This is a genomic window from Streptomyces sudanensis (assembly GCF_023614315.1).
In the GTDB taxonomy this organism is placed as follows: domain Bacteria; phylum Actinomycetota; class Actinomycetes; order Streptomycetales; family Streptomycetaceae; genus Streptomyces; species Streptomyces sudanensis.
In genome coordinates this window covers 4,844,810-4,893,234 of the sequence record NZ_CP095474.1, presented here as the reverse complement: position 1 = coordinate 4,893,234, position 48,425 = coordinate 4,844,810, and the positions used below count along the sequence as shown (strand labels likewise).

Annotated in this window: 45 protein-coding genes and 2 pseudogenes (1 of these 47 cut by a window edge); 22 read left to right on the top strand and 25 right to left on the bottom strand. The window is 75.9% G+C overall.

Going from position 1 to position 48,425, the window contains the following annotated elements:
* Positions 1-592 precede the first annotated feature (592 nt).
* Positions 593-1,759 carry an L-cysteine desulfhydrase Cds1 gene (gene cds1, locus MW084_RS22650; RefSeq protein WP_275563760.1) on the bottom strand — a complete coding sequence of 389 codons (1,167 nt, stop codon included), beginning with the start codon at positions 1,757-1,759 and terminating at the stop codon, positions 593-595.
* A 201-nt stretch (positions 1,760-1,960) separates the two neighbouring features.
* On the opposite strand from cds1, the gene MW084_RS22645 reads away from it, so the two are divergent.
* Complete coding sequence (locus tag MW084_RS22645; protein WP_010471920.1) at positions 1,961-2,281, top strand: hypothetical protein; 321 nt, start codon at positions 1,961-1,963, stop codon at positions 2,279-2,281.
* A 177-nt stretch (positions 2,282-2,458) separates the two neighbouring features.
* A complete protein-coding gene (locus tag MW084_RS22640) occupies positions 2,459-3,010 on the top strand; it encodes an ATP-binding protein (protein ID WP_078571815.1) in 552 nt (183 codons plus the stop codon).
* Positions 3,011-3,220: 210 nt separating this feature from the next.
* On the opposite strand, the gene MW084_RS22635 is transcribed toward MW084_RS22640, so the two are convergent.
* Entirely contained in the window at positions 3,221-3,985 is a 765-nt protein-coding gene (locus MW084_RS22635) for an SAM-dependent methyltransferase (protein WP_010471915.1), read from the bottom strand.
* Between the two features lie 523 nt (positions 3,986-4,508).
* Here MW084_RS22635 and MW084_RS22630 point away from each other — a divergent pair.
* Positions 4,509-4,841: a DUF8129 domain-containing protein gene (locus MW084_RS22630; protein WP_010471914.1), complete on the top strand. Its 333-nt coding sequence runs from the start codon at positions 4,509-4,511 to the stop codon at positions 4,839-4,841.
* A gap of 132 nt (positions 4,842-4,973) precedes the next feature.
* Here the strand turns inward: MW084_RS22630 and MW084_RS22625 are convergent.
* Positions 4,974-6,249, bottom strand: a 1,276-nt coding sequence (locus MW084_RS22625; protein ID WP_275563759.1) for a geranylgeranyl reductase family protein, incomplete at its 3' end; no start/stop codon positions are given.
* Between the two features lie 111 nt (positions 6,250-6,360).
* On the opposite strand from MW084_RS22625, the gene MW084_RS22620 reads away from it, so the two are divergent.
* Together MW084_RS22620 and MW084_RS22615 are read left to right on the top strand one after the other, a co-directional pair.
* On the top strand, positions 6,361-7,737 hold the full coding sequence (locus MW084_RS22620; protein ID WP_010471908.1) for a dipeptidase: 1,377 nt from the start codon (positions 6,361-6,363) through the stop codon (positions 7,735-7,737).
* Positions 7,738-7,805: 68 nt separating this feature from the next.
* Positions 7,806-8,567, top strand: a complete 762-nt coding sequence (locus MW084_RS22615) for an MBL fold metallo-hydrolase (protein ID WP_010471906.1) — start codon at positions 7,806-7,808, stop codon at positions 8,565-8,567.
* A gap of 207 nt (positions 8,568-8,774) precedes the next feature.
* Here MW084_RS22615 and MW084_RS22610 read toward each other — a convergent pair whose 3' ends face one another.
* The 3 genes and pseudogenes from MW084_RS22610 to MW084_RS22600 form a co-directional block, all read right to left on the bottom strand.
* Positions 8,775-9,815: an NUDIX hydrolase gene (locus MW084_RS22610; RefSeq protein ID WP_010471904.1), complete on the bottom strand. Its 1,041-nt coding sequence runs from the start codon at positions 9,813-9,815 to the stop codon at positions 8,775-8,777.
* A gap of 193 nt (positions 9,816-10,008) precedes the next feature.
* Positions 10,009-10,403, bottom strand: a pseudogene (locus tag MW084_RS22605) (DUF3048 C-terminal domain-containing protein); the annotation flags it as partial.
* 55 nt (positions 10,404-10,458) lie between these two features.
* Positions 10,459-11,004 (bottom strand): DUF3048 N-terminal domain-containing protein (locus tag MW084_RS22600; protein ID WP_275563758.1); only part of this gene is annotated, 546 nt, incomplete at its 3' end.
* A gap of 91 nt (positions 11,005-11,095) precedes the next feature.
* Between MW084_RS22600 and MW084_RS22595 the strand changes: the two genes are divergently transcribed.
* Entirely contained in the window at positions 11,096-11,551 is a 456-nt protein-coding gene (locus MW084_RS22595) for a phosphatase domain-containing protein (protein ID WP_039829526.1), read from the top strand.
* 54 nt (positions 11,552-11,605) lie between these two features.
* Here MW084_RS22595 and MW084_RS22590 read toward each other — a convergent pair whose 3' ends face one another.
* Both MW084_RS22590 and MW084_RS22585 read right to left on the bottom strand, forming a co-directional pair.
* On the bottom strand, positions 11,606-13,441 hold the full coding sequence (locus MW084_RS22590; protein WP_010471896.1) for a serine/threonine-protein kinase: 1,836 nt from the start codon (positions 13,439-13,441) through the stop codon (positions 11,606-11,608).
* 219 nt (positions 13,442-13,660) lie between these two features.
* A complete protein-coding gene (locus MW084_RS22585) occupies positions 13,661-14,374 on the bottom strand; it encodes a MerR family transcriptional regulator (RefSeq protein ID WP_010471894.1) in 714 nt (237 codons plus the stop codon).
* 163 nt (positions 14,375-14,537) lie between these two features.
* Between MW084_RS22585 and MW084_RS22580 the strand changes: the two genes are divergently transcribed.
* Positions 14,538-14,738, top strand: coding sequence for a hypothetical protein (locus MW084_RS22580; RefSeq protein WP_010471892.1), 201 nt, complete (start codon positions 14,538-14,540; stop codon positions 14,736-14,738).
* An 85-nt stretch (positions 14,739-14,823) separates the two neighbouring features.
* On the opposite strand, the gene MW084_RS22575 is transcribed toward MW084_RS22580, so the two are convergent.
* The 4 genes from MW084_RS22575 to MW084_RS22560 form a co-directional block, all read right to left on the bottom strand.
* Positions 14,824-15,798 carry an electron transfer flavoprotein subunit alpha/FixB family protein gene (locus MW084_RS22575; protein ID WP_010471890.1) on the bottom strand — a complete coding sequence of 325 codons (975 nt, stop codon included), beginning with the start codon at positions 15,796-15,798 and terminating at the stop codon, positions 14,824-14,826.
* A gap of 64 nt (positions 15,799-15,862) precedes the next feature.
* Positions 15,863-16,648, bottom strand: coding sequence for an electron transfer flavoprotein subunit beta/FixA family protein (locus MW084_RS22570; protein WP_010471889.1), 786 nt, complete (start codon positions 16,646-16,648; stop codon positions 15,863-15,865).
* A 191-nt stretch (positions 16,649-16,839) separates the two neighbouring features.
* Positions 16,840-17,391, bottom strand: coding sequence for a flavin reductase family protein (locus tag MW084_RS22565; protein ID WP_010471888.1), 552 nt, complete (start codon positions 17,389-17,391; stop codon positions 16,840-16,842).
* 184 nt (positions 17,392-17,575) lie between these two features.
* Positions 17,576-17,932 carry a TlpA family protein disulfide reductase gene (locus MW084_RS22560; RefSeq protein WP_255116219.1) on the bottom strand — a complete coding sequence of 119 codons (357 nt, stop codon included), beginning with the start codon at positions 17,930-17,932 and terminating at the stop codon, positions 17,576-17,578.
* Between the two features lie 257 nt (positions 17,933-18,189).
* Between MW084_RS22560 and MW084_RS22555 the strand changes: the two genes are divergently transcribed.
* The gene (locus MW084_RS22555) at positions 18,190-18,903 is read left to right on the top strand and encodes a lysophospholipid acyltransferase family protein (RefSeq protein ID WP_010471886.1); all 714 of its coding nucleotides are present in this window, start codon (positions 18,190-18,192) and stop codon (positions 18,901-18,903) included.
* Positions 18,904-19,331: 428 nt separating this feature from the next.
* On the opposite strand, the gene MW084_RS22550 is transcribed toward MW084_RS22555, so the two are convergent.
* Positions 19,332-20,735: an NAD(P)-binding domain-containing protein gene (locus MW084_RS22550; protein WP_010471885.1), complete on the bottom strand. Its 1,404-nt coding sequence runs from the start codon at positions 20,733-20,735 to the stop codon at positions 19,332-19,334.
* 520 nt (positions 20,736-21,255) lie between these two features.
* Between MW084_RS22550 and MW084_RS22545 the strand changes: the two genes are divergently transcribed.
* Positions 21,256-21,627: an ArsR/SmtB family transcription factor gene (locus MW084_RS22545; RefSeq protein ID WP_029553599.1), complete on the top strand. Its 372-nt coding sequence runs from the start codon at positions 21,256-21,258 to the stop codon at positions 21,625-21,627.
* 31 nt (positions 21,628-21,658) lie between these two features.
* Entirely contained in the window at positions 21,659-22,165 is a 507-nt protein-coding gene (locus MW084_RS22540; protein WP_010471882.1) for a GNAT family N-acetyltransferase, read from the top strand.
* A 90-nt stretch (positions 22,166-22,255) separates the two neighbouring features.
* Here MW084_RS22540 and MW084_RS22535 read toward each other — a convergent pair whose 3' ends face one another.
* Entirely contained in the window at positions 22,256-22,666 is a 411-nt protein-coding gene (locus MW084_RS22535) for a MerR family transcriptional regulator (RefSeq protein WP_010471880.1), read from the bottom strand.
* A gap of 411 nt (positions 22,667-23,077) precedes the next feature.
* Here MW084_RS22535 and MW084_RS22530 point away from each other — a divergent pair, with 411 nt between their 5' ends.
* Positions 23,078-24,568 carry a SulP family inorganic anion transporter gene (locus MW084_RS22530; protein WP_029553598.1) on the top strand — a complete coding sequence of 497 codons (1,491 nt, stop codon included), beginning with the start codon at positions 23,078-23,080 and terminating at the stop codon, positions 24,566-24,568.
* A 111-nt stretch (positions 24,569-24,679) separates the two neighbouring features.
* Here MW084_RS22530 and MW084_RS22525 read toward each other — a convergent pair whose 3' ends face one another.
* Genes MW084_RS22525 through MW084_RS22515 form a run of 3 tightly spaced genes read right to left on the bottom strand, consistent with a single transcriptional unit; the run spans position 24,680 to position 27,971 of the window.
* Complete coding sequence (locus tag MW084_RS22525) at positions 24,680-25,759, bottom strand: threonine aldolase family protein (protein ID WP_010471875.1); 1,080 nt, start codon at positions 25,757-25,759, stop codon at positions 24,680-24,682.
* On the bottom strand, positions 25,756-26,514 hold the full coding sequence (locus MW084_RS22520; protein WP_029553597.1) for an SDR family NAD(P)-dependent oxidoreductase: 759 nt from the start codon (positions 26,512-26,514) through the stop codon (positions 25,756-25,758). Before MW084_RS22520 ends, MW084_RS22525 begins: the two co-directional genes overlap by 4 nt.
* A gap of 59 nt (positions 26,515-26,573) precedes the next feature.
* Positions 26,574-27,971: a DUF6421 family protein gene (locus MW084_RS22515; RefSeq protein ID WP_255115879.1), complete on the bottom strand. Its 1,398-nt coding sequence runs from the start codon at positions 27,969-27,971 to the stop codon at positions 26,574-26,576.
* Between the two features lie 287 nt (positions 27,972-28,258).
* Here MW084_RS22515 and MW084_RS22510 point away from each other — a divergent pair, with 287 nt between their 5' ends.
* Positions 28,259-30,862 carry an ATP-dependent Clp protease ATP-binding subunit gene (locus MW084_RS22510; RefSeq protein ID WP_010469623.1) on the top strand — a complete coding sequence of 868 codons (2,604 nt, stop codon included), beginning with the start codon at positions 28,259-28,261 and terminating at the stop codon, positions 30,860-30,862.
* On the opposite strand, the gene MW084_RS22505 is transcribed toward MW084_RS22510, so the two are convergent.
* A complete protein-coding gene (locus MW084_RS22505) occupies positions 30,846-31,394 on the bottom strand; it encodes a GNAT family N-acetyltransferase (protein ID WP_010469621.1) in 549 nt (182 codons plus the stop codon). The genes MW084_RS22510 and MW084_RS22505 overlap by 17 nt on opposite strands.
* Before the next feature lie 231 nt (positions 31,395-31,625).
* Here MW084_RS22505 and MW084_RS22500 point away from each other — a divergent pair, with 231 nt between their 5' ends.
* From MW084_RS22500 to MW084_RS22465, 8 genes and pseudogenes are all read left to right on the top strand, one after another.
* Positions 31,626-32,561 carry a M56 family metallopeptidase gene (locus tag MW084_RS22500; RefSeq protein ID WP_010469619.1) on the top strand — a complete coding sequence of 312 codons (936 nt, stop codon included), beginning with the start codon at positions 31,626-31,628 and terminating at the stop codon, positions 32,559-32,561.
* Positions 32,562-32,868: 307 nt separating this feature from the next.
* Entirely contained in the window at positions 32,869-33,570 is a 702-nt protein-coding gene (locus MW084_RS22495) for a phosphatase PAP2 family protein (RefSeq protein ID WP_010469618.1), read from the top strand.
* Between the two features lie 236 nt (positions 33,571-33,806).
* On the top strand, positions 33,807-34,412 hold the full coding sequence (locus MW084_RS22490; RefSeq protein ID WP_010469615.1) for a TetR/AcrR family transcriptional regulator: 606 nt from the start codon (positions 33,807-33,809) through the stop codon (positions 34,410-34,412).
* 264 nt (positions 34,413-34,676) lie between these two features.
* Entirely contained in the window at positions 34,677-35,756 is a 1,080-nt protein-coding gene (locus MW084_RS22485) for a WD40/YVTN/BNR-like repeat-containing protein (protein WP_010469613.1), read from the top strand.
* A 96-nt stretch (positions 35,757-35,852) separates the two neighbouring features.
* Positions 35,853-36,530 carry a uracil-DNA glycosylase gene (locus tag MW084_RS22480; RefSeq protein ID WP_010469612.1) on the top strand — a complete coding sequence of 226 codons (678 nt, stop codon included), beginning with the start codon at positions 35,853-35,855 and terminating at the stop codon, positions 36,528-36,530.
* Positions 36,527-36,812, top strand: a pseudogene (locus MW084_RS22475) (ATPase); the annotation flags it as partial. The gene MW084_RS22480 and the pseudogene MW084_RS22475, both read left to right, overlap by 4 nt.
* A 1-nt stretch (position 36,813) precedes the next feature.
* On the top strand, positions 36,814-37,525 hold a 712-nt coding region (locus MW084_RS22470), incomplete at its 5' end, for an N-acetylglucosamine kinase (RefSeq protein ID WP_275563757.1).
* A gap of 88 nt (positions 37,526-37,613) precedes the next feature.
* Positions 37,614-38,534 (top strand): sirohydrochlorin chelatase, encoded by a 921-nt coding sequence (locus tag MW084_RS22465; protein WP_029553385.1) that lies wholly within the window; start codon positions 37,614-37,616, stop codon positions 38,532-38,534.
* Positions 38,535-38,701: 167 nt separating this feature from the next.
* Here the strand turns inward: MW084_RS22465 and MW084_RS22460 are convergent, their stop codons facing one another.
* The 3 genes from MW084_RS22460 to MW084_RS22450 all read right to left on the bottom strand — a co-directional run bounded on the left by MW084_RS22460 (position 38,702) and on the right by MW084_RS22450 (position 42,889).
* Positions 38,702-40,210 carry an FUSC family protein gene (locus tag MW084_RS22460; RefSeq protein WP_010469609.1) on the bottom strand — a complete coding sequence of 503 codons (1,509 nt, stop codon included), beginning with the start codon at positions 40,208-40,210 and terminating at the stop codon, positions 38,702-38,704.
* A 309-nt stretch (positions 40,211-40,519) separates the two neighbouring features.
* Positions 40,520-41,617 carry a mandelate racemase/muconate lactonizing enzyme family protein gene (locus MW084_RS22455; RefSeq protein WP_010469608.1) on the bottom strand — a complete coding sequence of 366 codons (1,098 nt, stop codon included), beginning with the start codon at positions 41,615-41,617 and terminating at the stop codon, positions 40,520-40,522.
* 45 nt (positions 41,618-41,662) lie between these two features.
* Complete coding sequence (locus MW084_RS22450; RefSeq protein ID WP_010469607.1) at positions 41,663-42,889, bottom strand: response regulator; 1,227 nt, start codon at positions 42,887-42,889, stop codon at positions 41,663-41,665.
* A gap of 157 nt (positions 42,890-43,046) precedes the next feature.
* Here MW084_RS22450 and MW084_RS22445 point away from each other — a divergent pair, with 157 nt between their 5' ends.
* Positions 43,047-44,183: a DegT/DnrJ/EryC1/StrS family aminotransferase gene (locus tag MW084_RS22445; protein WP_010469606.1), complete on the top strand. Its 1,137-nt coding sequence runs from the start codon at positions 43,047-43,049 to the stop codon at positions 44,181-44,183.
* A 15-nt stretch (positions 44,184-44,198) separates the two neighbouring features.
* Here the strand turns inward: MW084_RS22445 and MW084_RS22440 are convergent, their stop codons facing one another.
* The gene (locus MW084_RS22440) at positions 44,199-45,173 is read right to left on the bottom strand and encodes a dihydrodipicolinate synthase family protein (protein WP_010469605.1); all 975 of its coding nucleotides are present in this window, start codon (positions 45,171-45,173) and stop codon (positions 44,199-44,201) included.
* 88 nt (positions 45,174-45,261) lie between these two features.
* Between MW084_RS22440 and MW084_RS22435 the strand changes: the two genes are divergently transcribed.
* Entirely contained in the window at positions 45,262-46,248 is a 987-nt protein-coding gene (locus tag MW084_RS22435; RefSeq protein WP_010469604.1) for an LLM class flavin-dependent oxidoreductase, read from the top strand.
* Positions 46,249-46,323: 75 nt separating this feature from the next.
* Here the strand turns inward: MW084_RS22435 and MW084_RS22430 are convergent, their stop codons facing one another.
* The 3 genes from MW084_RS22430 to MW084_RS22420 all read right to left on the bottom strand — a co-directional run.
* Positions 46,324-47,127, bottom strand: coding sequence for a carbohydrate ABC transporter permease (locus tag MW084_RS22430; protein WP_010469602.1), 804 nt, complete (start codon positions 47,125-47,127; stop codon positions 46,324-46,326).
* Positions 47,127-47,942 carry a carbohydrate ABC transporter permease gene (locus tag MW084_RS22425; protein WP_169331690.1) on the bottom strand — a complete coding sequence of 272 codons (816 nt, stop codon included), beginning with the start codon at positions 47,940-47,942 and terminating at the stop codon, positions 47,127-47,129. The genes MW084_RS22430 and MW084_RS22425 overlap by 1 nt, the downstream gene beginning before the upstream one ends.
* Before the next feature lie 139 nt (positions 47,943-48,081).
* A protein-coding gene (locus MW084_RS22420) for an ABC transporter substrate-binding protein (protein ID WP_010469598.1) crosses the window boundary here: on the bottom strand, positions 48,082-48,425 show its end. Its footprint extends 916 nt past the window's final position; 344 of the gene's 1,260 nt are visible here — the last part of the coding sequence; its start codon lies off the right edge, out of view; the stop codon is at positions 48,082-48,084.

Sequence of the window (48,425 nt, the reverse complement as noted above, 5' to 3'; positions counted from 1 at the left end):
GNCGGCGGGGCGGGGCGTGAGCGTCTTCCGCCTGGAGCGGCGCACGGGGCTGCCGCCCGCCGAGGCGTGGCGGCGGGTCACCGACTGGCCGGCGCACGCCGCGTCGGTCCCGCTGACGCGGGTGCGGGTGCTGACGCCGGGCCCGCCGGGTGCGGGCACGCGGTTCACGGCGCGTACGGGGATCGGGCCGCTGGGCTTCGACGACCCGATGGAGGTGGTCCGCTGGGAGCCGCCGGGCCCCGGGGCCGCGGAACCGGGGGTGTGCCGGCTGGAGAAGCACGGGCGGGTGGTGCGCGGCTGGGCCGAGATCACGGTCCGCGCCGAGGGGCCGGGGGCGCGGGTGGCCTGGGTGGAGGAGCTGCGGGTGCGCGGGCTGCCCCGGTGGTGCGGCCCGCTGGTGGCCCGCGCGGGGCGGTGGGTCTTCGGCCGGGAGCTGGAGCGGCTGCTGCGCGGACGCGGCGGGGGCGGTCCCGGCCCCGGCGCGGGCTTCCGCGGGGCCGGGACCGGGTGACGGGCCGCCGGACCGGGACCGGGTGGCGGGCCGCCGGACGGGGTGGCGGGCCGCCGGACGGGGTGGCGGGCCGCCGGGTGCTCAGTCCGGCCAGACGCCGGTGGCGAGGAACTCGTCGATCGCGGCCGCGTACGGGGCGATGACCAGACCCTGCTCCGCCAGCCACGCGTCGGAGTAGTACTTGTCCAGATAGCGCTCCCCCGGGTCGCAGATCAGGGTGACGACGCTGCCGGTGCGGCCCTGCGCCACCATCTCCGCGACGATCTTCAGGGCGCTCCACAGGCCGGTGCCGGTGGAGCCGCCCGCCTTGCGCCCTATGACGTTCTCCAGGGCGCGGACGGCGGCGACGCTCGCCGCGTCGGGGACCTTCATCATCCGGTCGATGGCGCCCGGCACGAAGCTGGGCTCCATCCGGGGCCGGCCGATGCCCTCGATGCGGGAGCCGCAGTCGCTGGCGGCGCCCGGGTCGTCGCGCGTCCAGCCCTCGAAGAAGCAGGAGTTCTCCGGGTCGGGGACGCAGACGCGGGTGTCGTACTGCATGTAGTGGACGTAGCGGGCGATGGTCGCGGACGTGCCGCCGGTGCCGGCCGTGGCGACGATCCACGCGGGCTCCGGGTACCGCTCCAGGCGCAGTTGCTGGTAGATCGACTCGGCGATGTTGTTGTTGCCGCGCCAGTCGGTGGCGCGCTCGGCGTAGGTGAACTGGTCCATGTAGTGCCCGCCGGTCTGGGCGGCGAGCGCGCCGGCCTCCTCGTACACCTGGCGCGGGTCGTCGACGAAGTGGCAGCGCCCGCCGTGGAACTCGATGAGGCGGATCTTCTCGGAGCTGGTGGTGCGCGGCATGACGGCGATGAAGGGGACCCCGATCAGGCTCGCGAAGTACGCCTCCGAGACCGCCGTCGAACCGCTGGACGCCTCGATGACCGGCTTGCCGGGACGGATCCAGCCGTTGCACAGGCCGTACAGGAAGAGCGAGCGGGCGAGGCGGTGCTTGAGGCTGCCGGTGGGGTGGGTCGACTCGTCCTTGAGGTAGAGGTCGATGCCCCACCGCTCGGGCAGCGGGAAGCGCAGGAGGTGCGTGTCCGCCGACCTGTTCGCGTCCGCCTGCACCTTCCGCACGGCGTCCTTCAGCCACGCGCGGTAGGCCGGATCGCTGCGGTCGACGTCGACCGTCGCGGCGGGCACCGGTCCCCTCGCCGCCGCTCCGGTGCCGGGTCCGGCCGGCTCGGGATGCCCAACGGTCGTCATGTGCCACTCCTCGTCATCCGTGTCCTGCGCGCCGCGGCCCCCTGGGGACCGCCTCGAACATACCTCCCCCACCTGCGCAAACAATGACTTTGGCCCGCCATAGGCCGCCCTTGCAGGGCGGCTCGGACGGCACCCTGGTGCGGATGCGCGCCGCCCGTGCACACTGGCCGTGGCAGGACGGCCGCGAAGGGGGGCGGACCCATGACCGAACCGGAGTTCAGCGCCACGGGCGTGCGCATCGAACGGTGGCCGCGCTCCCTGACGACGGCCGGCGAGATCCGCATCAAGGACGGCAGACTGGCGCTGCTGACCAGCTACGGCCGGGAGATCGACAGTGCCCCGGTGCGCGCCGTGCGGGCGGGCCGGCCGTGGTTCGCGGCGCGCGACGCGGCCGTCGCGACGCTCAACGGCGCCCGCTACCGGCTGACCATGACGCAGGGGGGCCGCCGGCCGGAGGCCGGGCCGACGCCGTCGGGCCGTTTCCTGGAGGCCCTGCGCAGGGCGGGCGGCCGGCGGGACTGACCGGCCCTTCCACCGCCGCGAGTTGCGAAACGGTCACGGCCGGTCCACGCTGGACTGACATCACTCAGGGTGAATCGACGGTGACGCCGTGATCCGGCCCGTCGCCGGGCCGCAGGCCGGTCGCCCGCCGGGCCCGATCCTCGTCTTCTTCCGGACCTACTTCGGGGAGTCGCAGCCGTGATCAGCCACGCAAGCAGCAGGCAGTGCGCGGTAGAGCTCCAAGCACTGCCGCCGCGGATCGGACAGGTCCGCAGAATCGTGTCGGCGCAACTGCGCTACTGGAACCTCGACCCCCTCATCGGGACGGCGGCGCTCGGCGTGACCGAACTCCTCACCAACGTGCACCGGCACGCCGAACCGGACAAGGTCTGCACGGTCGAGATCGAGTTCCTCCTCGGCCGGCTCACGGTCTCCGTCCACGACCGCGACCCGCGCCTGCCCACCTTCGTGCGCCCGCCGGACGGGCCTGACCCGCTCGCCACGTCGGGGCGCGGTCTGGCGCTGATAGAGGCGCTGAGCGAGAGCTGGGGCGCCCGCCCGCGGGGCGACGCGGGGAAGGTCGTGTGGTTCACGCTCCCCGCGTCCCCGTCCGCGTCCCCGGGCATCCCGGCGGTACCGGCGTACGGGGCGGCGGGCGGCGCGTTCGGGGACCTCGTGCCCTTCGACGGCGCGGGGGCGGCGGAAGCGGTGCGCGGGCACGCCGCGGCCCGGGCGGCCGTGGCGGGCTGACCGGGGCGGCGCCGTGGAGTTCGCGGGGGCNTCGGTGGCCNNNGCGGCGGCCNGCCCGCGCCGCCGGGGGTGCCGGGGGTCCGGTCCGCGGACCGGACCGGCTCGGAGCCGGAGCGGGCCGGACCGGAGCGGGGCGCGGGCTCGGACCGCGGGCGCCGTACCCGTCCCGGTGCCGCCCGCACGGCGCGCCCGGCACCGGGGCCGGGCGGGTCAGCCGACCGGGACGAGGGTCAGGTACGCCATGCCGAGGACGTTCCGGTAGCCGCCGAGCCAGGAGGACCGCTGCCGGTCGGCGCGGGCGCGGACCTCGGCGGCGGCCGGATGGCCGGGGTGGGCCGCCAGCCACAGCTCCGTGTCGTACCGGTAGCCCGACTCGAACCGCTCCCACTCGTCCCGGTCCGCCGTCTCGATCCACACGGGGCGGAAGCCCGCCCCGACGGCCTCGTCGACGAGCGCGACCAGCGGCAGGTGGTCGTCCTCCCGGGCACCCGGCCACATCCGGGCCAGCTCCCGTGGAGCGGGGACGCGCTCCCAGAAGCCCTCGCCGAGCAGGACCCGGCCGCCGGGGGCCACCAGGCGCCGCAGTTCGCGCAGGACGGCCGCCACGTCGTACGGGCCCTCCGGGTCGCAGAGCGCCTGTCCGGCGCCCAGGCACAGGACGAGGTCGGCCGGACCGCGCACCGTCCCCAGGGCGGACTCCCGCACGAACCCGACGCGCCCGGCGAGGCCGCGCTCCTCGGCCAGGGCCCGTCCGCGGGCCAGGTCCTCGCCGTCGACGTCGAGGCCCGTGCCGGCCGCCCCGGGCACGGCTTCCAGGACGCGCAGCAGGAACTCTCCCCAGCCGCAGCCGATGTCCAGGACCGTGGCGGGCCGGGCGGCGGCCAGGTCGGCGACGAGCCGCCGGGCGCGGGCCCCGGACAGCGGGCCGTGGAAGTCGAGGCGGGTGAGGCGGGGCGGAAGGCCGGGTCCGGTCATGGTCCGGGACCCTACGCAGGAGGCGTCCCGGAGGGTACGGGATTTCCCGTACGGCGCCCCGGCCCCGTCGCCGCCCCGTGCGGCGGGCCGGGGCGGGCCGCCGCCGGCGGGCCGTTTCGGCCGTCCCCCCGCGGGTACTGCGGGCAGCGGCGGCGGGAAGCCGCGGCCGTACCCGAACGTGCGGGACCGGGACGAGGAGGCGCCCATGGCACCTTCCGGCGAGGAGTGGACTCCCCGCGGAACCTGCCCGCAGGGGACGGCGGGAGCCGCGCCGGGAAGGCGGACGCGAGGCCGGCGGCGGTCGCCCGTCCGCGGCGCCGGGCCATCAAGCCGTCCGGCCGACCGGCACGGCGGAGGACGGCGCCCGACGGGGCCGGACGCCCCGGGAGGGCCCGCCCGGCCGGCAGGAGGACGGCGGCGCCCGCGCACCGCGTCCGGCCGCTCCGCCGCGAAAGGGCGTCGAGGACGTCCCTGCGTGCCACGCCGTCCGGGTGTGGCCGGTCACGTTCCAAGGAGGATCCGGATGACCACCCACGACCGCGGCGGACTGCCGCTGCCCGACTTCGACCATCTGCCGACCGGAGCGCTGGAGTCACGGATCAGGTCGCTTCGCTCCGAGGAACTGGACCGGCTGCTGCGGTACGAGCACGAACACGCCGACCGTCCGCAGGTCGTCCAGTTGCTCACGTCCCGCAAGCGCCAGTTGGACGCGGGGGCCGAGCCGACCGGCGGCGACCCGTCGGCGTTCCGTCCGGAGCAGGCGGGGCGCCCCTCGGGCGGTTCGCGGGTGTCGCCGACCACGTCGCCCGAGCCTTCGAGCCCGCCGTCGCACGGCACGCCGGAACAGCAGGGCTGACAGTGAGGACGTGACGCGGTGCCGCTGCCGACGGGCGGTGCCGTGGGAGGCGCCCGCCGGCCGGACACCGGGCGCGGCCCCCGCGGGACGGCGCCGGGCCCGGCCGGTCCTAGCGTTCCCGCGCGGCCGGCNCCGGGGCCTTCGGCCGTCGCTCCGGCTCCGGCTCCGCCTGCTCCCGGCGGTCCAGCGCCTCCAGGGCGCGGCGCGCGACGGTGTTCGTCCTGACGATGCCGGCCAGGGTCGTCGCGCCCCGGGTGACGTCGGCGAACGCCCGCCACATGGGGCGCAGTCCGGTGAGCCCGGCGTGCAGCAGCGCCGGGCGCCGTGCGAAGGCGGCGAGCATCCGCCGCCCCACCGCCATCTCGGTCCCGAGCCCGGACTTGACCGCGAAGGCGTAGTTCAGCGCCTGGCGGCGCGCCTCGACCGCGTCGTGCGCCTCGGCGATCCGCGCCGCCCACTCCCCCGCGAGCCGGCCGGACCGCAGGGCGAAGGAGATCCCCTCGCGCGTCCACGGCTCCAGCAGCCCGGCCGCGTCCCCGCAGACGACGACCCGGCCGCGGGAGAGCGGCGAGTCCTCGCTGCGGCAGCGCGTCAGGTGGCCGGAGGAGAGGGCCGGTTCGAAACCGGCGAGGCCGAGACGGGCCACGAAGTCGTCCAGGTACCGCTTGGTCGCGGCGCCCTCGCCGCGCGCCGAGATGACGCCGACCGTCAGGGTGTCGCCCTTGGGGAACACCCAGCCGTAACTGCCCGGCATGGGCCCCCAGTCGATGAGGACCCGGCCCGCCCAGTCCTCCGCCACGGCCGGCGGCACCGGGATCTCCGCCTCCAGGCCCAGGTCCACCTGCTGCGTCTTGACGCCGACGTGCGCCCCTATGCGGCCGGCGCTGCCGTCCGCGCCCACCACGGCGCGCGCGAGGACCGTCTCGCCGTCGGCGAGGACGACGGCGACGGTCCGGCGGTCCGGCACCGCGGCGCCGTGCTGCTCGACCCGCGCGACCGCGACGCCCGTGCGCACCTCGGCGCCGGCCCTGCGGGCGTGCTCCACCAGCTGCTGGTCGAACTCCGGCCGGTTGACCAGCCCGAACAGCATCCGCTTCGAGCGGCGCGTCCGGGCGAAGCGGCCGTTGAGCGAGAACGTCACGGCGTGCACCCGGTCCCGCAGCGGCAGTTCGAAGCCGGGCGGCAGAGCGTCCCGCGACGGGCCGATGATGCCGCCGCCGCACGTCTTGTAGCGGGGCAGCTCCGCCTTCTCCAGAAGCAGTACGCGGCAGCCCGCGACCGCCGCGGCGTAGGCCGCGGACGCTCCGGCCGGCCCTGCGCCGACCACGACGACATCCCACACGTTCTCGCTGCTCACGATGTGATTCCGCTCCCGGTCCCGACCCGTGGTCCACGCTCTCGTCCGCATCCTACGGGGCTTCGCCTCCGGCATCCTGTGCGAGGATCGGACCCGCGTTCGCCGCGCGTGCCGCAGCGGCGCCCCCGACGTACCGCTGTCGCACCCCACAGGAGCGTGACCATGACCGCCCAGCCGATCGCCGAGCCGATCGCCGCCACCGTCTCCTCTCTGATGCCGCGTGCCAAGGCGGAGCTCACGGAACTCGTGGCGTTCCGGTCCGTGGCGGATCCGGCGCAGTTCCCGCGGAGCGAGTGCGAGGCTGCGGCCGCATGGGTGGCGGACGCGCTGCGCGCCGAGGGCTTCGCCGACGTGTCGGTCTTCGACACCCCGGACGGCAGCCAGTCCGTGTACGGCCACCTGCCCGGCCCGGCCGGCGCCCCCACCGTGCTGCTGTACGCCCACTACGACGTGCAGCCCCCGCTGAACACGGCCGAGTGGGTCAGCCCGCCGTTCGAGCTGACCGAGCGGGACGGCCGCTGGTACGGGCGCGGTGCCGCCGACTGCAAGGGCGGGTTCATCATGCACCTGCTGGCGCTGCGCGCCCTGAAGGCGAACGGCGGCGTCCCGGTCGGCGTGAAGGTGATCGTCGAGGGCTCCGAGGAGCAGGGCACCGGAGGGCTGGAGCGGTACGCCGAGGCGCACCCCGACCTGCTGGCCGCCGACGCGATCGTCATCGGCGACACCGGCAACTTCCGCGTCGGCCTGCCCACCGTCACCGCGTCGCTGCGCGGCATGACGATGCTGCGGGTCCAGGTGGACACGCTCGCCGGGAACCTGCACTCGGGGCAGTTCGGCGGGGCCGCCCCGGACGCGCTGGCCGCCCTGGTCCGCGTACTGGACTCGCTGCGCGCCGAGGACGGCTCGACCACCGTCGACGGGCTCGCCTCGGACGCCGAATGGCAGGGCCTGCAGTACGCGGAGGAGGACTTCCGGCGGGACGCCCGGGTGCTGGACGGGGTGGAGCTGATCGGCTCCGGCACCGTCGCCGACCGGCTGTGGGCGCGCCCGGCCGTGACGGTCATCGGCATCGACTGCCCGCCGGTCGTCGGCGCCACGCCGTCCGTGCAGGCCACCGCCCGCGCCCAGATCAGCCTGCGGGTGCCGCCCGGCCAGGACGCCGCCGAGGCGACGAAGCTGCTCACCGCGCACCTCCAGGCGCACACCCCGTGGGGCGCGCGGGTGACGGTGGAGCAGGTCGGGCAGGGCCAGGCGTTCCTGGCGGACGTGACCAGCCCGGCGTACACGTCGATGGCCGAGGCGCTGGCCGCGGCGTACCCGGGCGAGAAGATGCAGACCGCCGGCATGGGCGGGTCGATCCCGCTGTGCAACACGCTGGCCGCGCTGTACCCGCGGGCGGAGATCCTGCTGATCGGGCTGAGCGAGCCGGAGGCGCAGATCCACGCGGTGAACGAGAGCGTGTCGCCCGGGGAACTGGAGCGGATGTCGGTCGCGGAGGCGCTGTTCCTGCGGAACTACGCCCTGTCGAAGCGGGGGTGAGCTCTCGGCGGAATCGCGCAGAGCGCAGACGGGGGCGGTCCGGGCGGGCCGCCCCCTACCGTCGGGGCATGACCTGCGAACCGCACGCGCGGCCTCCCGGCGGGCCCGCCGTCGACCTGGTCCCGGTCGTCCCCGGGCTGCACCTGCTCCGCTTCCCCGTCGGCCAGGCGTACCTCTGGCGCGACGACGGGGGCGACGGCCCCGCCGGCACCTCGCTGACCCTGGTGGACGCCGGCTGGGCGGGCTCGGAGGACGCCGTGGCGCGGGCGCTGCACGAGGTCGGCGGGCCGGACGCCCGGCTGCGGCGGATCGTCCTCACCCACGCCCACCGCGACCACGTGGGCGCCGCCGGGGCACTGGCCGAACGGTACGGCGCCGAGGTCCTCGCGCACCGGCTGGACGCGCCCGTGGTGCGCGGGGAGGCGCCGGTGCCCGAGCCGGACCTGCTGGACTGGGAGGTCCCGCTGTACGCGCACGGGCTCACCACTCCGCAGGCGCCGCCGACGCGGGTGGACCGGGAGCTGGAGGACGGCGACGTGCTGGACTTCGGCGGGGGCGCCCGCGTGGTCCACACCCCCGGCCACACGCCCGGCTCCGTCGCCGTCCACCTGCCGCGCCACGGCGTGCTGGTGACGGGCGACACCGTGGCGTCGGTGGGCGGGGTGCGCCTCGGCGTCTTCCACGTGGACCGGGCGGCGGCCGCGGAGTCGATGCGCCGCCTGTCCCGCCTGGACCCGCTGCGGACGGTGTGCTTCGGGCACGGCGATCCGCTGACGCGGGACGCGTCCGCCGTCCTGCGGGCGGCGGCGGAGGCGGCGGCCGGGGCGTGAGCCCGCCACGGCCGCACCGCCGGGGCGCGGCGGGCGGTCTTGCCGGGGGCACGGCGGTGCGGCCGTGGCGGCCCCAGGGCCTCCCGCCGGGCCGTCCCATCGGTGCGCACCGGCCGCCCCGGCGGGAGGCCCTGGGGCGGACCCGGCACCCGGGGCGGGCCCCGCGGGCGCCGGGCGAGAGGCACCCGTGCCCGGCGGGCCGCCGCGTCAGCCCACCGGGACGCCCGCCTCCAGGTTCAGCGCCCTGCCGCGCTCGCGGGCGCGCAGCGCCCAGCGGAGGCGCTCGTACCGGACGGGGGGCAGCATGTCCGCCGCCTCCTCCTCGGTGGCGAACCGCCAGCCGCGCAGCTCGGAGCCCGGCAGCAGCACCCGGTCCGCCTGCGCCCCCGTGAGCCTGCCGCCGTCGAAGAGGAACCGCAGCCCGCCGTGTCCGGGCGGTCTCGGCGGCTCCCAGTCGACGACCAGCAGACCCGGTACGGACGCCAGTTCCAGGCCGGTCTCCTCGGCCACCTCCCGCATCGCCGCACGCGCCGGCGCCTCGCCCCGCTCGACGACCCCGCCGGGGAACTCCCACCCCGGCTTGTACGTCGGGTCGACGAGCAGCACCCGGTCCCGGTCGTCGAAGAGCAGCACGCCCGCCGCGACGGTCTCGCCGGTCGGCTCGGGGGTCTGCACGATCCCGCAGGCGCCCGCCGCGCCGGTGCGCACCGCGTCGGCGATCGCCTTCGCCGTCGCCTCCGGTGTGAGCGGGCCGTTGTCGACGGCGTACGCGTCGGCGGCGAGCCAGTCGCCGAGCGCGGCCCGGTACGGCGCGATGTGGTCGAGGCACCACTTCCTGACCCGTTCGGTCCCCGCCGGGTCGCCGGGGTGCGCGTCGCGGGTCGCGATCCGTGCGCGCAGGATCGTTTCGTCAGGGGTGAGGACGACATGGCGCACGGGGATCCGGCGGGACGCCAGCCCGCCGAAGATCTCGTCGCGGTACTCCTGGCGCAGGACGGTCATCGGCACCACCAGCACCCCGCCCACCTCGGCGAGCAGCGCCGCCGCCGTGTCGACGACCAGCCGCCGCCAGATCCGCAGGTCCTGGAAGTCGGCGGTGTCCCGGAGCCGGTCGCGCGGCAGCAGCAGCGGCAGCGCGCCGCCGGTCAGTTCCGGGTCGTACAAGGTGCTGTTCGGGATCAGGTCGATCAGTTCGCGTGCGGCACTCGTCTTGCCCGCGCCGAACGCACCGTTGATCCAGACGATCACGGTTCCCCCTCTTCCGTTGGCCCCCAGTGGCTTGCCCTCCACACCCTGCCACGGAAACCCGCGTTCCGGACGGGTGGCCGTAACGCTCCGGAACCCGCGGGGTTTCCCGGCGGGGGCGGGCACGGGCACAACCGGTGAACCGGCGGCCGGCCGGCCGGGCGCGGTGCTACCGTGCCCGGCCGCGCGGCCGGGTTCAACGGGGCGCGAGGACGATCCAGACCGGCCCGGGCGCGAAGGCGAGGGGCTCGCCGGACGGGGTGGTGAAGGACGTGCCGCCGGCGGCGGACGGGCGGCTCCAGCGGGCGTCGTGGGCCTCGCCGTCGCGCAGGACGAGCGCGGTGCCGGAGCCGACGGTCTCGGTGTACGGGGTGACGCTCCCGCCGCGGTCCTCGAACGCGGACGGGCGGACCGTGACGTACTGGACGACCACCGTCCTCGCGCCGACGCGCCCGCCGTCCGTCGTGCGGGCGGCCGTGCCGTCCAGGCCGACCAGCCAGCGCCCGTCGGGGGCGGACCAGGTGAAGGTGTGGCGGGCGGCGGGGAAGCGGACGGTGTGCTCGGTCACCGGCCGCCCGCCGGGCGGGGCGGNGCCGAAGCGGAAGCCGACGTCCCGGGCGGGGCCGGCGTCCGGGGCGGCGGCNNNGGCGCGTTCGGGGCGGAGGTAGAGGTTGTCGCCGATACCACGGGCGGGGTCGCGCACGTACGCGGCGGGGGCCCGCTCGGGCGGCAGCGCGTGCAGCGGCGCGTCCCGCAGGAAGCCCTCGAGGGCGCTGCGCACCCCGGAGTACGCGAGGGCCGGCCGCCCGAACTGCCGCAGCAGTTCCACGTCGGACTCGCGGGCGCTGCGCACCGGGCCGACGCGGGGCGGCTGCCGGGAGGAGTAGACGGCGAGGAACCGGGTGAGGCCCGCCTCGACCTGTTCGACGTACACGATGTCGGCGGCGCCGAGCCCGGTGTGCGGACGGGCGGCCCGCACGTTGTCGATCTTCACGGCGAGGACGGGGCCGGAGCGGCCGGGCAGCCCGGTGAAGGGCGAGACGGCGGGGCCGGCCGGCCGGTCCGACGGGCTGCGTGCCGGGGCGGGGTCGTCGCGGCCGCAGCCGGAGAGCAGGAGGGCGAGGGCGACCGCGGCGGCCGTCACCACCGCGATGACGATGCCGACCGGTCCTCGCGAACCCGACACGGCCACGATCCGTCTCCCTGTCCCCCTCCAGTGCACCACGGAAGCCCCGTGTCCGGAACCTCCGCGGGCGGCGCCCCGCCCCGGTACCGTCAGGGCCGTGACCTCTTCCTCCGACGCTCCGGCGCCCGGTCCGTGGCCGCCCGGCGCCCCGGGTGTGGTGCGGTTCCCGTCCGGACGCCTGGTACGGGGCCGCGCGCTGCGCCGCCCGCTGCCGGACGGGCCGGTCCCGGCGTACGCGGTCCACCTGCTGGGCGGCCGCCCGCCGGACGTGCCGTGGGAGTCCCGCCTGCTGCTCTGGCCGGACTTCCGGCTGCCCGCCGACGAGGCGGAGGCCCGGACCGTCCTGGCCGGGGCGTGGGAGCGGGCGGCGGCGGAGCGCGTGGAGGTCGCCTGCGGCGGCGGCCGGGGCAGGACGGGCACCGCCCTGGCCTGCCTGGCGGTCCTGGACGGCGTGCCGCCGGACCGCGCGGTGGAGTGGGTCCGCCGCGCCTACCACCCCCGCGCGGTGGAGACGCCCTGGCAGAAGCGCTACGTACGGCGCTTCACCGGTTGACGCGCCGCCCTCGGGACCGGGCGCCGAACGGTCGCGGGGCCGGGGCCGCGCGGCTCAGCAGAGGGGCAGGCCCGGTACCGGGGCGTCGTTGTCGCCGCCGCGGATGTACACGTCGCTGAACCACACGCCGGTGTTGCCGCTGTCGTCGTCGGTCTTCGCCCACCAGACGTTGGTCCACTCGCCGTGCGTCTCGCGCCGGCCGAGGTCGGACTGGCAGTAGAAGTAGTTGGTACCGGCGTTCAGGATGCCGGCCCGGCTGCCGTCGTCCCAGTGGGAGTCGGCGGTCCGCCAGACGGTGCAGGTGTACTTGCCGCCGCCGATGGGGTGGCACGCCGGCTCCTGCGCCGCACCGCCGCCGGCGGGGGGCGGTGCGCCGTCCGCCGCACCGCCGGCGCCGTCGTCCGCCGGATCGCCGTCCGTACGGCCGCCCCCGCCGGGGCTCGGGGCCGGACCGCCGGCCGGACCGGAGGCCGCGCCGGGTGCCGGGGCCGTCCTCGACGGGGAGGCGGAGGCCCCGCCCGTCCCGGAGGGGCGGGGTGCGGCGCTCGGCGGGCCGCTCGCCGAGGCGGTCGGACCGGCGCCGGGGGCGAGGGGCATGCCGTCGTCGTCGACCGGTGCGGCCGTGGCCTGCCCCGCCTGCCCTCCGGTGAGCGCCCGTCCGGACGCGGGTGCCTCCTCCCGGTCCACGAACGCGTACGTCACGCCGCCGCCCACCAGGAGGACGGCGGCCGCACCGGCCGCGACCAGCGTCCGCGAGCGCCTCCTGCGGCCCCGGGCGCGCTCCGCCGCGCGGGCCCCGCGGCCCCCCTGCCCGGAGGCTCGGTCGGGGCCGCCGGGCGCGGCGGCCTCCGGTGCCTCGTGCACGGGGCCCCCGAATCCCCCGCCGGGTGCCGGGCCCGCCGCGCCCGGCACCGGGGCGCCGTGGACGGGAAGGCCCTGCGGCGGGCCGAAGCCCCGCGCGTCCGCCGCGGGCGGGCCGAAGCCCTGCGGGGGCAGTGCGGTGCGCTCGGTCGGGACGTACGGTGCGGGCGTCCCCCCGGCCCCCGCGGCCTCCTTCCCGTCCGCGGCCTGCCGCAGGAGGCCGGCCGCCGTGGAGGCGTCCGGGCGGTGGGCCGGGTCCTTGGCCATCAGCAGTCGGAGCACCGGGGCGAGCGGGCCGGCGCCGCGCGGTTCGGGGAGCGGTTCGGTGACGATGGCGGTGAGCGTCGACCACGTGGAGGTGCGGTGGAACGGCGACGCGCCCTCGACCGCCGCGTAGAGGGTGGCGCCGAGCGCCCACACGTCGGAGGCCGGCCCGGGGTCCTGGCCCTGGGCGCGCTCGGGTGCCAGGTAGTCGAGGGAGCCGACCAGTTCGCCGCTGCGGGTGAGGTGGGTGGCGGAGCCGTCCCCCGGGTCCTCCACGGCGGCGATGCCGAAGTCGGTGAGGACGACCCGCCCGGTGCGGTCCAGCAGGATGTTGCCGGGTTTCACGTCGCGGTGCAGGACGCCCACCTCGTGGGCGGCGGCCAGGGCGCCGAGGACCTCGGCGCCGATCCGGGCGGCCTCGCGGGGGTCCATGACGCCCCGTTCGGCGAGGACGTCGGCGAGTGAGGGGCCGTCGACCAGCTCCATGACGATGACCGGGCGGCCCTCGTGCTCGGCGATGTCGTGGACGGCGACGACCCCGGGGTGGCGGACCCGCGCGGCCGCCCGGGCCTCCCGCCGCATCCGCACGCGCAGCTCGGACAGTTCGGGCCCGGAGGAGTCCGTGTACGTGCGGAGTTCCTTGACGGCCACCTCGCGGCCCAGCACCTCGTCGACGGCGCGCCAGACGACGCCCATGCCGCCCCGCCCGAGCTGCCGGACCGGCCGGTACCGGCCGGCGATCAGTTCGTGTTCCCCCGTGGACACCGCTGCCCCGTTCCTCTGCGCCGTCGTGGACGCGTACAGGTTACGGGGCGTCGGGAACGGGTTCGGCGCGAGCCCGTCACCGGTCGGTACCGGCCGGGGCGCGGGCGGGCGGCACCCGCTCCCCCGCGGTGCCCTCCGCCTCCCGGGCGTCCGCGGCACCGGCGGTCCCGCGCGGGGCCGCCGGGGACCGCCCGGGGCCGCCGGGGGCCATCGGCCCCGTCAGCAGTGGCCGAGGCGGCGCAGGTAGCCGTGGAGGGCGGCGGAGGCGCCCAGCCGGCGCAGGCTGTGGTGGTGGAGGTCGCGGGCGCGGGCGTCCAGTTCGGCCAGGACGCGGTCGGGCCCGCCGCCGGCGCGCAGTTCGCGCAGGACGGCCCCGATGGCGGCGAGCGGGTGGCGGCCCTTACGCAGGAGCGCGACCACCTGCACGACGTGCAGTTCGGAGCGGTCGTAGAGCCGGTACCCGGTGGGCGGCTCACGGTGGGGCCGCACCAGGCCGCGCGCCTCCCACAGCCGCAGCACGGGCGGCTTCACGCCGACGGCGCGGGCCGCCTCGCCGATGCGCAGCCCGCGCCGGGGCACGGCGGGCGGCGGGACGCGCCCCGCCAGGACGGCGCCCAGGGCCTCGCGCACGGCGGCGAGTTCCGCGCGCTCCCGGTCCAGCCGGGCGTGGCCGGCGTCCAGGGCGGCGAGCGCGGTGCCCAGGTCGCCCGCGTGGACGGCCGCCATCACGGACCGGGCGGTGGCCCAGCCGTGCCCGGCGGCGAGTTCGCGGGCCACGGCGAGCGCGTCGGCGTGGGCGGGGGTGAAGACGCGGTAGCCGGCCGGGGTGCGCTCGACGGGCGGGAGCAGGCCCGTGTCGGCGTAGGTCCGCAGCTGCTGCACGGAGATCCCGGCCGACCGCGCGAGGTCCGCCGCCTTCAGCCGGTCGCCCACGGCTCTCCCCCCTTCGGCTTCGCGCCCGGTTGGGACTTCTCCGGCATTCCGCCGCGGCCACCTGCCGTGCGGCGCCGGAAGTCCCTGGCCGCGAGTGAATGGAACACTTGATACCAGGTCCGGCGCCGGGGCCGAACAGGTCCGTCTTCCGAGAGGAGAAGCAGTGAAGTTCGTGCTCGAGGTCGCCGTGGACGACGCGCGGCCGAGGGAGGAGGCGGTGAGCGAGCTGGGCCGCGTCCTGCGCTACTGGGGCGGCAACCTCCACCACTACGCCCTGCGGCCCGGCGACGGCTCGGCGGTGTACGACTCGGCCCACCGCGAGGTGGGCCGGTGGCGGATCACCGACGGCGACGGGGAGGGCTGAGGCCGGCGGGACCGGGACGCGGAAACGGCCGGGGGCCGTGCGGTGGCGTCCCACCGCACGGCCCCCGGCCGGGCCGGACCGCGGATCAGCCCTTGCGGGCCTTGATCTCCTCGGTCAGCTTCGGGAGGACCTCGAAGAGGTCGCCGACCACGCCGTAGTCGACCAGGTCGAAGATCGGGGCCTCGGGATCCTTGTTGACGGCCACGATGGTCTTCGAGGTCTGCATGCCGGCGCGGTGCTGGATCGCGCCGGAGATGCCGACGGCGACGTACAGCTGCGGGGAGACCGACTTGCCGGTCTGGCCGACCTGGCTGGTGTGCGGGTACCAGCCGGCGTCGACGGCGGCGCGGGAGGCGCCGACGGCGGCGCCGAGCGAGTCGGCCAGTCCCTCGACGAGCGCGAAGTTCTCGGCGCCGTTGACGCCGCGGCCGCCGGAGACCACGATCGCGGCCTCGGTCAGCTCGGGGCGGCCGGTCGACTCGCGCGGCTCGCGGGAGACGACCCTGGTGCCGGTGGCCTTCTCGGAGAAGGAGACCGCGAGGGCCTCGACGGCGCCCGCGGCGGGGGCGGCCTCGACGGGCGCCGAGTTCGGCTTGACCGTGATGACCGGGGTGCCCTTGGAGACGCGGGACTTGGTGGTGAACGCGGCGGCGAACACGGACTGCGTCGCGACCGGGCCCTCCTCGCCGGCCTCCAGGTCGATGGCGTCGGTGAGGAGGCCGGAGCCGATGCGGACCGCGAGGCGGGCCGCGATCTCCTTGCCCTCGGTGGAGGACGGGACCAGTACGGCGGCGAGGGGGCCGGCGGCGGACACCGCCTCGTACGCGGCCTGGAGCGCGTCGACCTTCGGGACGACGAGGTAGTCGGCGAACTCGGCGGCGTCGGCCGTGAGGACGCGGGTCGCGCCGTGCTCGGCGAGCGTGGCGGCGGTGGCCTCGGCGCCGGAGCCGAGGGCGACGGCGACGGGCTCGCCGAGGCGGCGGGCCAGCGTCAGCAGCTCCAGCGTGGGCTTGCGGACGGCGCCGTCCGCGTGGTCGACGTAGACGAGGACTTCAGCCATGGGAATGCTCTCCTGCGGATGCGAGGTCTGAGGGGGCTGTCGGTGGCTCTGCGCTGCGCGAGCCCTAGATGAACTTCTGGCTCGCGAGGAACTCGGCCAGCTGCCTGCCGCCCTCGCCCTCGTCCTTGACGACCGTGCCGGCCGTGCGGGCCGGGCGCTCCGTCGCGGAGTCGACCTTCGTCCAGGAGCCGTCGAGGCCGACCTCGTCGGCGTCGATGTCCAGGTCGTCCAGGTCCAGGGACTCCACCGGCTTCTTCTTGGCGGCCATGATGCCCTTGAAGGACGGGTAGCGGGCCTCGCCGGACTGGTCGGTCACGGACACGACGGCCGGGAGGGACGCCTCCAGCCGCTCGGTCGCGGCGTCGCCGTCGCGGCGGCCCTTGACCACGCCGTCCTCGACGGAGACCTCGGAGAGCAGGGTGACCTGCGGGACGCCGAGGCGCTCGGCGAGGATCGCCGGCAGGACGCCCATGACGCCGTCGGTGGACGCCATGCCGCAGACCACCAGGTCGTAGCCGGTCTTCTCGATCGCCTTGGCGAGGACCAGGGAGGTGCCCATGACGTCGGTGCCGTGCAGGTCGTCGTCCTCGACGTGGACGGCCTTGTCGGCGCCCATCGACAGCGCCTTGCGCAGGGCGTCCTTGGCGTCCTCGGGGCCGACAGTGAGCACGGTGACCTCCGCGTCGTCCGCCTCCTCGGCGATCCGCAGCGCCTGCTCGACCGCGTACTCGTCCAGCTCCGACAGCAGGCCGTCGACGTCGTCGCGGTCGACGGTCAGGTCATCGGCGAAGTGCCGGTCGCCGGTGGCGTCGGGTACGTACTTCACACAGACAACGATCCTCAAGCTCACGCCGACTCTCCTACTGCATCGTCATTAGGGGGCTGCTCTGTTGCACGCAGCATAGGCGCCTGATGGGGCGGTTTCCGTTCGGGGCGGCCACCGCCCCGCAACGAAATATTACTCGTCAGTACATCGAGGGGTCCTCCGGTGGGCAAGCGCTTCGGGCTGTGACCTTTCCGACGCCGGGCGGCCGGGACGCCTCAGTGCCGCAGGGCGTTGAAGCGGCCCTGGTGGTACAGGAGCGGCCGGCCCTCCCGGGCCTCGGCGTCCCCCGCGACGATCTCGGCGATCACGATGCGGTGGTCGCCGGCCGGCACCCGGCCGACGACGCGGCACACCAGCCAGGCGAGGACGCCGTCGAGCAGCGGGACGCCCTCGGGGCCGGCCGCCCAGCGGGTCGGCGGGGCGAAGCGGTCGGCACCGCTGCGGGCGAAGACGGCCGCCAGCTCCCGCTGGTCCTCACCGAGCAGGTGCACGCCCACGTGGGCGGCGGTGGAGAAGGCGGGCCAGCTCGACGAGCTCGTGCCGATGCCGAAGGAGACCAGCGGCGGCTCGGCGGAGACCGAGGTGAGCGAGCCGGCGGTGAACCCGGCGGGCCGGCCGTCGCCCGCGGGTCCGCCGGGGGCGGTGATCACGGCGACGCCGGCGGCATGCCGCCGGAAGGCGGAACGGAGCAGTTCGGCCCCGGCGGGCGGGTCCGCGAGCGCACCGGCGCCGAGCGCACCGGCGCCGGGATCACGGAGGACCGTCATGGAGTCGCCCTTCTGCGGGGGATGGGTACACGGGGCCGGGACCGCCGGCCGCTCAGGCCCCCGGACGGGNNGNGACGGGGCCGGGGCGGGCCCGACCGCGCAGAAGGGGTTCGTAGGGCACGGGCGTCAGCCTGTCGACGCGCGGCGGCCCGCGTCAAGGCCGCACCGGCGGATGCGATCAGCGTCACGGCCGGTCAGCGGGGGTTTCCAGGGCCCGGCCGAGGGCCGCGATCACGTCGGCCCTGCGGGGCTGCCCGGCCGCGCGGCACACGACGCGGCCGGCCGCGTCCAGGACGAGCACGGTGGGGGTCGCGGCGATGCCGAGCTCCCGGACGAGGGGCAGGTTCCGCTCGGCGTCGACCTCGACGTGGGCGACTCCGCCGACCATGCCCGCCACGTCGGCGAGGATCCGCCGGGTGGCGCGGCACGGCTGGCAGAAGGCGGTGGAGAACTGCACGAGGGTGGCCCGCTCCCCCAGGCCGGCGCCCAACTCGGCGGGACCGAGCACCCGCCCGTACCGCTCTCGCGCACCGTCCCGCACCACCGCGGCCCCGCTTTCCGTCGTCCGGTCTTCCCGCCCGTGCAGCGCCGCGGCGGCCGCGGTGATTCCCGGTCGGCGGGGCCGCCGCGGCGACGTGACGAGTATCTCCCCGGCTTCCGCCCCCGAAGCGGGGTTCGGGCTGGTCTGGGCGCGGTACATGGGGCAGCATCGGGCGCGGGCCGGCTACCTACGGCTGCGTAACCTCCGCCGGGGGTCCCTCCCCGGGCGGGCGGAAGACAAAGAAGGGTGTTCTCCAGATGGCGGAACTCGTCTATCGGCCGGTCGTCGGCGCCGCACTCGCGCTGTTCAAGGTGCTCGACCTCAAGATCGACGTTCAGGGTTCGGAGAACATCCCGCGCACCGGCGGCGCGGTGCTCGTCAGCAACCACATCAGCTACCTGGACTTCGTCTTCGCGGGGCTGGCCGCCCTGCCGCAGAAGCGGCTGGTGCGGTTCATGGCGAAGGACTCCGTCTTCCGCCACCGGATCTCCGGACCGCTGATGCGGGGCATGAAGCACATCCCGGTGGACCGCGGACAGGGCGAGGCCGCCTACCGGCACGCCCTGGAGTCGCTGCGCTCCGGCGAGATCGTCGGTGTCTTCCCGGAGGCGACGATCTCCCAGTCGTTCACCCTCAAGAGCTTCAAGTCCGGTGCGGCACGGCTGGCCCAGGAGGCCGGGGTGCCGCTGGTGCCGGTGGCGCTGTGGGGGACGCAGCGGCTGTGGACGAAGGGCCGTCCCCGGAACTTCAGGCGCAGCCACATCCCGGTGACCATCCGGGTGGGCGAGCCCATGGAGGCGCCGGCGGACCAGTACGCCGGCGCGATCACCCGGCGGCTGCGCGAGCGGGTCCAGGAGCTGCTGGAGGCCGCCCAGCGGGCGTACCCGGTGCGCCCGAAGGACGCGGGCGACACCTGGTGGATCCCGGCCCACCTGGGCGGCACCGCGCCGGCTCCGGCGGAGCTGCGCTGAGGCCGGCCGCCTGACCGGGGCACCCGCCCGGGAGCAGCGCGTACGCCCGGGTGCGGGCGCCCGGCGGAGGACGAACCGCACCGGTGGCGCGGGTCCGGGTGATCCATGGCCCGGTCCTGCCGGCGCTTCCCGCGGTGCGCTCCGGGAATGGCGCGAACCCGCCTGCGCGGGAAGCCGGTCGGGTCGCCCCGGGGCTTGCCGCGGCGGTCCGGGCCGGTGGGTCGCCATGTCCGGGCCCGGGTTTCCGGGCCCGGTGGAGGGCGTCCGGGCGGGCCGGGGCGCAAAGGAGTGGCCGCGGTCGGCGTCGGCCCGGCTCTGACCGACGTACTCGCGGGGGCTCGACCGGTCCCCTGCTCCGGTCGCGCTCCCATGGATCTATGCGCTCCCGCGAGCCGATGCGCTCCCGTGAGCCGGTGCGCCCGGACCGGTCACGCGCCGCAGCAGCCGCCCGCCGGGGCCTCCTCGGCAACCGCCCCGACTGCGGCGGGGGCTTCGAGCCGGACGAGCTGCGGCGCGGGCGCGCAGCAGCCGTCGCCGTCACCTTCCCGGGCGTCCGGGGTGTCGAACAGGCCGGCGCCGCCGCAGACTCCGGTCTCGGGCAGGGTGAGCTCCACGCGGTCCGCGGAGGCGAGGTCGTCGGCGATCGCGGCGGCCACCGAGCGGACCTGCTCGTGGCCGGTCATGGCGAGGAACGTCGGGGCGCGGCCGTAGGACTTCATCCCCACCAGGTAGACGCCCTGCTCGGGATGGGAGAGCTCGCGGTGGCCGTGCGGGGGGACGGTGCCGCAGGAGTGCTGGTTGGGGTCGATCAGCGGAGCCAGCGCGACCGGCGCCTGGAGGCGTTCGTCCAGGCCCAGGCGCAGCTCGCCCAGGAAGGACAGGTCGGGGCGGAAGCCGGTCAGCACGATGACCTCGTCGACCGGGTCCAGGCGGCGGCCGTCCTCGCCGACCAGGACCAGGCGGCCGTCGGTGTCACGTTCGATCGCCTCGGTGCGGAAACCGGTGACCGCGTCGGCGTGGCCCTCGTCGACGGCGGCCTTGGCCGCCAGGCCCAGGGCGCCGCGGGCGGGGAGCCGGTCGGCCTCCCCGCCGCCGAAGGTGGAGCCGGAGATGCCGCGGCGCAGGATCCACACGCCCTTCGTGCCCGAGCCGTCGCCGGACTCGGCGAGGTCGGCGAGGTGGGCGAGGGCGGTGAAGGCGGAGGCGCCGGAGCCGATGACGGCGGTGCGCCTGCCCGCGTACCGGGCGCGGACTTCCGGGTCCTTCAGGTCCGGGACGCGGTAGGTGATCCGGTCCGCGGCGGCCCTCTCGCCGAGCGCGGGCAGTCCGTCGGCGCCGGCCGGGCCGGGTGCGGCCCAGGTGCCGGAGGCGTCGACGACGGCGCGGGCGAGGAGGCGCTCCTCCCGGCCGTCGGCACGGGTGACGTGTACGGCGAACGGCTGCTGCTCCCGGCCGGCGTCCACGATCCGGTCCCGGCCGGCCCGGGACACGCCGGTGACGGTGGCGCCGGTGCGGACGCGGTCGCCGAGGGCGTCGGCGAGCGGCTGCAGGTACAGCTCGGCCCAGTCGCCGCCGGAGGGGTAGGCGGCCGGGTCGGGCCGGGTCCAGCCGGTGGGTGCGAGGAGCTTCTCGGCGGCCGGGTCGACGATCTCGCCCCAGGTGGAGAACAGCCGTACGTGGGACCACTCGCGCACCGCGGTGCCGGCGGTGGGCCCGGCCTCCAGGACCAGGGGTTCGACGCCCCGGTCGACCAGGTGGGCGGCCGCGGCCAGGCCGACAGGTCCGGCCCCGATCACGATGACGGGCAGCTCGGTGGTGGCGGGTGCGTTCACGGCGACTCCTTGCGTGTTTCGACATCCGTCGATGGCTTGCGCGGCCCAGCATGGCACCTGTATCGATGAGCGTCAACATAGATACCTATCTAACTGACAGGGTTCGCCGAGGGAGCACGCCGGCGCCGCCGTGATGGGCGGCGGGCAGTCCGGCCTCGCCGCCGCCCGCGCCCTGCCGCGGCACGGACCGCGACCGTGCCCACCGGGGCCGGCGGAGTCGAGCCTGTCCGGCCGGACGGGTAGCGGGAAGAAGCCGACGCGGTCGCTCCCGCCCCCATTTGCCGCCCCGCCCGCCTGGACGGCGCACCGGACACCGGGGAGCCCACCGCACCGCGAGGGCCTGGCCGCCGGCATGGCGGGNCCGGCGCCCGCCGGACCGGAGCGGCGGCGCGGCCCGGCGCCGAACCCGCTGCGCGGAGTGGGCCGGGGCGCGGAGCGGATCGCCCGGCGCCCGGCCGCCCGCCCCGCACGCCGGTGACACGCCTCCTCGCGCCGGTTCGACGCGTGTCAACATAGACGCATGTCGAATACGAAGGTGCCCCCGCTCGTCGAAGCCGATGGCCGGGACGTGACTCCGTGCTGCCCGCCGCTGGCCGAGCGACCGATGACCGCCGAGGAGGCCGAGACCGCGGCGCGGATGTTCAAGGCACTCGGTGACCCGGTCCGCCTGCGGCTGTTCTCCGCGGTGGCCTCGCACGAGGGCGGGGAGGCGTGCGTGTGCGACATCTCCGACGTCGGCGTCTCCCAGCCCACCGTCTCCCACCACCTGAAGAAGCTGAAGGAGGCCGGACTGCTCACCTCCGAGCGGCGCGGGACCTGGGTGTACTACCGGGTCGAGCCGTCGGTGCTCGCCGCGATGGGCAGACTGCTGACCCTGCCGGCCGCGGCCTGACGGTCGAGCGGAGCGGACGGAGGAGGAAGCGGTGAACGGAGTACCGGGCGCGACGGTGGTGCCGCTGACGGTGGACCATGCCGAACAGGTGCTGGCGATCTACCGGGCGGGCATCGAGGAGGGCAACGCCACCTTCGAGACCAGCCCGCCGTCGTGGGAGGCGTTCGAGGCCGCGAAGCCGGCCGAGCACCGCTTCGCCGCCCTCGACGCGGACGGGTCGGTGCTGGGCTGGGTCGCCGCGAGCAGGGTCTCGGACCGGTGCGCGTACGCGGGGGTGGTCGAGCACTCCGTCTACGTCCGCCCCGACGCCCGTGGCCGTGGCGTCGCCTCCACCCTGCTCAAGGCGCTGATCGGCTCCACCGAGCGGGCCGGGATCCGGACCGTTCAGTCCGGGATCTTCCCCGAGAACACCGCCAGTCTCGCCGTCCACCGGCGTGCCGGCTTCCGCGTCGTCGGCACCCGGGAGCGGATCGGGCGCCACCACGGCGTCTGGCGCGACGTCGTCCTCGTCGAGCGCCGCAGTCCCGCCGTCGTCTGACGGCCGTCGGCACTCGTCGATCGCGGCGACCGCGTCGAGCCCGCGTGGCGCGGTGTCCGCTGGGCGGCGCGCTGCCGGAGCCGGGAGCGGTCAGGGGCGCGCCGGCTCGTGTTCGGGCAGCCGTGCCCGCAGGGTGGCGGCGAAGCCCTCGGCGCGGGCGAGCTGGACGCGCAGCTTCCGCACCTGCTCCGCCGCACTTCGTTCGTACTCGCGTACGCGCTGGAGGAGCGCCTCGCGTTCGTCCGTGCCGAGCTCCTCGCCGGCGTCGAGGCGGTCGACGGCGTCCAGCAGGTCGCGCATCCGGTCCAGGGTGAAGCCGAGCGGCTTCACCCGGCGGACGACCATGAGGCGGACGACGTCCTGCTCCGTATAGAGGCGGAAGCCTCCCCGGGAGCGGGCGGAGGGGGCGACGAGACCGGTTTCCTCGTAGTGCCGGATGGTGCGCAGGGACAGCCCGGTGCGCGCGGCGACCTCGCCGATCTGCAGGTGCTTGCCGCCCACGTCCCCGCTCCCGGCCTTTCCGCCATGGCGGGCCGCGTCCCGTGTGACCCCGCCGGCCCCTACCCTAACGTCAGGGTAGGGTTGGCGAAGGCGGTCCGGCTGCCCACACCACTGCCGTTCCGGGGCCGATGCCGCCCCCGGTGAGGATCCGATTTTCGCGGGAGGGACGCGTGCGCGAGCCCATGACGCCCGGGACCGCCGCCTGCCCGCCGTGACGCTTCGCCGCCGGACGTGAGCCCCGGCGCCTCCGCGCCCCCACTTCGTCCCCTTCCGGTCCTCCGGCTGCGCGCCGGCGGGGCCGTCCCGCGGGGTGCCGGCCCGGCCTCTCCGCGTCATCCCGCACTTCCCCGGCCTGCCAGGGGGCGTGCCCGAGCACGACAGGTTCCTGAACTCTTGCCCTCCGCCACCGCTGTGTCCCCGGCCGCGCGCCCGCGCGGCCTGAAGCCCGACTGGCTGAACGATCCGAAGGTCTGGCGCACCGAGGTCCTGGCCGGTCTGGTCGTCGCCCTCGCGCTGATCCCCGAGGCGATCTCCTTCTCGATCATCGCCGGGGTCGACCCCGCGGCCGGCCTGTTCGCCTCCTTCACCATGGCCGTGGTCATCTCGATCGTCGGCGGCCGCCGCGCGATGATCTCCGCCGCGACCGGCGCCGTCGCCCTCGTCATCGCCCCGCTCAACCGCGAGTACGGCCTGGGCCACCTGATCGCCGCCGTCATCCTCGCCGGCGTCTTCCAGGTCGTCCTGGGCGCGCTCGGAGTGGCGAAGCTGATGCGGTTCGTTCCCCGCTCGGTGATGGTGGGCTTCGTCAACGCCCTCGCCATCCTGATCTTCATGGCCCAGGTCCCCGAGATGACCGACGTGCCCTGGGCGGTCTACCCGCTGGTCATCGGCGGACTGGCGCTGATGGTGCTCTTCCCGAAGGTCACCACCGTGATCCCGGCGCCGCTGGTCTCCATCGTGATCCTCACCGTGATCACCGTCGGCGCCGCCATCGCGGTGCCGACCGTCGGGGACAGGGGCGCGCTGCCGTCCTCCCTGCCGGTGCCGGGTCTGCCCGACGTGCCGTTCACGACGGACACGCTGACGACGATCGCCCCGTACGCGTTCGCGGTGGCGCTGGTCGGACTGATGGAGTCGCTGATGACCGCCAGGCTCGTCGACGACATCACCGACACCCACTCGAACAAGACCCGCGAGTCGATCGGGCAGGGCGTCGCCAACATCGTCACCGGCTTCTTCGGCGGCATGGGCGGCTGCGCCATGATCGGCCAGACGATGATCAACGTGAAGGTCTCCGGCGCCCGCACCCGTCTCTCGACGTTCCTCGCGGGCGCCTTCCTGATGGTGCTCTGCGTCGTCTTCGGCCCCGTCGTCTCCGACATCCCCATGGCCGCCCTCGTCGCCGTCATGATCATGGTGTCGTTCGCGACCTTCGACTGGCACTCCATCGCGCCCGGGACGCTCAAGCGGATGCCCGCGGGCGAGATCGCCGTCATGGCCGTCACCGTCGTGTGCGTGGTGGCCACCCACAACCTGGCCGTCGGCGTCGTCCTCGGCTCCGTCACCGCGGCAGTGATCTTCGCCAGGCGTGTCGCGCACCTCGCCGAGGTCACGGCCGTGGCCGACCCGGACGGCAGCACGGTGGTCTACCGGGTCACGGGCGAGCTGTTCTTCGCCTCCTCCGACGACCTCGTCGGCCGGTTCGACTACGCGGGCGATCCCGAGAGGGTCGTCATCGACCTGTCCGCGGCGCACGTCTGGGACGCCTCCTCCGTCGCGGCCCTGGACGCGATCGGGACGAAGTACGCCCAGCGCGGCAAGCACGTCGAGGTCACCGGCCTGAACGATCCCAGCGCCCGGCTGCACGGCAGGCTCAGCGGCGAACTCGCGGCCGGCCGCTGACGCGCCGGGAAACGCGTCGGGCCGGTGCCCGCCCCGGGGGGTGGGCACCGGCCCGACGGCCGTTTCGGGCAGCGGCCGGCCCGCGGCAGGACCGCGACGCCGGGCGGGACGCTAGCGGCCCATCTCCTCCTTGAGCGCCAGGAGGAAGGCGTCCACGTCGTCCTCCGTGGTGTCGAAGGAGCACATCCAGCGGACGTCGCCGGCCGCCTCGTCCCAGAAGTAGAACCGGAACCGCTTCTGCAGCCGCAGGCTCACCTCGTGCGGGAGCCGCGCGAAGACCGCGTTGGCCTGCACCGGGTAGAGGATCTCCACGCCGTCGACGGACCGGACGCCCTCGGCGAGGCGCTGGGCCATCGCGTTGGCGTGCCGGGCGCTGCGCAGCCACAGGTCCTTCGCGAGCAGCGCCTCGAACTGCACCGAGACGAACCGCATCTTGGACGCGAGCTGCATGGACATCTTGCGCAGGTGCTTCATGTGGCGGCCGGCCCCCGGGTCGAGGACCACGACGGCCTCGCCGAAGAGCAGGCCGTTCTTGGTGCCGCCCAGCGACAGGACGTCCACGCCCGCGGCGTTGGTGAACGCGCGCATCGGCACGTTCAGCGACGCGGCCGCGTTGGCCAGCCGGGCGCCGTCGAGGTGGACCTTCATGCCCAGGGAGTGGGCGTGGTCCGTGATCGCCCGGATCTCGTCCGGCGTGTAGACGGTGCCGAGTTCGGTGTTCTGGGTGAGCGAGACGACCTGCGGCATCGCCCGGTGCTCGTCGTCCCAGCCGAACGCCTGCCGGTCGATCAGCTCGGGGGTGAGCTTGCCGTCCGGGGTGGGCACGGTCAGCAGCTTGAGGCCGGCCATGCGCTCGGGCGCGCCGCCCTCGTCGACGTTGATGTGCGCGGACTCGGCGCAGATCACCGCGCCCCACCGGTCGGTGAGGGCCTGCAGGGCGGTGACGTTGGCGCCGGTGCCGTTGAACACCGGGAACGCCTCGGCGGTCGGGCCGAAGTGGCTGTGCATCACCCGCTGGAGGTGGTCGGTGTACTCGTCCTCGCCGTAGGCGACCTGGTGGCCGCCGTTGGCGAGGGCCAGCGCGGCGAGGACCTCCGGGTGGGCTCCCGCGTAGTTGTCGCTGGCGAAGCCCCGTACCGACGGGTCGTGGTGGCGGCGCGCGTCGGTACGGGTGGGGAACGCCGGGTTCACGGCTTGGGGGTCAGCCACAGGCGCTGTCCATTCACTTCCTGGGCGGGCCGGTCCCAGACGCCGGCGATGGCGTCGGCCAGCTCCCTGACGTCAGTGTAGCCCGCGAACTTCGCATCCGGGCGCTCGGCGCGCATCGCGTCGTGCACCAGTGCCTTGATCACCAGGATGACAGCGGCGGACTTCGGGCCGTCCTCGCCCCCCGCCTTGCGGAAGGAGTGGCCGAGGGCGAGGGTCCACGCCTCGGCGGCGGACTTGGCAGCGGCGTACGCGGCGTTGCCCTCCGTGGGGTTGCTCGCGCCGGACTGGCTGATCAGGACGTACCGGCCGCGGTCGCTGCGCCCCAGCGCCGGGTGGAAGGCGAGGGAGGTGTGCTGGACGGTGCGGACGAGCAGCTTCTCCAGCAGCTCCCAGTCGGCCAGGTCGGTGCCGGCGAAGGTCTTGCCGCCGCGCCAGCCGCCGACGAGGTGGACGAGGCCGTCGACCCGCCCGAACTCCTTCTCCGTCCGGTCGGCCCACTCGCGGGTCGCCGCCAGGTCGAGCAGGTCCACCTTCTCGCCGGTGACGGTGGCACCGCCGCGGGCGGAGCGGGCGGCGTCGACCGCCTCGGCCAGGCGCTCGGCGTCGGCGTCGGCCGCGACGACGGTCGCGCCCGCCTCGGCGAGCCGCAGCAGGGCGGCCCGGCCCGCGGGGCCCGCCGCTCCGGCGACCGCGATGACGGCGCCGTCCAGCGCTCCGCCGTTGCCGTTGGTGGTCATGGTGTTCGTCTCCTCGGTCTGTGTACCGGACGTCCCGTTCGTACCCGTGGTGTGCCCGCTCACGCGGCGGCCTTCTCCACGTCGGCCGGGGTGATCCCCTTGGTGGAGGCGATCACGGACTTCAGCTTCTTGGAGAGGGCCTCGTAGAACATGCTCAGCGGGAACTCGTCCGGCAGCACGTCGTCGACGAGCCTGCGCGGCGGCTGGGAGACGTCCAGCGCGTCCGGGCCCTTGGCCCAGCGGGAGCCGGGGTGCGGGGCGAGGTAGGTGGAGACGAAGTCGTACGCGGCGAACCAGTGGACCAGCTTGGGGCGGTCGATGCCGTCGCGGTAGAGCTTCTCGATCTCGGCGCACAGCTGGTTGGTGACCTCGGGGGCGCGCAGCCAGTCGATGTGCAGGGTGTTGTCGGTCCAGCGCACCACGTCGTGCTTGTGGAGGTAGGCGAAGAGCAGCTGGCCGCCGAGGCCGTCGTAGTTGCGGACGCGGTCGCCGGTGAGCGGGAAGCGGAACATCCGGTCGAACAGCACGGCGTACTGGACGTCGCGGCCGTGCGGGTTGCCCTCGGCCTCCAGGCGGACGGCCTCCTTGAAGGCGGTCAGGTCGCAGCGCAGCTCCTCCAGGCCGTACATCCAGAACGGCTGGCGCTGCTTGATCATGAACGGGTCGAAGGGCAGGTCGCCGCGGCTGTGGGTGCGGTCGTGGACCATGTCCCACAGGACGAACGCCTCCTGGCAGCGCTGCTGGTCGCCGAGCATCTCCTGGATGTCGGCGGGCAGCTCGATGCCGAGGGCCTCGACGGCGGCCGCGGTGACGCGGCGGAAGCGGGCGGCCTCGCGGTCGCAGAAGATGCCGCCCCAGGTGAACCGCTCGGGGACCTCGCGGACGGCGACGGTCTCGGGGAAGAGGACGGCCGAGTTGGTGTCGTAGCCCGAGGTGAAGTCCTCGAAGGTGATGCCGCAGAACAGCGGGTTGTCGTAGCGCGCGGCCTCCAGCTCGGCGAGCCACTGCGGCCACACCATGCGCAGGACGACGGCCTCCAGGTTGCGGTCCGGGTTGCCGTTCTGCGTGTACATGGGGAAGACGACGAGGTGCTGGCGGCCGTCGACGCGCTCGGCCGCGGGCTGGAAGGCCGTCAGCGAGTCGAGGAAGTCCGGTACGCCGTAGCCGCCGTCCGCCCACTTGCGCAGGTCGGCGACGAGCGCGCGGTGGTACGCGGTGCCGTGCGGCAGCAGCGGGGAGAGCCGCTCGACGGCGGTGACGACCCGGTCGAGCGCGGCGTCGGCGTCCGCGCGGGCCGGGGCGCGATCGGCGCCGAAGTCGATGGAGCCGTCGGCGGACTGCCAGACGCGGATCTCCTCCACGGCATTCTTGAGCTGCGGCCATGCGGGGTGGTCGACCACCCGGACGTCGGCGGACAGCTCGCCGCCGACAGCGTCCTGCACAAGAATTTCCGTCATCTCACTTCCTCCACAGGAGAACCTCGCGTAAAGGCACCGTATCCATGTGCGGTTCTTCCCCACAAGAGGCGCCGAAGGAAATTATCCTGCCACACCCCGGTCATCGCCGTCGTTTTTCCCGTCCAACGAGGCTGTAACGACCGTATCGGTCACATCGTCCGGACCCGCCGCATCCGCACCGGGGTGTAGCGGGCGTCGCCCGGGGAACCCGCGTGGCTGGATTCACGCCGCCGCCGGCGCGAATCCTGGACGGACGGCTACGAACCGGACGACTGGGGCGGTCATCTATGAGCAATGGATTCCTCGGACCCGAGGGCTTCGGCCCCGACCCGTTCAGCGAGTTCCTGGCCCGCCTGTTCGGGGCCGCCCCGGCCTCCCCGGCGACCCGGCGCGGCACCCGGTACATCGACATCGCGCGGATGATGAGCGAACCCGCCCGCCGCATGGTGGACGACGCCGCCACGTACGCGGCCGAGCACGGCAGCGCGGACCTGGAGACCGAGCACCTGCTGCGCGCCGCGCTCGACACCGAGCCGACGCGCGACCTGGTGGTGCGGGCCGGAGCCGACCCCGACGAACTGGCCGCGGAGATCGACCGCACGGCCGGCGACGGCCCGCCGCAGGCCCGGATCGCCGTCACGCCCGCCGTCAAGCGCGCCCTGCTCGACGCCCACGACCTGGCCCGGAACATCGGCGCCTCCTACATCGGGCCCGAGCACGTCCTCGCCGCGCTGGCCGCCAACCCGGACTCGGCGGCCGGCCGCATCCTGCGCGCCGCCCGCTTCGACCCCGGTTCGGTGCCCGGGCCGCCCTCCCGTCCGCCCGCCCCGCTCGGCGGGTCGTCCGCCAAGTGGGAGAACACCGCGCCCGACCAGCGCCCGGCGCCGCAGCACGGCACCCCGACCCTGGACAAGTACGGGCGCGACCTCACCGACGTCGCCCGCGCCGGCCGCATCGACCCGGTCATCGGCCGGGAGGCGGAGATAGAGCAGACCGTCGAGGTGCTGTCGCGCCGCGGCAAGAACAACCCCGTCCTCATCGGCGACGCCGGCGTCGGCAAGACCGCCATCGTCGAGGGCCTCGCCCAGCGCATCGCCGACGGCGAGGTGCCCGACACGCTCCTCGGCCGCCGCCTGGTCTCCCTCGACATGACGGGCCTCGTCGCCGGCACCCGGTACCGCGGCGACTTCGAGGAGCGGATGAACGCCGTCATCGAGGAGGTGCGGGCCCACTCCGGCGAGCTCCTCCTGTTCATCGACGAACTCCACACGGTCGTCGGCGCGGGCGGCGGTGGCGGCTCGGAGGGCGGCAACATGGACGCAGGCAACATCCTCAAGCCCGCGCTCGCCCGCGGCGAACTGCACGTCATCGGCGCGACCACGCTGGAGGAGTACCGCCGCCACGTCGAGAAGGACGCCGCCCTCGCCCGGCGCTTCCAGCCGATCCTCGTCCCCGAGCCGAGCCCCGAGGACGCCCTGGAGATCCTGCGCGGCCTGCGCGACCGGTACGAGGCGCACCACCAGGTCCGCTACACCGACGACGCGCTGCACGCCTCCGTCGAGCTGTCGAACCGCTACCTCACCGAGCGGTTCCTGCCCGACAAGGCCATCGACCTGATCGACCAGGCCGGCGCGCGGGTCCGGCTCCGCTCCCGCACGCAGGACGCCGACGTGCGGGCCCTGGAGCGGGAGGTCGAGCAGCTGCTCCGGGACAAGGACCAGGCCGTCGCCGCCGAGCAGTACGAGCGGGCGACCGAGCTGCGCGACCGCGTGCAGGAGCTGCAGGACCGCATCAAGGCGGGCCGGGGCGAACCGCTGATGCGGGACGACCGCGTGCTGGAGGTGACCGCCGAGGACATCGCGGAGGTCGTCAGCCGGCAGACCGGCGTCCCCGTCAGCCGGCTCACCCAGGAGGAGAAGGAGCGCCTGCTCGGCCTGGAGCAGCACCTGCGGCAGCGGGTCGTCGGCCAGGACGAGGCGGTGTCGGTGGTCTCCGAGGCGGTGCTGCGCTCGCGGGCGGGCCTCGCCGACCCGCGCCGCCCGATCGGCAGCTTCCTGTTCCTCGGCCCGACCGGCGTCGGCAAGACCGAGCTGGCCCGCGCGCTCTCCGACGCGCTGTTCGGGAGCGAGGAGCGCATGGTCCGGCTCGACATGAGCGAGTTCCAGGAGCGGCACACCGTCAGCCGGCTGGTGGGCGCCCCGCCCGGGTACGTCGGCCACGAGGAGGCCGGGCAGCTGACGGAGGCGGTGCGCCGCCACCCGTACTCGCTGCTCCTGCTCGACGAGGTGGAGAAGGCGCACCCGGACGTGTTCAACATCCTGCTCCAGGTGCTCGACGACGGGCGGCTGACCGACGCGCAGGGCCGCACCGTCGACTTCAAGAACACCGTCGTCGTGATGACCAGCAACCTCGGCTCGGAGGTCATCGGCACCGGGCGCGGCGTGCTCGGCTTCGGGGCGGACGCCGCGGACGACGAGGAGGCGGCCCGCGACCGGGTGCTGCGGCCGCTGCGCGAGCACTTCCGGCCCGAGTTCCTCAACCGCATCGACGAGGTCGTCGTCTTCCGCAGGCTCGCGCAGGCGCACCTGCGGCAGATCACCGACCTGCTGCTGGAGGACACCCGCCGCCGGATGCGGGCCCAGCACGTCTCCGTGGACTTCGGCCCGGAGGCGGTGGACTGGCTGGCCCGCCGGGGCCACGAGCCCGAGTACGGCGCCCGGCCGCTGCGCCGCACCATCCAGCGCGAGGTGGACAACCGGCTGTCGCGGCTGCTGCTCGACGGGCGGCTCGCCGCGGGCGGCCGGGTCCGCGTGGACGCGGAGGACGGCCGGCTGGTGTTCCGTACGGAGCCGGCGCCCCCGGCGGGCGGTCAGGTCAGCCCAGCTCCTTGACCAGCAGTTCGAACTCCAGGTCGTCGCGGCGCGGCACGCCGAAGCGCTCGTCGCCGTACGGGAACGGCGTCATCCGTCCCGTACGGCGGTAGCCGCGCCGCTCGTACCAGGCGATCAGCTCGTCGCGCACGGAGATCACCGTCATGTGCATCTCCCGCGCGCCCCACTCCTCCCGGGCCAGGCGCTCCGCCTCCGCGAGGACCCGCCGCCCGAGGCCGCCGCCCTGCAGGCCGGGCCGCACGGCGAACATCCCGAAGTACGCGGCGTCACCGCGGCGCTCCAGCTGGCAGCAGGCGACGGGGTCGCCGTCCCGTTCCACGACCAGGAGCCGGGAGCCGGGCGCGGTGATGACCGCGCGCACGCCCTCGGGGTCGGTGCGCCGGCCGTCGAGGATGTCGGCCTCGGTGGTCCAGCCGGCGCGGCTGGCGTCGCCCCGGTAGGCGGACTCGACGAGGGCGACGAGCGCGGGGACGTCCGCCTCCACGGCGTCGCGGTAGGTCTCCCGGGCGTCCTCAAGCGGTGCGGTGTCCATCGTGGGCGTTCTCCCCTCGGCGTGCCGTTCGGCCACCGAGACTAACGCGGCGCTCCCCCGGCCCTCCGCCGGGCCGGGCGGACCCGGCGGGGCGGCCCCGGGCGGTGGACCGCACGGCGTCCGGCCGGGCCGGGGGGCCGTCGGTGAATCCAAACCACCGCGGAAGTGTCGTGCGTCACTTCCGCGACCGGGGCGCGCCGGGAAGCGCCGCCGCGCTCATAGGCTGGCGCCATGTGGGTCTCCCTCGCGTTGCTCGCACTCGGCGTCCTGGTCGCCGCCGTGGCCCCGCGCCTGCTCGCGCGGGCCGACTGGACCGAGCGCGAGCCGATCGTCGCCCTGTGGGTGTGGCAGTGCGCGGTGGCGGCGGTGCTGCTGAGCTTCGCGCTGTCGATGACGTTCAGCGCGGCGGCCTCCTGGCAGGCGGTGCGCGGCCGGGTGTTCGCCCCGGCGCCGGCCGCGGTCGTGGAGGCGTACGCCCTGGGGTCGCTCGGCCCCTGGTCGGCGGCGCTCGCGGTGCTGCTGGCGTGCGGCGGGCTGTGGACCGGGGCGATGCTGACCCGCGAGGTGCGCGACGCCCGGGCGGCGCGCCGCCGGCGGCGCGCCGAGCTGCTGGTGCGGGCGCCGCTGCTGCCGGGTGAGGAGACGGGTTCGGGCCCCCTGGTCCTGCTGGAGGGCGACCGGCCCGACGCCTGGTGGCTGCCGGGCGCACGGCCGCGGCTGGTCATCACCACGGCGGCGCTGCGGCGGCTGAAGGGGCGCCAACTGGACGCCGTGCTCGCCCACGAGCAGGGGCACGCGCGGGCCCGGCACGACTGGCTGCTGCACTGCGCGGAGGCGCTGGCGTCGGGGTTCCCGCGCGTCCCGGTGTTCGCGGCGTTCCGCGCCGAGATGCACCGGCTGGTGGAGCTGGCCGCGGACGACTCGGCGTCGAAGCGGTTCGGCCGGCTGACGACCGCGCTGGCGCTGGTCGGGCTGAACGAGGACCGGGGCGCCTTCGATCCGTGCCCGGCGCACCGCGCCGAGGTGCCGCGGCGGGTGACGCGGCTGCTGACCGCCGAACCGCGCCTCACGCCGGGACGGCGGCTGCGGCTGACGGCGGCGGCCGCGCTCGTACCGGCGGTACCGCTGCTGGTGGCACTGGCCCCGGGGCTGAACGCGCTGTCCTGACAGCGGCGGGGCGGGCCCGGCGGACCGGCACGGACGTCCGGAGGGCGCGGTCACGGGCGGGCGGGGCCCCGGGCGCGTCAGGCGAACCTCGGGCATCCGGACCGCGCGGCCCCGGGCCGGCGGTCGTCCGGCCGACGCCGCTCCGGGCAGGTGTGTCGGGCGGGTGCGCCGGACAGGTGTGTCGGACGGGTGTGTCGGGCGGGGCGGGCCGGCGGTGGCCCGGACGGCGGTTCCGCGGTCTGCCCGGGCGTTCTGCGGGCAGTATCCCGATATGTCGCCCCTCGCACCTCCTTCACCTGTCCCCCGTGTGCCGCTCGTCCGCGCCGTGGCCGTGGGCTGCGGCACGGCGGCCCTGGTCCTGCTACTGCTCGTGACGACCGCCTGGGCGCCGCTGCTCGCCTTCGACCGGGCGGTGGCGGAGGGGCTGCACCCGTTGGCGGTCCGCCGGCCGGCGCTGACGGAGGGCATGCGGGTGCTGTCGGACTGGGTGTGGGACCCGTTGACGCTGCGCCTCCTGCTGGGAGCGGTGGCGGTGGCCCTGTGGCGGGCCGGTGAGCGCGGGCCCGCGGCGCTGCTGGCGGTGATGGGCCTGCTGGCGGCCGCGGTGCAGCACGGGGCGAAGGCGCTGGTGGGCCGGGAGCGGCCGCGGTGGCCGGACCCGGTGGACTCGGCGGAGTTCGCCGCCTTCCCCTCCGGGCACGCCATGACCGCCGCCGTCGTGTGCGGGCTGCTGTGGTGGGCGGCGGCGCGGACGGCCCGGCGGGCCCTGGCCGGGCCGGTGGCGGCGGTGGGGACGGTGTCGGCCGTCGGGGTGGGGGTGACGCGGGTGTACCTGGGGGTGCACTGGCCCTCGGACGTGCTGGGCGGCTGGCTGCTGGGGGCCTGCCTGGCGGCGGCCGCGGTCCTGGCGTACGAGCGGTGGGCGGCGGCGCGGGGGCGCGTTCCGTCCCGGGGCGCCGGAGGCGCCGACCGGAGCCGGTCCGCGGCAGGCACCGCGACCGGGCCGTGATGAGGCCGGGACCAGGACGCGCTCGGGACGCGGACGGCGCGGCGGAGCCGGGAGGCGCACAGCGCGGTCGGCCCGCCCCGATCGGGGCGGGCCGACCGCCGGAGGTCATCGCGGACCGGGCGATCCCCCGCGTCGCCCGGTCCGCATGACACACCGCCCCTGCCGGCGAGGTACCGCGTGCCGGCGGGGACGGTCCGAGTATATTGGCTGGGAGCCAATCAACGCAGGAGTTAAGCATGTCCCCGCGGAGCGCATCAGTCAACGCGGAGCTCCGCCGGCGGTCCCGTGAGCGGCTCCTCCAGGCGACGGTCGACCTCGTGGCCGAGCGCGGCTACGAGGCGACGACCCTCGCGGACATCGCCGACCGGGCCGGTTCGGCACGGGGTCTGGTGTCGTACTACTTCCCGGGCAAGCGCCAGCTGCTCCAGTCGGCCGTCCACCGCCTGATGCACATGACGCTGGCCTCGGCCCTGGAGCGCGAGCCGCGCACCGAGGACGGGCGCGAACTGCTGGCGCGGGCGATCGACGCGATCCTCGGCCTGGCGGTGGACCGGCCGCTGCTGATGCGTACGCACATGGCCGGGATCCTCCAGGCGGAGGGGTTCGTGCGCTGCCCGGAACAGCAGCGGCTCGCCGCTCTCCTGCGGGAGGCGCTCGCCCGGTACGGCGCACGCGACCTGGACGCGGACTACCCGCTGCTGCGGGCGCTGCTGATGGGCGCCGTCTTCGCCGTGCTGCTGCCGGGCGCCCCGATGTCCCCGGCCCGGCTGCGGGCGGAGCTGTTCCAGCGGTACGGCCTGGACTGGGAGCTGGGCTCGCCACCGGAGGGCGGACGGCCGTAGGGGCGGCCCCGCCCGCGTACCCTCCNGCGCCACCGCCCGCGGCGGGACGCCGGGGCCCTCGCGGGAGGGGGCGCCCGCCGTGCTTCGTGTCGCCGTGGCCGGTTCGGGCCCCGGCGGGGTCCGCACCGCCCGGCCCCCGATCGAGCGGACGCCGGCCCGGACCCACCCCGCCGGCCTGCGGGAACACCACTCGGGGAGCCGTTCGCGGCGGGCGGGCGCACACTGGCCCGTATACGCGGCGAAGGCGTCCGGGAGGTGCCGGCCATGACCGATGTACTGCTGATCGTGGGTACGCGCAAGGGCCTGTTCACCGCCCGCAGGCGCGGCGGCCGGTGGGAGTTCGACGGCCCCCGCTTCCCCTCGCAGGCGGTGTACGCGGTCGGTGTCGACCTGCGCCGGACCGTGCCCCGGCTGCTGGTCGGCGCGGACAGCGCGCACTGGGGCCCGTCGGTGTTCCACTCCGACGACCTGGGCGCGACCTGGGCGGAGGCGAAGGCGCCCGTGGGGTTCCCCGAGGACACGGGCGCGTCGCTGGAGCGGGTCTGGCAGCTGCATCCGGCGGGTCCGGCCGCCCCCGGGGTGGTGTACGCGGGCACCGAACCGGCGGCGCTCTTCCGGTCGGTCGACGAGGGCGAGACGTTCGAACTGGTCAGGCCGTTGTGGGAGCATCCGACGCGGTCGCGGTGGCAGCCGGGCGGCGGCGGCGAGGCGCTGCACACGGTGGTGACCGATCCGCGCGACCCCGACGCGGTGACGGTCGCGGTGTCGGCGGCCGGGGTCTTTCGCACGCGGGACGGCGGCGGGACCTGGTCGCCGTCGAACGACGGGGTCTCGGCGGTGTTCCTGCCCGACCCGCACCCGCGGTTCGGGCAGTGCGTGCACAAGATCGCGCAGGACGCCGGCGACCCCGACCGGCTCTACCTGCAGAACCACTGGGGCGTCTACCGCAGCGACGACTCGGGGGCTGCGTGGACCGACATCGGAGCCGGGCTGCCGTCGGACTTCGGCTTCGCGGCCGTCGCGCACCCGAAGCACGCGGACACGGCGTACGTCTTCCCCATCAACGCCGACTCCGACCGCGTGCCGGCGGGCCGCCGCTGCCGGGTGTACCGGACGGCCGACGGGGGCGGCAGCTGGGAGGCGCTGTCCCGGGGCCTCCCGCAGGAGGACCACCACGGCACGGTGCTGCGCGACGCGATGTGCACGGACGGCGCCGACCCGGCGGGCCTGTACTTCGGCAACCGCAACGGCGAGGTGTTCGCGAGCGCCGACGACGGCGACACCTGGCGGCAGTTGGCCGCGCACCTGCCGGACGTGCTGTGCGTGCGGGCCGCGGTCGTCTGAGGACGCGGACGGCGGGCGCGTGACCGCCGGCCGGCGCGGGCCGGCGGCGGGCGGAGGAGGACGGGAGGGGCCGGATGCGCCAGTAGAGTGACGGTCGTGGCAGCGAGACCGTTGAAAGAGATCGTCGAGCCCGGCTGGGCCGAGGCCCTCGCCCCCGTCGCCGGGCGCGTCGCGGCGATGGGGGACTTCCTCCGCGCGGAGGTCGCCGCGGGGCGCACGTACCTTCCCGCCGGGCCGAACGTCCTGAGGGCGTTCCAGCAACCGTTCGACGAGGTGAAGGTCCTGATCGTCGGTCAGGACCCGTACCCGACGCCGGGGCACGCGGTGGGGCTGAGCTTCTCGGTCGCGCCGGACGTGCGGCCGCTGCCGGGCAGCCTGGAGAACATCTTCCGCGAACTCCACGCCGACCTGGGCCTGGCCCGGCCGTCCAGCGGTGACCTGACGCCCTGGACGCGGCAGGGGGTGCTGCTGCTCAACAGGGCCCTGACGACGGCGCCGCGCAAGCCGGGCGCGCACCGCGGCAAGGGCTGGGAAGAGGTCACCGAACAGGCCATCAGGGCGCTGGCGGCGCGCGGCAAACCGCTGGTGTCGGTGTTGTGGGGGCGCGACGCCCGCAACCTGCGGCCGCTCCTGGGCGACCTGCCGGCCGTCGAGTCGGCGCACCCCTCCCCCATGTCGGCGGACCGCGGCTTCTTCGGTTCGCGCCCGTTCAGCCGGGTGAACGACCTGCTGCTGCGTCAGGGGGCGGAGCCGGTCGACTGGCGCCTGCCGTGAGATCGGGCGGCGCGTGGGTCCTGGGCGTCGACTCGGGCGGCTCGGGCCTGCGCGTCGCCCTCGCGGCGGTGGACGGCGCCGCCGCGCCGGTGCCCCCGCCCCGCGCGGTGGCCGCGCGGTCCTTCGACACCCCCGTGCCCACCGGTTCCGGCGGCATCGACGCCGGGTGGCTGGTGGAGCGGCTGGCGCCGACCGCCCGCGCCCTGCTCGCCGAGGCGGGGGCGGACGGGCGGCGGCCCGCCGCCGTCGCCGTGGGCGCCGCCGGGATGGCGGGGCTGGGGGNATCGCTGCGGGCCGTGCTGCCCGGTGCGCTGCGCGACGCGCTGGGCGTGCGGCGGCTCGCGCTGGCCTCCGACGCCGTGACCGCCTACGCGGGCGCCCTGGGCCGCGCGCCCGGCACGGTGGTCGCCGCGGGCACCGGGCTCGTCGCGCTCGGCACCGACCTGGTCCGCTGGCGCCGCGCCGACGGCTGGGGGCACCTGCTCGGCGACTGCGGCGGCGGCGCCTGGATCGGCCGGGCCGGGCTGGAGGCGGCGCTGCGCGCCCACGACGGGCGGCGCGGCGGCTCCCCCGCCCTCCTGGCCCGCGCCGAGGCCCTGTTCGGCCCGGTCGGGGAACTGCCCGGGCGGCTGTACCCGCGTCCGGACCGGGCCGCCGTGCTCGCCTCGTTCGCCCCCGAAGTCGCCCGCCACGCGGCGGATGACCCGGTCGCGGCGGACGTCCTTGCGCGCGCCGCGCGGCACATCGCCGAGGCCGCCGCCGCGGTGCACCCGGCGGGGGGCGGTGCCGTGGCCCTGACCGGCGGCCTGTTCCGGATCGGCGCTCCCCTGCTCGCGCCGCTGCGCGACGAGCTGGCGCGCCGGCTCCCCGGGGTGCGGCCGGTCCCCGCGGCCGGGGACCCGCTGTCCGGTGCGCTGGCGATCGCCGCCGCGCTCGCCGCGGACGCGCCGGCGCTGCCCCGCGAACCCGGCCTCCTGGACACCTACGGCGACTGACACGCCCTTCCCCGACAAACCGCCCATCGGGGACGGGAACGGCCCTCCGCGAACAGCGCGGCGGGCGAACGCAGTAGCATGCGGCGCCATGAGCTCCCCCACTGGGCCCGCTGGCCTGCCTGTACGAATGCCACGCCCCCGCCAGCCCGGGCGGCACCGCCGCCCCGACCCGCTGGCGGCTCCCGAGGGCGCGCCCGCACTCGTCCTCGCCGTCCCCGGCACGCCCTCCGCCGCCGCGCGCGGCCTGGCGGAGGAACTCGTGAGCATCGCGCGCTCCGAGCTGCCGGGCCTGGAGGCCGCGGTCGGCTTCCTGGACGGGGACGACGCGGAGTACGTGTCGCTGACCGGGGTCCTGCGGCGCGCCTCGGTGCTCCGCACGGACCGCTACGAGCTGGCCAGGGCGGCCGGCCGGGAGGTCGCCGAGCCCCAGGGCCCGGCCGCGGTCGTGGTGCCGCTGCTGGTCGGCCCGGACGCCGTGCTGACGGACCGGATACGGCAGGCCGTCGCCGACAGCGGCGTGCCGGCGGAGCTGACCGGTGTGCTGGGCCCGCACCCGCTGCTGGCGGAGGCGCTGCACGTGCGGCTCTCCGAAGCGGGGCTGGCGCGTGCCGACCGGGCGCGCCTGTTCACGGTCGCGACGGCGGCCGACGGCATCGTGCTGGCGACGACGGGCGGCACCGAGGCGGTCCAGGCCGCCGGGATCACGGGCATGCTGCTGGCGGCGCGGCTGGCCGTGCCGGTGATGGCGGCGGCGCTGGACGAGGAGGGGTCGGTGGCGGCGGTCGCCGAGCAGCTGCGCGGCTCCGGCTCGACGCAGCTCGCGGTCGCCCCGTACCTGGTCGGACCGGAGCTGTCCGCGGGGATGCTGGACGACGCGGCCCAGGCGGCGGGCTGCCCGGTGGCCGAGCCGCTGGGCGCGTACCCGGCGATCGGCCGGCTGGCGCTGTCGGGGTACATGACGCTGCTGGGGATCTCCCCCCGGGCGCAGCAGGAGGCCCCGGCCCACTGACCGGCCCGGCCGGAACCGCCCGTACGGAAGGGCCCGCACCCCGGTGCGGGCCCTTCCGGTGCGTGCGGGGCCCCTGCCGTGCCCGCGCGGCGCCGGGCCGCGCCATCCGGACGGTGCCGCGCGGGCCGGTCACCGGGCAGCGGGGACGGCGTTCCCGGCCCGGTGGGTCAGGAGCGCACCAGCGGGGAGCGGGGTGCCGTGCGCAGCGGCCCGTCGAGTTCGGCGAGCAGCCGCTCCAGGCCGCGCAGGTGCGCCAGGACCGGGACGGCCGGGGGCGCCTCCGGCTCCCCGGCGGCGGCCGGCACCGGGGCGGCCTCCCGGCCCCGTCCTTCGAGCAGGGCCTCCACGGCGGCCTCGACCCGCCAGCAGGCCGCGGCGAGCCGGGCGTCGTGGCTGGCGTCGGGGTCGGCGGCCACCGCGGCCAGCCCCCGCACCTCCCGCGCGCAGTCGTCGAGCAGGGCGAGGACCCGGCGGGCGCGGGCCTTGCGTTCGCGCAGCGGGCTCAGCGGATGGACGAGGGGCGCCAGGGCGAGCCGTACGCGCCCCAGCAGCACCTCCAGCTCGGCGGCGTGCGGGGCGGGGTCGGCGGTGGGCGAGCCGGCGAGCCGTTCGGCGGTCTCGGCGGTGCAGCGGCGCACGGCGAGCAGCGCGCGCTGGATCCAGGCGTCGTTGGTGGCGTGCGTGGTGACCGGCAGGACGAAGGTCACGGCGAGCGCCGCGAACAGCGCGCCGACCCCGGTCTCGGCGGCCCGCAGGAGGAGCAGGCCCGGGGTGAGCACGCCGAGCAGGCCGTACAGGAGCCCGGCCATCAGCGTCACGGCGAGCATCATCCAGCTGTACGAGACGGGGGCCGTGTAGAAGATGCCGAAGACGCACACGGCGACGAGGACCGCGGTCGGGGCGGGGGCGCCGTGCAGCGGGAGGGCCACGGCCAGTCCGGCGAGGATGCCGACGGCGGTGCCCAGGACGCGCCGGAAGCCCCGTACCAGGGCCTCGCCGCGCGAGGTGGTGTTGACGAAGATCCACCAGGTGGTCCCCACCGCCCAGTACCACCGCTCCTCGGAGAGGGCCTGGCCCACGGCCAGGGCGAAGGCGCAGGCGACGGTGGTCTGGAACGCCTGGCGGGTGGTCGGCCGGGCCAGCCCGCGGCCGGGCAGCGGCGCGGGCGGGGCGGCCGGCGGGTTCCGGCGCTCGATCGGCCACAGGACGAACCGCACGGCGCCCGCCGCGGCCAGGGAGACGCCCGTGGCGAGGTACAGCTCGGGCAGTTGCGCCGGGGCGGCGTGGAGGAACTGCACCACGAAGAACTGCATGAACGCGAAGATGCCGAGCGCGTGGCCGCGCGGTCCCCAGCGCCGGGCGTAGACGCCGCAGAACACCACGGCGAGGAAGGCCGCGTCCCGGGCGAGGGGCAGGTCGTGCAGGGCGGTGGCGAGGGCCAGGACGGGGAACCCGGCGGCGGGCAGCAGCGCGGTGGTGGTCCGCTGGGCGCGGACGGTGCCGTCGGCGACGGTGAACAGGGCGAGCAGTGCGGCGAGTCCGCCGGTGATGGACGCGGTCAGCGACAGGCCGGCCAGTTCGGTGGCCGTGACGGCGAGCCCGACGCCGAGGACGGCCCGGGTCGCGTTCCTCAGCCTCAGGCGCCCCGGGTCCGGGGCCACGAAGATCTTCCTCATGACGGTGGTACCGCCCCCCTTCGCTCTCGCCGGCCGTGGAGGCGCCCGGGGGTGGTGGGCGTCCGCGGACACGGCGAAGGCACCGCGGTCGGATCCGGCCTCGTCGCCGTCCGGCGCTGCGGCGCCGCTGATACGTGGATACGGCAAGCAAACCATCCGTCATGGCACTGGCTCAAATCGTGCGCCCCGCACTGGGCCATCGGCTCGGTGAAATCCGTCTCCGGGCGGCCACTGGGAGGCCGATGGGCCGGATCGCGGCGTGTCCGGTCCGCGGTGTGTCCGGATCGCGGCGTGTCCGGTCCGCGGCGGTCAGGGGCTGCCGGGCAGCTCCGACAGCCGGTGGCCGAGACCGGGGGCGTCCGGCAGGCGGACCCTGCCGGTGTCCGCGGTGCCGGCGAACGCCTCCGGGGCGAGCGGTTCGCCGTCGACGAGCAGGGGGCCGACGAGGTCGGCGGGGACGCCGGCGTGCGGCAGCGCGGCCGCGAGGTGGACGGCCGCGAGGGTGGCGACGCCCAGCTCCGGCATGGAGCCGATCTTCACGGCGAGGCCGGCGGCCTCCGCGAGCGCGGCGACCTGGCGGGCCCGGTACAGCCCGCCCACCTTGAGGATCTTGATGTTGAGGACGTCGGCGGCGCCCCGCCGGACGATCTCCATGGCGTCGTGCAGCGACTGCAGCGACTCGTCCGCCATCACCCGGGGCCCGCCGCGGCCGCGCAGCGCGGCCATCCCGTCGAGGTCCCAGCGCGGCAGCGGCTGCTCGACGAGGTCGAGGCCCTCCTCGCCGAGCCGCGCCACGGTGCGGGCGGCGGTGGACGGGTCGTACCCCTCGTTGGCGTCGAGGGACAGCTCGACGCCGTCCGGTACGGCGGCGCGGACCGCGCGGACCAGCGCGACGTCGCCGTCCGGGTCCTCACCGCCCTTGAGCTTGACGTGGGTGAAGCCGCGGGCGGCGTACTCGGCGGCCTCCTCGGTCATCTCCCGCCGCGTGCCGAGGCCCACCACCCAGGCGGTGGGCACCTCGCCGCGCAGCCGCCCGCCGAGGAGCAGGTGGACGGGCCAGCCGGCGGCGCGGCCCGCGAGGTCGTGCAGGGCCAGGTCCAGGGCGGCCTTGGCCAGGTACTGGCCGCGGATCGCGGCGTCCATCGCGGCGTGGGCGCCGGCCAGGTCGCGCGGGTCGCGGCCGGTCAGGGCGGGGGCCGCGTGGCCGGTGAGCGCGGCGCGCAGCCCGTCGAGGGTCTCCCCGGTGTACGCGGTCATGGGCGACGCCTCGCCGTAGCCGGTGGCACCGTCGTCGGTGCGCACCTCGACGACGAGGCTGACGAGGGCGGGGCTGGTTCCGCTGCTGATGGCGAAGGGGCGCCGGTAGGGGGCCCGGACGACGTGGCAGCGGATCGAGTCGATCTTCACGCGGCTCCTGACGGGTCGCGGTCCGACGCCCTCGCGGCATCGGGCCTAGAGGCGTACGCGGTAGACGATGGGCGGCCGGCCGGTGCGTCCCTCCTGCCGGCTGCCGACGGGGACGGCGACCCCGGCGCGCTCCAGGCGCTTGAGGATGCGCCGGGCGGTGCGCTGCTGGACGTCCAGGTGCTCGGCGACGAGGTGCGCGGTGACGTCCGGTTCCTCCCCGGCGGCGACCAGCTCCCGCAGCCGCTCCAGCGTCCGCGGGTCGAGGCCGGCGCGCCGGGCGAGCACTCCGGTGCCCTCCTCGGCGCCGGGCCCGGCGCCGTCCCGGCCGTCGTGGGCGATGACGATGTCGACGTCGTCCTTCATGCAGACGACGCCGGCGACCGGCCCGACGGAGCGGGCCCGGTTCACCGCCCGCCGGGCCAGCGCCTCGGCCTCGGCGGCGGTGCGGCCGAGGCCGAAGCCGACGTGGGCGGTGCCGTGCCGGGCGGCGGGCCCGTCGAGGAACGGCAGGCGGGTGAACCGGTCGGTGGCCTTCTCCAGCGCGCCGCGCGTGGTCACCGCGAGGCGGCTGCCGTCCGGCAGCCCGGCGAGGCTGCCGCCCAGGACGGCGAGGTCCGCGGCGAGTTCCCCGTCGGCGGCCGGCAGGTCGACGATGCCGAGCGCGACCTGGGCGTCGTCGCTGTGCGCGCCGGCGGTGGCCAGGACCAGCGCCCGCAGGGTCGCGCGTATGGAGTGGCGGGACGGGGCGAGCCGCACGGCGGGGAGGCGGTGCTCCAGTTGCCGGTGGGCGGACCCCAGGCAGGTGAGGGCGGCGGTGGTGCCGTGGCGGTCGTGCGCGGCGAGGTGGAAGTCCACGAGGTCCCGGGAGGTGAGGCCGGGGCGGTGGGGCAGGACCCGGACGTGCTCGGCGGGCAGCCTGGCCTCGACGAGCGTCTCCGTCACCTCGGCGCGGCCGAGGGTGTCGATGGAGACGCGGGACACGTCGTGGCCCAGCCGGAGCAGTTCGACGAGCGCCCGCAGCAGGGTGGCGCCGCTGTACGGGACGTACATGGCGGGCCGGTCCAGCAGGCCCTCCCCGGCGGCGAGGGTGTGCGGGACGACGCCGGTGAACAGCAGGGCGTCGACGCGGGGACCCGCCTCGCGGACCACGTCGGGCGTCTCGTCCTCGTGCCGGTACGGGAGGGCGCGCAGCCGGGCGGCCCCGGCCCCGCCGACCGCCAGCACCTTCTCCACCAGGTCCTCGGGACCCACCACGCCGACCGTGAGCGTCATCGGCCGGTCTCCGTTCTCCTCGGCGAAGTCCTCTCGGCGAGGCCTTCTCGGCGAAGTGCCGCGGAGGGGCCCGCGGGGCCGGTTGACGCCCCGTCCACGGGAGTCCTAGTTTCGGCCCAGGCCGTAACCGCGTATCCGGCGGAAGGATAGTAACCCGATGCCCGAACGGGAAATCCCCCTGCCCACGGTGCTCGACCCGGGCGGCAGGACGATCGGCGAGGAGGAGCGCGCCGCGGTGCTGCGGGTCCTCGACTCGGCGGTGCTGTGCAGCGCGTTCGGCACGGAGGCCCGGTCGCTGGAGGCGGAGATGGCCGCGCTGTACGGACGTCCGCACGCGGTGGCGTGCTCGTCCGGCACGGCGGCGCTGCACCTGGCGGTCGCGGCGTGCGGGGTGGGTCCGGGGGACGAGGTGGTGACGACGCCGATCTCGGACTTCGGCACGGTCGCGCCGGTCATGGCGCAGGGGGCCCTGCCGGTCTTCGCGGACGTGCGCGCCGGGGACGGCAACCTGGACCCGGAGGCCGTGGAGGCCGCGATCACGCCCCGGACGAAGGCGGTGATCGCCGTTCACCTCTTCGGCGGAGCGGCGGACACCGCGCGGCTGCGGGAGGTGTGCGACCGGCACGGGCTGCCGCTGGTCGAGGACTGCGCGCAGGCGTGGCTCGGCGAGGACGCGTCGGGGCGGCTGCTCGGCACGGTCGGCGACGTCGCCTGCTTCAGCCTCCAGCAGTTCAAGCACGTCACCGCGGGCGACGGCGGCCTCGCCGTGACCGGGGACCCGGGGCGGGCCCGGCGGATGCGGCTGTTCATGGACAAGGGCTGGGACCGCTCGGAGGGGCGCATCCACCGCGAGCCGGGGCTCAACTACCGGATGCCGGAGCTGGTGGCGGCCGTGGCGCGGGCCCAGCTCGCGAAGGTCGGGGACGTCGTACGGGCCCGGCGGGACGCGGCCGGGCGGCTGCTGGCCGCGCTGGAGGGGCTGGAGGGGGTGGCGCTCGCCGGGGAGCCCGCGGGGCACGCCTGGTGGATGGTCCCGCTGCTGGTCGACGACAACGCCCGCTGGGCCGGGGAGCTCGCGGCGCTGGGCGTGCCGGCGCTGCCCGGGTACCTGGAGCGTCCGCTGTACGCCAACCCGGCGGTGCCGGGCGGCCGTACGGGGCTGTGCCCGCGTGCGGAGGAGCTGATCGGCCGGACGCTGCTGGCGCTGCCGTGGAACGAGGCGTACACGCCGCGGCACGTGGAGCGCGTCGCCCGCGCCCTGCGCCTGGCCCGTCGGCGGACGGCCGGCGGGTGAGTCGGCGCGCCGGAGTCAGCCGGCGTCGTCCTCCTCGGCGAGGCGCTCCAGGCAGGTGACGACGGCCCGCCGCTCGGCGTCGGGCAGCGGCGGCCCGTACGGGTCGAAGGCGGCCTCCTCGGGGACGGCGCCCTCCCAGACGGCGGCCCACAGCATCCGCTGCACATAGCCCTCGATCGGCGCGCGGAAGGTGGCCTCGGCGAACCGGTCCAGGCGCCCCGACGCCCGCAGGAACCCGGCGGCGTCCCCGGCCGTCCAGGCGTCGAGCACGGCGGTGGTCAGGCCCGCGCGGGCGGCGGCGACGCCGACCAGCGCCGTGTCGGCCCCCCACATCAGCGACGGGCCGAACATGCGGTCCTCGCCGGTCACGACCAGCGCGCCGGTGCCCTCCGCAGCCCGGACGGCGTCCTGGCAGTCCATCGCCCGGTCCAGTGTGGCGATCTTGACGCCGGCCGCGGAGGGCAGCTCCAGCAGCCGCCGGACCAGCTCCGGGGAGTACGGGTGGCCGCCCGCCTCCGCGTGGAGGAGGAAGCCGAGCACGGGCAGCCCGCTCGCCCCGGCCACCCGCTCGTGGAGCCGCACGGTCCGCTCCTCCCCGTCGGGCAGGCCGCGGTGGTGGGCCGCCGGGTACACCATCACGGCGTCGGCGCCCAGCTCCGCGGCCTCCGCCGCCATCGCGACCACGGCGTCCTCGGCGTCCTCGGAGGAGGCGCCGCGCAGGGCGCGCGGCACGCCCGCCCCGGCGACGACCGGCACGTCCACGGCGCTTCGCCACAGCGCCAGCACCCGCCGCCGGTCGCCGGCCGTCAGGTGCAGCCCGCGGCCGGTGTGCGCCCACACCGCGACGCCGCCGATCCGTTCGGCGGCGATCCGTTCGGCGTAACGCCCCAGGGCGGCGAGGTCGACGGTGCCGGCGGCGTCCATCGGGGTGAGCACGGCGGGCAGGACGGTGCCGCGCAGCCGTCCGGCGAGCTCCTCGGTGGCGGACATGGGCGGCCCCCTGTCTGACGGTCTGTCGCCTCGGTGCGCGTTCACGCTAGCCTTTGCGGCCCGGACCGTAAAGGAAGGAACCGGTGCCATGCGCCTCGGCCTCTACGTCAACCTCTACGCCGACAAGGCCGACCGGCCGCGGCTCGCCGACGCGGTGGAGCAGGTGCGGCTGGCGGAGCAGGCGGGCTTCGCCTGGGCGGTGCTCGGCGAGCGGCACCTGCACCGCCCCGGCTACCACGAGGCGATCACCTCCCTGGCGTACCTGGCGGCGCACACCGAGCGGATCGGGCTGGCCACCGCCGGACTGATCGCCCCCGTGTACCACCCGGTGTGGCTCGCGGAGACCCTCGCCCATGTGGACGTGTTGTCCGGGGGGCGGCTGACGGCCGGTTTCGTCCTCGGTTACCGGCCGGAGGAGTTCGCGCTGTACGGCACCCGGCCGCGCGAGCGGGTGGCGCGGTTCGAGGAGTGCCTGGAGCTGGTGACGCGGCTGTGGACCGAGGACGAGGTCACCCACGAGGGCCGGTTCACCTCCCTGGAGGGGGCGTTCCTGTCGCCCCGGCCGGTGCAGAGCCCGCGCCCGCGGATCTGGAACGGCGGGCGGGTGCCCGCCTCTCTGGAGCGGACGGCCCGGATGTGCGACGGCTGGACCACCTCGTTCAACGAGCTGGACGCCGACCTGCCCGGGAAGATCGCCGAGTACCTGGCGTACCCGCGGGGCGCGGCGAGCCTGGGCGCGGAGGTCGTCGTCTGCCGCGAGGGCTACTGCGCGCCGACCACGCGGCTGGCGCGGGCCGCGCTGGAGGGGCCGCTGCGCGGGCTGTACGACGCCTACGGCGACTGGAAGCGCACCTCGGCGGACGCGGCGCGGTACACGCAGGAGTGGGACGACATCGCGGCCCGCTCGGTGATCGGCTCCCCCGAGGAGTGCGCCGACCGGCTCGGCCGGTACGCGGCGATGGGCGCGGACGGGGTCGTCCTGCGCGTCCAGCCGCCGGGCATGCCGCAGGCGGACGCGCTGCGCGCCATCGAGGCGTACGGCACGGACGTGCTGCCGAGGCTGCGGGCGGTGTGACCCGCGGCGGGCGGTGCGCCGTGCGCGGGGCGCCGGCTTCCCGCACGCGGCCGGGCGCCGGCTCGCGGCCGGGCGTCAGCCCTTGAGGCCGGTCGTCGCGACGGAGTCCGTCAGATAGCGCTGGAGGAGCCCGAAGACCAGCAGGCACGGCAGGACCGTGACGGTCGCGCCGGCCATGACCTGGTTGACGGCGACGTTCTCGCCCTCCAGCGTGGCCAGGCCGACGGTGAGGGTCCGCATCCCGGAGGACTGGCCGATCACCAGCGGCCACAGGAAGTCGTTCCAGTGCCACAGGAAGACGAAGACGCCGAGGGTGGCCAGGACCGGGGTGATCAGCGGGACGACGACGGTGGTGTAGGTCCGCCACTCGGACGCCCCGTCGATCCTCGCCGCCTCGAACAGCTCGTCGGGCAGTTGCGCGATGAACTGGCGCATCAGGAACACCGCCTGCGAGTTGGCGAGCGTCGGCACGATCAGGCCCCAGTACGTGTCCACGCCGCCGAGCCGGGAGACCAGGACGAAGTACGGGACGAGCGTCGCCTGGAACGGCACCATCAGCGTCGCCAGGAACGACCAGAACAGCACCTCGCGCCCCGGGAACCGCTTCTTGGCGAAGGCGTACCCGGCCATGGAGGAGAACAGCAGGATCAGCACGACCGACACCAGCGAGTACACCAGGGAGTTGACGGCCCACCGGGTGACGTCGGCGCCCGACAGCACGGCGGAGAAGTTCTCCCACGTGGCCCGGGTCGGGTCGAAGGCGCCCGGCAGGGTCTTCCCGTCCGGCGGTGCGAACGCGACCAGCACCATCACCGCGAAGGGCGTCACCGTCACCAGCGCCACCAGGGCCAGCAGGACCGGCAGTCGCAGTCTCGCCATCACTCGTCCCGTCCGATCAGCCGGCGCTGGATCAGGGAGAACACCAGGACCACCAGGAACAGGGCCAGTCCCAGCGCGCTCGCGTAGCCGAAGTCGAAGAACTTGAACCCGGTGTCGTACAGCAGGTACACGAGGGAGTAGCTGGCGCGCACCGGTCCGCCCGCCGTCATCACGTACATCGCGTCGAACACCTGGAACGCCCCGATCGCCTCGATGACCAGGACGAAGAACAGCACGGGGCGCAGCAGCGGCAGCGTGATCCAGCGCAGCCGCCGCCAGCCGGTGGCGCCGTCGACGACGGCGGCCTCGGTGACCTCGCGCGGGATGGACTGGAGCCCGGCGAGGAGGATGAGCATCGAGTAGCCGAAGCCCTTCCAGGCGGAGGCGGCCGCGATGGCGGGCAGGACCAGCCGCTCGTCGCCGAGGAAGTCGACGGGGCCCAGCGACAGGGCGCCGAGCGCCGCGTTGAGCAGGCCGTCCTCGACGTCGTAGATCCACTTCCAGACGACGGCGGCGAGCACGACGCTGGTGACGTACGGCAGGAAGAACACGCCGCGGAAGAAGCCGCGCAGCCACACCGTGCGGTGCAGCAGCAGGGCCGTGCCGAGCGACAGGCCGACCGTCAGGGGCACGAAGAACAGGGTGTACAGGGCGGTGACGCCGAGGCTGGACCAGAACAGGTCGTCCTTCAGCAGCCGCGCGTAGTTCCCCGTGCCGACGAAGCTCCAGTCGCCGCCGATCCGGTAGTCGGTCAGGGACAGGAACACCGCGCCGAGCGTCGGGCCGAACCGGAAGACCGTGAACAGCAGCAGCATCGGCGCGACGAACAGCAGGCCGGCGCGCGCCTCGCGGCGCCCGGCCGGGCGNGGCGGCCGGGCCGGCGGGCTGTCTNCNATACNNNNGGCGCGGCAGGCTCGGGGGTGGGGGCGGTGCGCTCGCCTGTCGTGCCGGCCGTCAACGCTGCCGCGCCAGCAGGTCGTCGGCCTGCGCGGCCGCCGCGTCCAGGGCCTCCTTCGGGCTCTTGCGCCCGGTGAGGGCGGCCTGGATCTCGGGGGCGAGCAGGGACATCACCTGCCGGGCGGCGGGGCCGGGCTCACCTGGGTAGGCGAACGGCAGCGCCTCCCGGAACTGCCTGGCGTACGGGGCGTCGCTGGGCACCGTCACGTCGGTGCGCGGCGAGAGGAAGCCGCTGGCCGCGCCGAGGCTCCGGATGCGTTCGGGCTCCGCCATGAAGGCGAGGAACTTCTCGGCGCCCGCGACGTTGCGGGAGCGGGCGTTGAGGCCGAGGCCGCCGGGGA

Coding starts and splice junctions, on each gene's coding strand:
- cds1 (WP_275563760.1), bottom strand. CDS start 1,759: ATGACGACCGTTGGGCATCCCGAGCCGGCCGGACCCGGCACCGGAGCG.
- MW084_RS22645 (WP_010471920.1), top strand. CDS start 1,961: ATGACCGAACCGGAGTTCAGCGCCACGGGCGTGCGCATCGAACGGTGG.
- MW084_RS22635 (WP_010471915.1), bottom strand. CDS start 3,985: ATGACCGGACCCGGCCTTCCGCCCCGCCTCACCCGCCTCGACTTCCAC.
- MW084_RS22630 (WP_010471914.1), top strand. CDS start 4,509: ATGACCACCCACGACCGCGGCGGACTGCCGCTGCCCGACTTCGACCAT.
- MW084_RS22620 (WP_010471908.1), top strand. CDS start 6,361: ATGACCGCCCAGCCGATCGCCGAGCCGATCGCCGCCACCGTCTCCTCT.
- MW084_RS22615 (WP_010471906.1), top strand. CDS start 7,806: ATGACCTGCGAACCGCACGCGCGGCCTCCCGGCGGGCCCGCCGTCGAC.
- MW084_RS22575 (WP_010471890.1), bottom strand. CDS start 15,798: ATGGCTGAAGTCCTCGTCTACGTCGACCACGCGGACGGCGCCGTCCGC.
- MW084_RS22565 (WP_010471888.1), bottom strand. CDS start 17,391: ATGACGGTCCTCCGTGATCCCGGCGCCGGTGCGCTCGGCGCCGGTGCG.
- MW084_RS22555 (WP_010471886.1), top strand. CDS start 18,190: ATGGCGGAACTCGTCTATCGGCCGGTCGTCGGCGCCGCACTCGCGCTG.
- MW084_RS22545 (WP_029553599.1), top strand. CDS start 21,256: ATGTCGAATACGAAGGTGCCCCCGCTCGTCGAAGCCGATGGCCGGGAC.
- MW084_RS22520 (WP_029553597.1), bottom strand. CDS start 26,514: ATGACCACCAACGGCAACGGCGGAGCGCTGGACGGCGCCGTCATCGCG.
- MW084_RS22515 (WP_255115879.1), bottom strand. CDS start 27,971: ATGACGGAAATTCTTGTGCAGGACGCTGTCGGCGGCGAGCTGTCCGCC.
- MW084_RS22510 (WP_010469623.1), top strand. CDS start 28,259: ATGAGCAATGGATTCCTCGGACCCGAGGGCTTCGGCCCCGACCCGTTC.
- MW084_RS22505 (WP_010469621.1), bottom strand. CDS start 31,394: ATGGACACCGCACCGCTTGAGGACGCCCGGGAGACCTACCGCGACGCC.
- MW084_RS22500 (WP_010469619.1), top strand. CDS start 31,626: ATGTGGGTCTCCCTCGCGTTGCTCGCACTCGGCGTCCTGGTCGCCGCC.
- MW084_RS22490 (WP_010469615.1), top strand. CDS start 33,807: ATGTCCCCGCGGAGCGCATCAGTCAACGCGGAGCTCCGCCGGCGGTCC.
- MW084_RS22485 (WP_010469613.1), top strand. CDS start 34,677: ATGACCGATGTACTGCTGATCGTGGGTACGCGCAAGGGCCTGTTCACC.
- MW084_RS22465 (WP_029553385.1), top strand. CDS start 37,614: ATGAGCTCCCCCACTGGGCCCGCTGGCCTGCCTGTACGAATGCCACGC.
- MW084_RS22460 (WP_010469609.1), bottom strand. CDS start 40,210: ATGAGGAAGATCTTCGTGGCCCCGGACCCGGGGCGCCTGAGGCTGAGG.
- MW084_RS22450 (WP_010469607.1), bottom strand. CDS start 42,889: ATGACGCTCACGGTCGGCGTGGTGGGTCCCGAGGACCTGGTGGAGAAG.
- MW084_RS22445 (WP_010469606.1), top strand. CDS start 43,047: ATGCCCGAACGGGAAATCCCCCTGCCCACGGTGCTCGACCCGGGCGGC.
- MW084_RS22440 (WP_010469605.1), bottom strand. CDS start 45,173: ATGTCCGCCACCGAGGAGCTCGCCGGACGGCTGCGCGGCACCGTCCTG.
- MW084_RS22435 (WP_010469604.1), top strand. CDS start 45,262: ATGCGCCTCGGCCTCTACGTCAACCTCTACGCCGACAAGGCCGACCGG.
- MW084_RS22430 (WP_010469602.1), bottom strand. CDS start 47,127: ATGGCGAGACTGCGACTGCCGGTCCTGCTGGCCCTGGTGGCGCTGGTG.
- MW084_RS22425 (WP_169331690.1), bottom strand. CDS start 47,942: ATGCTGCTGCTGTTCACGGTCTTCCGGTTCGGCCCGACGCTCGGCGCG.